Below are 56476 nucleotides of genomic sequence, written 5' to 3' on the forward strand. Positions count from 1 at the left end.
ATGAAAGTGAAGATGATCGGCATGAACTGCATCACTTTCTGCTGCATCGGGTCGGTAATGGTGGTCGGACTCATCTTCTGCAGATACCACATGGAAGCACCCATGAGGATTGGCAGTACGAAGAAGGGGTCCTTCACTGACAGGTCGGTGATCCACAGCGCGAACGGTGCGTGACGCAGCTCAACGGATTCCATCAGTGCCCAGTACAGAGCGATGAAGATAGGCATCTGGACCAGGATAGGCAGACAGCCACCCAGCGGGTTGACCTTCTCCTTCTTGTACAGCTCCATCATGCCCTGAGACATCTTCTGGCGATCGTCACCGAAGCGTTCCTTGAGCGCGGCCAGCTTGGGCTGGAGCATGCGCATCTTGGCCATGGAGGTGTACTGGGCCTTGGTCAGCGGGAACATGATACCGCGCACCAGCAGGGTCAGCATTATGATGGCCACACCCCAGTTATGCACAAAGCCCTGGAACACGGTCAGCAACCAGTGCAGCGGTTGGGCGATGAACCACAGCCAGCCGTAGTCGACGGTCAGGTCGAGGTGGTTTGCCACCTTGGCCATCTGGTCTTGCAGCTTGGGACCCACCCACAGCTTGCTGGTCACTTCGGCCTGCTGGCCGGCAGCCACGTCTACCAGCGGCGCCTTGTAGCCAATAATGGCCTGGTCTTTACCAGGGATCACTCGGCTGTAGAAGCTGTTGGTATCGTCGGCATTCGGTGCCCAGGCAGAGACGAAGTAGTGTTGCAGCATGGCGACCCAACCACCCTTGGTGGTCTTGTTCAGGTCGGCATCCTTCATCTCGTCGAAGGTGTACTTCTTGTAGCGGCTCTCTTCACTGGAGAAGGCGCCACCACGGTAAGCACTGGCTACCATGGCGTGGCCTTCCTGATCCTTGGGTGTGGTCACGGTCTGCTTCAGCTGACCGTAGAACTGCACCTGGACCGGCTCGGCAGATTTGTTGTCGATCTTGTAATCGACGCCAATCGCATAGTCACCGCGCTTGAGCACGAACTCTTTGGTGAAGACCACACCCTTGCTGTCGGTCCAGGTCATCGGAACGACGACTTGATCCTGACCATCGGCCAGCTGGTAGCTGGTCTGGGCGGCTTCATAGGTGGGACGACCCTGGGCCTGGCTGTCAGGACCATCGCGACCCACCAGGCCGCTCTGGGCGACATAGAGGCGGTCAGGTTGACTGGTCAGCAGGACGAAGGATTGATCCTTGCCCTCTTCCAGCTTGTGGGCCAGCAGCTCGGCAGAAACAATGTCACCGCCCTGGGTATCCAGGGTCAGCTTGAGCACGTCGGAGGAGACGGTGATCAGCTTGCGTGCGGCGTTTGCGTTGGCTTGCTCGGAAACCTGAGGAATATCACCGGTCTGACCGGCTTCAGGTACGAAATGTTCGGTTTGGGCCACGGTAGTCGGGGCCGGCTTCGGAGCCTTGTCGGACTCCCACTGTTGCCAGAGCAGAAAGCTCACGAACAGCAAACCGATCAGGATAAGATTGCGTTGTGATTCCATAGTCTTCAGTTTCTTCGCTTTGGTTGCGGAACCGGGTCATAACCACCCTCGGATAAGGGATGGCATTTTAATAGACGTTTGCTGGCTAACCAAACGCCTTTTATGAAACCGTGAAGTCGGATGGCTTCTATCGCAAATTGGGAACAAGTTGGCGTGAAACGGCAGCGCGGCCCCAGCAGGGGACTAATGATTAGCTGATACAGGCGTATCAGTTTGACAGCTACCCATTGCAACGGCGTGACAGAGTGCGCCATAGCTTTTCCAGTAACTTGAACAGCTCCTCGTTATCCATCTCTTTGACGCCGCCCTTGGCGATCACGACTATGTCGATAGCGGGCAGGCTGGCTTGATTGAGACGGAAGCTTTCCCGGACCACTCGTTTGACACGATTACGCCAGACGGCACGCTTGAGTGCTTTTTTGGGCACAGCGAGGCCAAGACGGGGATGTTCGAGAGTATTGGGACAGGCGAGAAGAGTAATTTGCGGAGAAGCGGCCCGGACAGGCTCGGCGAAAACGCGTTTGAAGTGTTCGGGAGTTAACAGACGTAACTCCCGAGAGAAGGTGTGCGGCGTTGGCATTAAACTACCAGACGGGCACGACCCTTGGCACGACGAGCGGCCAGAACTTTACGACCGTTGGCAGTTGCCATGCGGGCGCGGAAACCGTGAGAGCGCTTGCGCTTCAGGTTGGACGGTTGAAAAGTACGTTTCATGATTCGATTCCGTATTTCTGTACAGTTTTGATTGTCACACTTAGCCGACGCGCCAGCTATAGCGTGTGACGACTAGCAAAAGAGGCCGAATTCTAAACAGAGTTCGGCTTTTAGTCAATCCGCTGTTCCCTCTCATCTTGCCCTGACTCATCAACAAGCAGGAGAAGCTGACAGGATCCGGAGGATCAAGGGCTCAGGATTATACTGGCAACCCGGGGTTAAACAAGGATCCTCCAATAAAAAAGGCGGCCAGGCCGCCAAAGAGAGAGCTATTTAAGTACTTTTCGCAAGAACTCCCGGGTGCGGGGATCCTTGGGATCGACCAATATCTGATCCGGCGGGCCCTGTTCCACGATCCGGCCCCCCTCCATGAAGATCACCCGATCGGCAACATCACGAGCAAATTCAATCTCATGGGTCACCACCACCATGGTCTGGTGCTGGCGTGCCAGCTTCTTCATCAGCCCAAGTACCTCGTCGACCCACTCGGGGTCGAGGGCCGAGGTGGGCTCATCGAACAGAATGACCTTGGAGTGAGCCGCCATGGCGCGGCCGATGCCGACCCGTTGCTGCTGACCGCCGGAGAGAGACGCCGGGTAGGCATCCTGCTTGTCGGCAAGCCCTATGTCCTTGAGGATGCCGAGGGCTGTGGCGAGGGCCTCTGCCTTTGGCTGCTTCCAGACGGTGATCAGCCCCTCGGCTATGTTGTCGAGCGCCGTCTTGTTGGCGAACAGGGCGTAGTTCTGGAACACGAAGGAGGCGCGCTTGCGCAGCTCTATGGCCTGCTGTTCGCTGGCGTTGGCCAGATCCAGCTGCAGATCATCGATGGCAAGGGTGCCTGCATCCGGTGTCTCAAGCAGATTCAGGCAGCGCAGCAGCGTCGACTTGCCGGTACCGGAGGGGCCGATAATGACCACTATCTCCCCCTTCCTGACCTCCAGATCTATGCTGTTGAGCACCTTGTTGCCGTGAAATGCCTTGGAGAGGCCTGTTAATTTGATCATCGCAGACTTCCTTTAATAGGCACGGTTCAGGCGCACTTCCAGCAGGTGCTGCAAGCGGGTGAAGATGATGACCACCACCCAGTAGACCAGGGCCACCGCCATGAAGCTCTCGAAAAACTTGAAGGAGGAGGAGGCTTCCATCTGCGCCTTGCCCATGATCTCGGCCACTCCCAGGGTAAACGCCAGCGAGGTGCTCTTGATCATGTCGATGAAGTAGTTCATCAGCGACGGGGTCGCTATGCGCGCTGCCTGCGGCAATATGATCCGCCGCATAGCCTGATAGCGGCTCATGCCGATACTGAGCGCCGCTTCCATCTGACTCTTGTGAATACCCAGGATGGCGGCACGGATCGACTCTGCCATGTAGGCGGCGAAGTGCAGTGTCAGGCCGACGATGGCGGCGGTAAAGGCATCCATTCCCACGAAGACGGGGAACAGTTGCGGCAGTCCGTAGTAGAGCAGGAACAGCTGGACGAGCAGCGGCGTACCTCGAAAGAACGAGATATAGAGCATCGCCAGCCAGTGGATCACGGGGATGCGAAACACCCGTACTATCGCCAGGGTCAGCGACAGTACGAGTGCCAAGACGAATCCCCACAGGGCCATTTCCATCGTGGTGCCCAGGTATTTGAGCAGGATGGGGAACAGCCCTAGGGTGTACTCGAGGTCAAATTCCATCATTTATTTGTCGGTGATGTCAGCTGCGAACCATTTCTCGGAGATTTGACGCAGGGCACCATCTTTGCGCATGGCGGTCAGGGCGTCGTCGACCTTCTTCAGCAGAGCCTGCTTTTCAGGCGTCTTCAGGAAGGGCAGGGCGTTCTCAATAGTCTCGAACGGTGCGCCAGCCTGTTGCAGCGGCAGCTTGGATTCCTTGATCAGCTGGGCGGTGGAGACGCGGTCCATCACGAAAGCATCGATGCGACCCAGGGCTACATCCTGCTCGAAGCTGGAGTCATAGGTGCGGATATCGATCTTCTTGTTCGGGTCGTTCTTGCGCAGCAGCTCTTCGAAGTTGGAACCCAGGTTAACGGCAACCGTCTTGCCTTCCAGATCCTTGATGCCGTGGATGGTGCTGTTGCCCTTGCGGACCACTATCTGGGCACCGTCATAGACGTAGGGTTGGGAGAAGGCGTACTTGGCCTTGCGCTCGTCGGTGATGGTGATCTGGTTGGAGATGGTATCGACGCGGCCGGTTTCCAGCATGCCGAACAGGCCGGAGAAGCTGGCGGTCACGAACTCGACCTTGTAGCCGGTGCGCTCACCGATCTGGTTCCACATATCCACCTCGAAGCCCTGCAGCTTGTCCTGCTTGACGAAGGTGAACGGGAAATATTTGCCGGACATGCCGACCTTGATGGTTTCCTGGGCGATGGCTTGACCGGACAGGGCGGCCAGCAGAATGGCGGCACCGGAGACCAGCTTGATGGATGATGTCATGGGGATTCCTCTCTCTGTTGTTCTGTATTTTTAGTTGTAATGACTGGATTTGCGTTGATGTTATTGGAATAAAACCCAAAGAATAAATGATATTTGGTTATATAAAATAACCGGTTAAGGTCAGGATCCCCGGGGTCGTCCGGGTGGGATCAGGCTGTGGGTAACTTTGGGGATGAAATAAGATTCATCGGTGCTGGATCCTTGAAAGTCAAGGATCTTATTTGCCGGATCCACGAGGTGGCGGCTAGAGATCCAGCCGCTAAAAACGTAGAATAGCCGGTCTTTAGTTAATCAATTGACGGGAGTTTAGAGTGACTGCTTCGCTATGGCAGCAGTGCCTTAACCGGCTGCAAGATGAGTTGCCCTCGGCAGAATTCAGCATGTGGATCCGGCCGCTTCAAGCGGAGTTGAGTGACAATACTCTGACCCTGTATGCACCGAATCGCTTTGTTCTGGACTGGGTACGAGACAAGTATCTCATCCGGGTTAATGGCATCATCAATGAACTCTGTGGGGTCGATGGCCCCACCCTGCGTTTTGATATAGGTAATCGTCCCCATCCCGTTGCGATCGCAAGAGCGCCGGCGCGGGGTGCTGTGCCTGTGAATAACTTGCAGAAGAGCTGGGAAAGCAAGGCTGACGCCAAGCCTGAGCCGAACCACAAGAGCAACACCAACGTGAACTATACCTTCGAGAACTTCGTCGAGGGTAAGTCCAACCAGTTGGCCCGTGCGGCTGCCCGTCAGGTAGCCGACAACCCGGGTGGCGCTTACAATCCTCTGTTCCTATATGGCGGCACCGGTCTGGGCAAAACCCACCTGCTGCATGCCGTTGGCAACGCCATCAAGGAGCGCAAGAAGGACGCCAAAGTCATCTACATGCACTCCGAGCGGTTTGTGCAGGATATGGTGAAGGCGCTGCAGAATAACGCCATTGAAGAGTTCAAGCGTTATTACCGTAGCGTCGATGCCCTGCTCATCGATGACATCCAGTTCTTCGCCAACAAGGAGCGCTCCCAGGAGGAGTTCTTCCATACCTTCAATGCGTTGCTTGAAGGTAACCAGCAGATCATCCTGACCTCGGATCGCTATCCGAAGGAGATCAATGGTGTCGAGGATCGTCTCAAGTCCCGCTTCGGCTGGGGCCTGACGGTAGCGATCGAGCCGCCGGAGCTGGAGACCCGCGTCGCCATCCTGATGCGCAAGGCGGATGAGAACCAGATCCACCTGCCGGACGAAGTGGCCTTCTTCATCGCCAAGCGTCTGCGATCCAACGTTCGTGAACTGGAAGGCGCCCTCAACCGGGTGATTGCCAACGCCAACTTCACCGGCCGTGCCATCAACATCGATTTCGTGCGCGAAGCGCTGCGCGACCTCTTGGCATTGCAGGAGAAGCTGGTCACCATCGACAACATCCAGAAGACGGTGGCTGAGTATTACAAGATCAAGCTGGCGGATCTGCTGTCCAAACGCCGCTCACGCTCCGTTGCCCGTCCGCGTCAGCTGGCGATGGCACTGGCCAAGGAGCTGACCAACCACAGTTTGCCGGAGATAGGTGATGCCTTTGGTGGCCGTGACCACACTACCGTTCTTCATGCCTGCCGCAAGATAGAGCAGCTGAAGGAGGAGAGTCACGACATCAAGGAGGACTATTCCAACCTGATCCGAACCCTCTCTTCCTGATATGACGGTGAGTGGACAGATGCAGCGCGAATATTCCAACCTGATCCGAAACCTTTCGTCCTGATAACAACGGAGAGCACAGATGCAGCTCGAAATTAGCCGTGAGGCCCTGTTACGTCCTCTGCAACTGGTGTCCGGTGCCCTGGGTGGCCGGCCGACCCTGCCGATCCTCGGCAATGTCCTGCTTGATGTCAGCCAGGGTCTGCTGTCGCTGACCGGGACTGACCTGGAAGTCGAGATGATAGGCCAGGTCTATCTCAATAATGAGAGCCAGGATGGCCGCACCACTGTGCCGGCGCGCAAGCTGCTGGATATCTGCCGTGGCCTGCCGGAAGGGGCGGACATTCGCCTCAACACCGAAGGCGAGCGCCTGATCATCCGTTCCGGTCGTTCCCGTTTCAACCTGTCGACCCTGCCTGCCAGTGAATATCCGAATATCGAGGATTGGGAATCCGTGCTCGAATTCGACATTGGCCAGCTGGAGTTGAAGAAGCTGATCGATGCGACCCAGTTCTCCATGGCGAGCCAGGACGTGCGTTACTACCTGAACGGCATGCTGTTCGAGAGCGAGGGCCACGGTCTGCGTACCGTGGCGACCGATGGCCACCGTTTGGCCACCTGCCGTCGCGAGGTAGTGGAAGAATCGCTGCCCGATCATCAGGTTATCCTGCCCCGTAAAGGTGTGCTTGAGCTGGTGCGCTTGCTGGAAGCGGAAGACAAGCCGGTAAGGCTGCAGATTGGTCGCAGCAACCTGCGCGCCGCGCTGGACGGCTTCATCTTCACCTCCAAGCTGGTGGATGGCCGCTTCCCTGATTGGCGTCGGGTTATTCCGCGCAACAGCGACAAGGCTCTGATCGCCGGTCGTGAGGATCTGCGTCAGGCATTTGCCCGCGCCGCCATCCTCTCCAACGAGAAATTCCGTGGGGTGCGTCTCAATCTGCAGGAAAACCTGCTGCGCATTACCGCCAACAACCCGGAACAGGAAGAAGCCGAAGAGCTGCTTGACGTACAATACGAAGCCAGCGAGATGGAGATCGGCTTTAACGTCTCTTATGTGCTGGACGTGCTGAATACGTTAAAATGTGACCAAATTCGGATTAGCCTGAGCGATTCCATCAGCAGTGCCATTATTGAGGATTTTGATCATCAGGATGCTCAGTACGTGGTGATGCCGATGCGGATCTAGTCGTGTCCCTGGTCAAACTCCAGCTCAGCGACTTTCGCAATATCCAGCAGGCCAGTCTCAAGCTGTCCCCCGGTCTCAATATCCTGGTCGGGTGCAATGGCAGCGGCAAGACCAGCGTGCTGGAAGCCATTCACTATCTTGGTCTCGGTCGCTCCTTTCGTACTCACCTGACCGGGCGGGTTATCCGCCAGGGGGAGCGGGCCTTTACCCTGTTTGCCCAGTGTGAACTGGAGGGGCGTCAGGTGCCCATCGGGCTCGCCAAGGACAAGAGTGGCGAGACCCAGCTCAAGATCGCCGGGGCCCAGGCCCAGCGACTGGCCGATCTGGCCGAGCTGTTGCCGGTGCAGTTGATCCATCCCGATGGCTTCAACCTGCTGACGGGGGGGCCCCAGGCTCGCCGGGCCTGGCTGGATTGGGGCGTTTTCCATCAGGAACCGACCTTTTTCTCCCTGTGGGGACGAGTGCGGCGTCTGTTGAAACAGCGCAATGCGCTGTTGCGCCAGAGCACCCAGTATCGCCAGTTGGCGTTCTGGGATCAGGAACTGGTGCGGCTCGGGAGTGAACTGGCCGAGTTTCGCGCCAGTTATTGTCAGGCCATTACGCCCCTGATCAAGGAGATGACGGCAGATTTTCTGCCCGAATTCGACATCAGTCTCGGTTTCTATCGGGGCTGGGAGAAAGATACCCCCCTCGGCGACTTGCTGGAGGCGGGGTTTGAGCGGGATCGTACGCTGGGTTACACAGGGGTTGGCCCACAGAAGGCCGATGTGCGACTCAAGGCGAACGGTGTGCCTGCTCAGGATATTTTGTCCAGGGGTCAGCTGAAGTTGTTGGTCTGTGCCATGCGACTGGCCCAAGGGCTCTATTTGAATCAACATAGCAGCCGTGGCTGTATTTTTTTAATTGACGATTTTGCCTCTGAACTGGATGTCGACAAGCGCCGTTTGCTGGCCACAAGGCTGAAGCAGTGCGGTTCTCAGGTGTTTATCACCGCCATCGACACCGGCCAGCTCGCAGACATGATGGATGCGAATGACTGCAAGTTGTTCCACGTGGAACAAGGCAAGATCTCCGAAACGTTAGAGAAGGCAGAGAGTAAGCTATGAGTGAAAATACTTACGACTCCTCGAATATCAAAGTACTGAAGGGCCTGGATGCGGTCCGGAAGCGCCCGGGGATGTACATCGGCGATACGGATGATGGCTCAGGTCTGCACCACATGGTGTTTGAGGTCGTCGATAACTCCATTGACGAGGCTCTTGCTGGCTACTGCTCCGATATTCTGGTCAAGATCCATTCCGACGGTTCTGTATCCGTGCGTGACAATGGCCGGGGTATCCCGGTAGACATGCACGAGGAGGAGGGCCGCTCCGCCGCAGAAGTCATCATGACTGTGCTGCACGCCGGCGGTAAATTCGATGACAACTCCTACAAGGTATCAGGCGGCCTGCACGGCGTGGGCGTCTCAGTTGTTAACGCCCTCTCTGACAAGCTGTTGCTGACCATACGTCGCAACGGCCATGTCTATGAGCAGACCTATCACCTGGGCGAGCCTGTGGCGCCGCTCAAGCAGATTGGCGACAGCAGCAGCGGCACGGGTACCGAAGTGCGCTTCTGGCCGAGCCCGACCATCTTCACCGATACCCTGTATCACTATGAGATCCTGGCCAAGCGTCTGCGTGAGCTCTCCTTCCTCAACTCCGGTGTCTCCATCCGTCTGCAGGACGAGCGTGATGGCCGCGAGGTGCATTTCTGCTATGAGGGCGGTATCAAGGCGTTCGTTGAATACCTGAACCAGAACAAGACCCCGATCCACCCCAAGGTATTCCACTTCTCCACAGAGCAGGACGGCATCGGTGTCGAAGTCGCCATGCAGTGGAACGATGCCTATCAGGAAGGGGTTTACTGCTTCACCAACAACATCCCGCAGCGGGATGGCGGTACTCACCTGGTGGGTTTCCGTACTGCGCTGACCCGTACCCTCAATACCTATATGGACAAAGAGGATTACAGCAAGAAGGCCAAGTCGGCCGCTAGCGGCGACGACGTGCGTGAAGGTCTGATTGCGGTCATCTCGGTCAAGGTACCGGATCCCAAGTTCTCCTCCCAGACCAAGGACAAACTGGTCTCTTCCGAAGTGAAGACCGCCGTTGAACAGGCGATGGGTGAGAAGCTCGGCGAGTTCCTGCTGGAAAACCCGGGCGATGCCAAGATAGTGGTCAACAAGATCATCGATGCGGCCCGTGCCCGTGAAGCTGCCCGCAAGGCCCGCGAGCTGACTCGCCGCAAGGGTGCGCTGGATATCGCCGGTCTGCCCGGCAAGCTGGCAGACTGTCAGGAGAAAGACCCGGCCCTCTCCGAACTCTACATAGTGGAAGGGGACTCTGCTGGCGGTTCCGCCAAGCAGGGTCGCAACCGCAAGAACCAGGCCATACTGCCGCTCAAGGGCAAGATCCTGAACGTGGAGAAGGCCCGTTTCGACAAGATGATCTCCTCGCAAGAGGTGGGCACCCTGATCACAGCCCTGGGCTGTGGTATCGGTCGTGACGAGTACAACCCGGACAAGCTGCGTTACCACAACATCATCATCATGACGGATGCGGACGTCGATGGTGCGCACATCCGTACCCTGCTGCTGACCTTCTTCTATCGTCAGATGCCGGAAATCATCGAGCGTGGCTACATCTACATAGCCCAGCCACCGTTGTACAAGGTCAAGAAGGGCAAGCAGGAGCAGTATCTGAAAGACGAAGATGCGCTGCTGCAGTACCAGACTGCCATGGCGCTGGATGGTGCGACCCTGCATGTCAACGAGTCGGCGCCGGCTATCGGTGGCGAGGCACTGGAGCGTCTGGTCAACCAGCACCGCGCCGTGTCTCACCTGATCACTCGCATGTCCCGCCGTGCTCCGGATGCCGTGCTGACCCAGCTGATCTATCAGCCTGAGTTGAACGAAACCCTGCTGGCCAGCGAAAGCGATCTGCTGGCCTGGTGCCAGGGCATGGAAGCCGTGCTCAACGAGAGCAACCACGGTATTCAGTACCAGATCCAGGTGCGTCGTGACGAAGAGCGCAGCCTGTTCGTGCCGCATGCCGTCGTGCGTCAGCACGGGGTAGACCGTGAATATGCGATCAGCTACGACTTCCTGCAGTCCTCCGAGTACCGTCAACTGGTCTCGCTGGGCAAGGAGATTGCGAACCTGATCGAGGACGGTGGTTTCATCAAGCGTGGCGAGAAGGTCAAGCCGATCGCCAACTTCGTGGAAGCGGTCGACTGGCTGATGGGCGAAGGCAAGCGTGGCATCTACATCCAGCGCTATAAAGGGCTGGGCGAGATGAACCCGGATCAGCTGTGGGAAACCACCATGGATCCGGAAGCCCGTCGCATGCTGCGCGTCACCATCGACGATGCCGTCGGTGCCGACCAGCTCTTCTCCACCCTGATGGGTGATGCCGTTGAGCCCCGTCGTGACTTTATCGAGACCAACGCCCTGCGCGTTGCCAACCTCGACGTCTAATCGATGCAGTCAGACAGCTAAAAGCCGCTCCTTGTGAGCGGCTTTTTTACATCTGCAGTCAGGGGATCGCACTATCCGTTCCCCATCAGGATGGCGACCAGCCCTGGATTATCTCGGATCGTCATGGATGTTCCACGTGAAACACAGTGCTGACCATTGCCAACCAAACACTTGTGATTGTTTATCATCAGCCCAGCTCGGGCGCCGGGCAGTAGAGACGCAGGCGATGGCCATCCGGATCGAGCGCCATGCCGGTGTAGCCAAACTCCATCTTGGTTGGCTGCTGGAGTATGGTCAGGCCGCGAGCCCGCCACTCGGCCAAGCCCATATCGACACTGGCTTCATCAGGCAGAGGGAAGGCCAGCTCCATGGCGCCTGCACTCTGGGTAACGGCGGGTTCTACTGTGGCACTGGACCAGAGCGCCAGCCTGGCGCCTGACTCGAACACGAACATGGCAAAGGTGGGAGACTCTTCGACTGGCGGATGGCCAAACAGCTCGCGATAGAAGAGGGCGCTGCGAGCCGGATTCGCGACATAGAGAATGGTGAACTGTGGGACTAACAACATGGTAATGCTCCTTGATTCGGTGGAGGGCGCATCTACGCCGACCCCGTCAGCATGGCGCTACCTGCTGTCAGTTTCTGTCAGCAATGAATTTTGGTTGCGGGATCTGCTGGGTAGCACGCCACTCTTTCAGCAGGCTCTCTCTGCTCTTGGGATAGCGCTTATCTTCCTGCTGCATCCGGGTGATGCGATCTACCCGAAAGTGACGAAAGCCTTGCCGCAGTTCGCACCAGGCGACCAGTACCCGCACCTGCTCGAAGTAGCCGAGAGCAAATGGCCAGACGGTGCGCTCAGATAGCTCCTTTTTCAGATCGCGATAGCTCAGGGTCACCTTGCGCTGCTGGCGGATGGCACTGCGCAGGGGGGCCTCATTGACAGGGCTGTCGCTGCGGGAGGTGCCGATCAGCAGGGCATTGGCCTGGAGCTGTTGGCGGTATTCGGCGGGTAGCACGGCCTCTATCTTGGCCAGTGCACTGCTGGCAGATGCACTCAAGGCTTCATCACAGTGCGCGACGACCCAGCGTGAACCCAGCACCAGGGCTTCCAGCTCCTCTTCGCTGAACATCAGCGGGGGCAGCATGAAGCCAGGGCGCAGCACATAGCCGATACCGGGCTCACCTTCGATATGGGCACCTTGAGCCTGCAGGGTGGCGATATCCCGATAGAGGGTGCGCAGACTGATGCCAAGCTGGCTGGCCAGCTCTGTGCCTGTGATGGCGTAACGGTGACCGCGCAACAGCTGGAGCAGGGCCAGCAGGCGTTCGGAACGGGACATGGCATGGCTCCTTGAGATCTGCGGTTAGGGTGCCATGTTTGGGCGAGCCGGGACAAGGTGGGGGATTATGCTCACCTCTTTTATTATCACTAGAAGATGCCAAGGGAAGCTAAGAGCCACATCTGATGTTTCAGAAAATTTTTCATTTTTCGCCCTTGAAAGCAAAAAACTGGCCCCTATATAGGTAACAAGGCCGGAACGCTCGACAGAGGTTTCGACCAAGAACCCGTCCAACAGGAGGGTAAATAATCCGTTATCGCTCACAAGAGGGTAATACTATGCGTTCTATCGATTTTTCCCCGCTCTATCGTTCTGCCATCGGTTTCGATCGTCTGGCCAATCTCATCGAATCTGCGGCCAGCAATGGCAATGCCGGTTATCCCCCCTACAACATCGAGCAGCTGAGTGACAACGACTACCGTATCAGCATGGCGGTGGCTGGCTTTACCCAGGAAGAGCTGGAGCTGAGCTTCCAGGAAAATCTGCTGACGGTGAAGGGCAGCAAGCAGGCAGAGTCCGATCGCAACTACCTGTATCAGGGCATAGCCGAGCGAGGCTTCGAGCGTCGTTTCCAACTGGCCGACTATGTGCGAGTAAAAGGGGCTGATCTGAAAAATGGCCTGCTGCACATCGAGCTGATGCGAGAAGTACCCGAGGCGATGAAGCCGCGCAAGATTGAGATCAACGGCTAACACCTGATTTGAATCCATTTTTACCAAGCTTCCCGGGTGCCGATGACGGGCCGTGGAAATGAAAACCTGTTGCTTATTAGAAGGATAGGATTATGCGTAACCTCGATTTTTCTCATCTCTATTCCAATGCCGTCGGCTTTGAGCGGATGGCCCGTGAGCTGGAGGGTCTGTTTGAACAGAAAGCAGCAGCCTATCCCCCTTACAACATCGAAAAGCGGGAGCACGACAGCTACCGCATCACGCTAGCGGTGGCAGGCTTCGAGCGCGAAGAGCTGGAGCTGGAAACCGAAAACGGCACCCTCAAGGTGAAGGGGCGCAAGGCCGCTGCCGGTGAGCGTCAGTTCCTCCATCAGGGTATCGCAGAGCGTGACTTCGAGCTCGCCTTCAAGCTGAGTCAGCACGTTGAGGTGCAGGGCGCCAAACTGGAACATGGCCTCTTGACCATAGATCTGGCTCGCGAGCTGCCCGAGGCGCTCAAGCCTCGTGCCATCGAGATCGGCAAACCCGATCAGCTGGCGCTGCCCAACTAAGTGACAAGAGATGAAAAAGGCCTGCGATTGCAGGCCTTTTTGTTTTTGGCAGGCTTGATCAGCGAGCGTAGAGAGTATTGATTTCGTCCGCAAGGATGGCAATGCCACGGCGCACCAGCTCCTCGCTCTGGGAGTAGTTGAGGCGGATGCACTCCTGGCTGTGGCGCCACTCCGGGTCATCAATGCCGGGGAAGAAGTAGTGACCAGGCACGATCAGCAGATTCTTGGCCTTCAACCGTTCATACAGCTCCTGGCTGTGGATCGGCAAGCCTTCGAACCAGAGCCAGAGGAAGAGGGCGCCTTCCGGCTTGTGGATATGGAAGCGCGGGTCCGGGATGGCGTCTCGCAGCAGTTGCACGGCGAAGTCGGCCTTCTGCTTGTAGAAGGGTTTCACCACTTGTTCGCTAAGGGCAATGATCTCGCCGCTCTCGATCATGGGGATTGTGATGGCGGGCCCCAGGCTGCCCGGCGCCAGGTTGATGATGCCGCTCAGGTTGGTGATGGCCTGGATAATCTTCTCATCGGCGATGACGATGCCACAGCGGGTGCCTGGCAGTCCCAGCTTGGAGAGGCTCATGCAGAGGATGGTGTTGGCGTTCCAGAACGGCTTGGCCTCGCTGAAGATGATGCCGGGAAAGGGCACACCGTAGGCATTGTCGATCAGCAGTGGAATGCCCTTGTCGCGGGCGATCTGATCGAGGTGTTCAATCTCTTCGTCGGTCAGCACGTTGCCAGTTGGATTGGTCGGCCGAGAGACGCAGATCACGCCGATATCGTCACCCACCTGCAGACTTTCGAAATCCACATGGTATTTGAACTGGCCATCGGGCAGTTTCTCTATGGTGGGTTTGTACGCCACGAAATAGTCATCGGCCAGTGCCGAGTCGGCATAGCCAATGTATTCGGGCGCCAGGGGGAAGAGCACCTTCTTCTTGCGGCCATCTGCGAACTCACCGGCCAGCAGGTTGAACAGGTAGAAGAAGGCATTCTGGCTGCCGTTGGTCAGGGCGATATTGCGGGACGTGATATTCCAGCCGAGCTCCTTGCTGAGCAGGGTGGCCAGTGCCTTGGTGAACCTGTCTTTGCCTTGGGGGCCGTCGTAGTTGGCCATGGCTTTGACCAGTTCGCCATTGTCGAGCAGGTTTCTGGCTTCGGTTTGAAAGCGCTCCAGCATGGCGGGGATCGGAGCCGGATTGCCGCCACCCAGCATGATGGCGTCCGGATTGGTCAGCCCCTGATTAAGGTCATCCATGAGTTGGGTAATGCCGGCGTGGCGAGTGAACTTCTCGCCGAACAAGGAAAATTCCATTCGGTGACGGATCCAGAGTCAGTTACGGGGATGTAGCACCATAGCTCAGTTTAAAAGCGGGTGTCGATCAAAATAACGGGACGTTCCACGTGGAACATGACTCAATAATCAAGCATGGTAAAAAATACCACTAATGGGTTTAAAAATGACCACACATGATGTTTTGTGCGACGTACCTTGGTGTCATAAGAAGATAAATTTAAACAAATTCATACTCTTATGTATTTTTTGAGGGTTGGCACGACTATTGGAATAGCTATCTGGTCATCTCAACCATACCGGAGCAAGCCAGATGAAAACCCTGATCGCCACCCTGATAATGAGCACCCTCAGCCTGAATGTCATGGCAACTGAAAACCCCAGACCCGAACTGGATACCGCCAAACTGGGACAGGAGATGCTGGCCCAGCAGCAGGAAGCATCCCGGGCTGTGGTGCTGGATGCCCTCAGCAACTTGAAGCCACTGGTGCTGGATACCCTGGTGGTGGAAGCTAGCTCGGCCGATGCGACTCACCCCGAGAGTTGAGATGACGCAGGGGAGTCTGCCCCGTATGCTGCTTGAAGAAGCTGATGAAGGCGCTGTCGCTGGAGAACTCCAGCGAAGCCGCTACCCGACTGATGGGCACAGCCTCGGCCAGCAGCTCCATGGCGCGCAGCAGACGCCACTGCTGGCGCCATGCCTGATAGCTCATGCCGGTTTCCCGCATGAAGATACGACCTATGGTCTTGTCACTGGCACCCACCCGTTCGGCCAGCCGGTTGAGCCGATCGGGCAGGGTGTCCCCCCGTTTTACCTCCTGTAACCAGACTGCCAGGCGAGGGTCTGCCGGCAACGGCAGCTGCCAGGATTGTCGCGGCGCTTGCGCCATCTCCTCCATGAACAAGGCCAGCGTCCGGCTCTGCTCCACTTCCGGTTTATCCCATGACCAGAGCGCCATTCGCTCTATAACCTCCCGCAGCAGTGGATTGACAGCGATCACCTGCACACTGGCTGGCAGCTCTGGTTGTGGCATGAAGTAGAGGGATCGGTAGGCCACCACGCCGCGCATCAAGACCCTGTGGGGCGTACCCGCCGGCAGCCAGGCTGCCCGGCTGGGTGGCAGCAGACAGACCCGATTGGCCAGCTCTATGCTCATGCAGCCAGCCTGGGCGAACAACAGCTGATGGCGTTGATGCTGATGCAAGCCTGAGTCGTGCCAACCCAGTGCAGAGGCTATGCCGATCACGCTGCCAGTCAGGCGGTCGGGATCAAAGGGGTGATCGGGAAGAATAAAGGCCATATGTCTGATTGTTGATGTTTATAGTCTTGCTTATTGTAATCAGACATTTCGTATCTCTCTAGACTGGCAACCTCTCGTCAAGGAGGTTTGTCATGAACAACAAGTTGCCACCGCTCTGGCTGGTGGTGGGATTGATGATGTTTCCCCAGATAGTGGAGACCATCTACAGCCCTGTGCTGACGCATATTGCCAGTCAGTTCAGGGTGAGTGACGGGCAGGCGTCCCAGACACTGTCGGTCTATTTTCTGGCGTTTGCGGTAGGGGTTGTCTGTTGGGGTCGCCTCTGCGATCTGATCGGGCGGCGTCCGGCCATGCTGGCCGGTCTGCTGACCTACGGGGCTGGCAGTCTGCTGGCATTGCTGGCCAACCAGTTTGAAACCCTGCTGCTGGCCCGGATCATCTCGGCCTTTGGCGCCGCCGTGGGATCTGTCGTGACCCAGACCATGCTGCGTGACAGTTATCAGGGCAGCGATCTGGCCCGTGTCTTCTCCGTGATGGGGGTGGCTCTGTCCATCAGCCCTGTGTTGGGGCTGGTGAGCGGCGGTCTGTTGGCCGAGCAGTTAGGCTATCTCGGTGTCTTCAGCGGCTTGCTGGTGCTGGCCCTGGGATTGACGGTGATCGCCAGCTGGCGTCTGCCTGAAACCCGTCCTGCCATCACTACCCGGGTGGCTCTCTGGCCACTGGCGTGCCGGATGGCAAGGGATGGCGGGCTCTGGCGCAGCGCCCTGCTGGTCGCTCTGTTCAATACCATGCTGTTTGGCTACTACAGCCTGGCACCGTTTCTGTTTGCCGGATTGGGATTGAATGCTAGCGAGTTCGGCTATTCCGGCCTGGTGTTGGCGCTAGGGACTCTGATCGGCAGCCTGCTGAACAAGCGCTTGTTGGGCAAGGGCTGGCAGTCGATGTCGCTCATCCGGCTGGCCACGTCGCTGGCGCTGGGGGCGGGGGTTGCTGTGTGGACGAGTCAGGATTCGCTCTGGTTCCTGTTGCCCATGATGGGAGTGGTCGTGGCCTTTGGTATCGCCATTCCCAATGTGCTCAGTCAGGCCTTGCTGACTTATCGGGAGGTGGCAGGCAGTGCGGGTGCTCTGTTCGGGCTGGCTTACTACCTGTTGCTCAGTCTGGGGTTGGCACTGGCGGCCGGTTTGCAGGATCTGGGCATGCTGCTCTTTGGCTGTGGCCTCTTGGCCGTACTGTGCAGCGGACGGCGTTCCACGTGAAACATCAGCTGCCGATAAAGCGGTAGCCGATGCCGGATTCTGTCTCGATCAGGTGGGGTTGCTGGGAATGTTGCCGCCCAGCTTCTTGCTGAAACATCAGCTGCCGATAAAACGGTAGCCGATACCGGATTCGGTCTCGATCAGGTGGGGTTGCTGGGAATGTTGCCGCCCAGCTTCTTGCTGAAACATCAGCTGCCGATAAAACGGTAGCCGATGCCGGATTCGGTTTCAATCAGGCTGGGTTGCTGGGGATTATCCCCCAGCTTCTTGCGCAGGCTGGCGATGACGATGCGCAGGTAGTGGGTATCTTCCTTGTGGCTCGGTCCCCAGATGTCGTTGAGCAGCTGGGTCTGCATCACCAGCTTGCCGGGATGGCACACCAGCGCCTGCAGCAGGGCAAACTCCTTGCGAGATAAGGGAATTTCCTCATCATGCAGGCTCACCTTGTGGCTGCTGGCGTCCAGGGTCAGGCCACATTGCGGGAAGTGGCGGCGTTCGCCGCTGCTGACTCCGGCCCGCTGGCGCAGCAATACCCGGATGCGGGCCATCATCTCCCCAATGCCGAACGGCTTGCTCATATAGTCGTTGGCGCCGGCATCCAGCAGTCGCACCTTCTCCTGTTCCGAATCCCGCGCCGACAGTACCAGTACCGGATTCTGGTGATGCTCGCGAATGGCTTGCAGTATCTGAATGCCATCCCCATCCGGCAGGCCGAGATCCAGGATCACCAGATCGGGATTGAGATGGCGATACAGCTCCAGCCCTTCATTGACCCCTACCGCCTCGCTGACCTGATGCCCTTCGGCAATCAGGCTGATACGCAGAAAGCGGCGAATCGCCGCTTCATCATCTATGACCAATATGTGAGCCATCTAGTCTCCTGAGGCGAACATTGGGGGAGGGCTGAGGCGAGGGAAAATAGCACTCTCTGCCATCGCTGTGAGCCATATGCGGACCATTATACCTCAGGTGCGTTGAGGGCAAGCGGCAGCGAGATGCGCATGCAGGTGCCGTTGCCATTGGGACCGGAGAATGCCCAGATACGGCCGCCATGGGCCTCTATCATAGCGCGAGAAATGGCGAGGCCAAGCCCGGTGCCTCGACTGCCGCAATCGCCGACAGGCTGGGTGTAGAACAGATTGAAGATCTTGTCCCGGTCCGACTCGGCGATGCCTACCCCGATATCTATGATGTCGAGGATGAGGTCCGGATCCGCCAGCATCACCTTGAACTCTATGGGGGTGCCGGCCGGTGAGTAGCGGGAGGCATTGTCGAGGATATTGACCAGCACCTGCTCGATAAGGGCGCCGTGCACATAAAGCTGGGGGATCTGCTGATCGAAGTGCACCAGCAGCTTGTGCTGACGCCAGGAAGACTCCAGCCGCTTGCGGGCACTCTCCACCAGATCGGCCAGGTCGACCCAGTCGCGTTTCAGCTGGAAGTCGGGTGAACCGATGCGGGTCATGTCCAGCAGGTTCTGCACATAGCTGTGCAGGCGGCGCGCCTCGTCCTGCACCGAATGGAGCAGTTCGCTGCGATCCTCCGGGCTGATCCTGTCACCGTACTCCAGCAGGGTGCTGCCAGCCCCCATTATGGTGGCGAGCGGGGTTTTCAGGTCGTGAGAGACAGACGAGAGCAGGGCGGCGCGCATCCGATCCGTCTCTGCCTGCAACTGGCTGTCGGCCAACCGTTCGTTGAGATCGATCCGGGCCAGGGCCGCTCGGATGTCGGTGAGCAGGGCTTGCAGCTGGTGCTCGGCAGAAGAGGAGAGCGGATTGGTCAGCAGGATGCCCAGCACCAGCTCATCGGTGAGATGGTGATATTGCGCGTCGGCGGCATTGAGCGTCGCCGTGTGGGCTCCGGCACTCTGTTTCTGGGCCAGACACCAGTCGATGGCGGCTTTGTCGGTCTGGCCAGGCTCAATTTTTTCCGAACCAGCCCTGTGTTGATAATGCTGGTCGAGGGCAAAGACGGGTTGAGCCAGGGCCAGGGAGATGGCCTGGGTGCCTTGCCTGAGTACCTCTTCCGGACTGCTGGCGGTGGCCAGCCCCTGGCTCAGCGACAGCAGGGCATTGCCGAGCTGCTGGGTTTCACGCAAGCCCACCAGTTGCTGCCGCTGGCGGGAGGCGAGCCGTCCTGCCGTCATACCGACGATAAGCAGTACCAGCAAGGTGAGCAGGTCACTGTGTCTTGCCACGCTCAGTGAAAAATAAGGGGCGGTAAAGAGCAGGTTATGGCCGACAAACCCCAGCACGGCCGCCAGAATGGCGGGCACCAGGCTGGTGGTGAGTGCCGTCGCCAGCACCCCCAATACGAACAGCAGCGGCAGGGAGGCAGGGGGCAGCCAGTGAGAGAGTCCCCAGGCGGCAGCCGATGTCAGCCCCATTATGGTCACTGCCAGCAGACTCTGGCGAATGTCCTTGGGGTGAAGCGGCTGCAATCCTATGCCGGGTTTGCGCTTCTCGGTATCCACCAGCGTGATTTCGAGCCCTTGTGCCTGTTTGAGCAGGTGTTGCACCAGGGAGCGGCGCCAGGGGGCCTTGTGGGGTTTGCCGAGCAGTAGTTGTGAGACCTGTTGCTGCTCGGCCGTTTCCAGCAGGGTACTGGCTACCGCCGGGCTGGAGAGGGTCAACACCTTGGCCCCTAGGTGGGAGGCCAGCGCCAGTGCCTGCTCCAGCTCGGCGGAGCGTTGTCCCTTGCTGTCGATATGGACCACCAGCCAGGGCAGCTGGCGGCGCTGGGCGAAACGGTGGCCGTAGCGCACCAGTGCAGAGCCGTGCTGATCACCGAGGCAGACCATCAGCTTGCCTCGCAACGGCAGCGTTGTCTTGCCTGCGGCTTGCCACTGCAGTTGCAGATCCCCCTCCACGTGGCTGGCGGCGGTCTGCATCGCCAGCTCGCGCAAGGCGGTCAGGTTGTTGAGGGAGAAGAAGGACTGCAGGGCGGCCTTGGCCTGATGGGGCACATAGACCTTGCCCTCCTTGAGTCGGCCGAGCAACTCCTTGGGGGGCAGGTCGATCAGCACTATGCTGTCGGCCTCCAGCAGCACCTGATCGGGCAGGGTCTCCTTGACCCTGACACCGGTCAGTTGCCACACCAGATCGTTGAGGCTCTCGAGGTGTTGCACGTTGAGGGTGGAGTAGACATCGATGCCTGCCCCGAGCAGCTCCTCCACATCCTGCCAGCGCTTCTCGTGGCGGCTGCCGGGGGCATTGCTATGGGCCAGCTCATCCACCACCACTATGGCGGGTTTGCGTGCAAGCAGCGCATCCAGATCCATCTCCTCCAGACGTTGCTGGCGGTGGAGATGGAGTTTGCGTGGCTGGATGGCAAGCTTGTCGAGCAGGGCCAGAGTCTCCTGACGGCCGTGGGTTTCCACTACGCCGATCAGGATATCGACCCCCTCTCTTGCCTGCTCACGCACTGCCTGCAGCATGGCGTAGGTCTTGCCTACGCCGGGTGCGGCACCGAGGAATACCTTCAGCTTGCCCTTGTGTTCTTGCTCCAGGCTCGCCAGCAAGGCGTCGGCCCTTGCCTCATCACGCATCCCGGTGCTCCCGCTCCAGACCTGCCGCCTTTACCTCATCACGCATTATTGTCCTTATCGAGCAACCGCTGGCTCAGTTCGAAAATATGGGTCATCGCCAGCCGCATGTGCCGGACTTTGCCTCCATCAGGCATCCTTGCCCTGATCGAGCAACAGATTCAGCTGAAGGATATTGACCACTTGCGGGCCAAGGATACCAGCTTGTGTCGCCGACTTGACCTGCTCCGTCAGCAAGGCGGGGTCCAGCCCTCGCTGCTTGGCCACTCTGTTCACCTGAGCCAGCACGGCATCCACCGGCAGATGGGGGTCGAGGCCTGAGCCGGAGCGGGTCAACATGGCCGGTGACTGGACATCACCCTGTGCCTTGGCGAACTCGCTACGCAATGGTGAGCTGACGCCCAGGTTGCTGCCGCCGCCACCTATGGTGGCGAAGTCACTGGCGGAAGGACGGGAATGAAAGTACTCGGCCCGCTCGAATTTCTGCGCCAGCAGGGCGCTGCCAACAAACTCTTGCTTCTTGTTGGTCAACTGGCTGCCGTTGGCCTGCCAGGGAAACAGCAACTGGGCCACACCTGTCACTGCCAGGGGATAGCTGACGCCCAACAACAGGGTCAGGGTCAGCAGGGTTCTGATTGCGATCATGATTTTCTTGCTCCAAACAGGTTGATGGGATGCAAGCCTGGCTTGCACCCCGCTATGTCGTTACACCAGACCTAGGCCTGTGATGACCCGGTCGATCAGCTTGATGCCGATTAATCGGGTGCACCAGCAGGCCATGGACGCCATGGATTCAGCGCCTTGTGCCCTTGTTCCTACACCAAGCCCAGGCCGGTAATGACCAGATCGATCAACTTGATGCCGATAAAGGGTACCAGCAGACCCCCGACACCGTAGATCATCAGGTTGCGGCGCAGCAGGCTGGCAGCCGTTCCCTTCAGACTGACACCGCGCAGGGCCAGCGGTACCAGCGCCACTATGATCAGGGCGTTGAAGATGATGGCCGACAAGATGGCGCTTTCGGGGCTACCCAGCTGCATCAGGTTCAGCGCACCCAGTTGCGGATAGGCAGCGATGAACAGGGCCGGCAGTATGGCAAAGTACTTGGCCACGTCGTTGGCGATGGAGAAGGTGGTCAATGCTCCCCGGGTCACCAGCAACTGCTTGCCGACCAGTACCACGTCCAGCAGCTTGGTGGGGTTGGAGTCGAGATCCACCAGGTTGCCCGCCTCCTTGGCGGCCTGGGTACCCTCGTTCATGGCCAGACCCACGTCAGCCTGTGCCAGCGCGGGCGCATCGTTGGCACCGTCACCGCACATGGCAACCAGACGTCCGTCCGCCTGCTCCTGGCGGATATAAGCCAGCTTCTTCTCCGGCGTTGCTTCTGCGATAAAGTCATCCACCCCGGCTTCGGCAGCGATGGCGGCAGCGGTCAGCGGGTTGTCACCTGTGATCATCACTGTACGGATCCCCATGTGACGCAGGATCTGGAAGCGGGCCTTGATGCCTGGCTTGATGATGTCCTTGAGGAACACGACTCCCAGCAGCTTCTCGTGAGTGCAGACCAGCAGCGGCGTGCCGCCCTGACGAGCTATGTGATCCACAGACTTGAGGATTACCTCTGGCACTGCCTTGCGGTCGAGGGAGAGGTAGTTGAGTACCGCATCCACAGCCCCCTTGCGATATTGGTGACCGTTGCGATCCAGACCGCTCAGGCGGGTCTCGGCACTGAAGGGGATCACCTTGTCGCTCTCCAGCTGGCTCGGCTTGGCCATGCTCTTGCCCGCCAGGGTCAGGATGGACTTGCCCTCCGGCGTATTGTCGCCGAGGGAGGCCAGCATGGCCGCCTGGGCAAGCAGTGAGGGATCCACCCCAGGTGCCGGGATCAGCTCGTCTGCCATGCGGTTACCGAAGGTGATGGTGCCTGTCTTGTCCAGCAACAGGGTGCGCACGTCACCGGCGGCCTCCACGGCACGGCCTGATTTGGCTATCACGTTCAGCTTCACCAGCCGGTCCATACCGGCGATACCGATGGCGGAGAGCAGACCGCCTATGGTGGTCGGTATCAGGGTGATGAAGAGGGCGATCAGATAGAGCCTGGGTACCTGGGTGCCGTTGTAGTTGAGGAACCAGGGCAGGGTCGCCACCACCAGCAGGAAGATCAGGGTCAGACCCACCAGCAGGGCGTCGAGCGCCATCTCGTTCGGGGTCTTCTGGCGCTTGGCTCCTTCGACCAGGGCTATCATCCGATCCAGCGTGCTTTCACCCGGATTGTTGCTGACGCGTACCCAGATCTCGTCGGAGACCACTGTGGTGTTGCCAGTCACACCACTGCGGTCGGTGCCGGATTCGCGGATGACGGGGGCAGATTCCCCCGTGATGGCGGCTTCGTTGACCGAGGCGATACCGGCGACCACTTCACCATCGGCCGGGATCATCTCGCCGCTGCGTACCAGCACCAGATCGCCTTTCAGCAGGCTGGTGGCAGGCACCCATTCGCCCTGACCATCTTTTGCATCGGTCACCCGACGTGCCTTGAGCTGGCTCATGCCCGCCTTCAGACTGTCGGCTCTCGCCTTGCCACGACCTTCGGCCAGGGTCTCGGCAAAGTTGGCAAACCAGAGGGTCAGCCACAGCCAGGCGGTCAGTTGCCAGGCCAGACTGGGGGCGACCCCAGACAAGGGTTGCCCCAGCAGGGACTCCACGGTTGCCATGACGGCAGCCAGCCAGAGTGTGAACAGAATAGGGCTGCCAAACAGTGCCTTGGGATTGAAGCGGTAAAGCGCTTCGGCCATGGCCTGCACGATTTGCGAGCGTTGCTTTTTACCCTTCACCTTGTCGGCATGGGTTGTGATGGATATGGACTTGCTCATTGAAAAGCTCCCAGTATCAAATAGTTGACCATTCGCATCTGTGATGTGATCGCGCTGGCGTCGTTCATCAGAACGCTCCCTGCATCAGGCTCAGATGCTCGGCTACCGGTCCCAGCGCCAGTACCGGCAGGAAGGAGAGGCCACCTATCAGCAGTACTGTGATGATCAGCAAGGTAATGAACAGCGGGCCGCGGATCGGGAAGTCACTCTCACCTGTCTCCTGGCGCGGGGCGCGGGCGAGCTGACCTGCGATGGCCAGCACAGGGATGATGTAACCGAAGCGACCGAGCAGCATGGCCAGGCCGATGGCGATGCATTGCCAGCTATCGGCGGCTGCGAGACCAGCAAAGGCGGAGCCGTTGTTACCCGCGGCCGAGGCATAGGCATAGATCAGCCGTGACAGCCCGTGGGGGCCTTCATGACCTATGATGGTGCTGGCATCCGGCATCAGCAGCGTCACCCCGCCGATCACCAATACCCCGACTGGCATCACCAGCATGCTGGCGACAACCCATTTCATCTCAGTGATACCGAGGCGCTTGCCCAGATAGGTCGGGGTGCGCCCCACCATCAGGCCGCAGAGGAACACGGTCAGCAGAACGAACAGCATCATGCCGTAGATACCGGCACCCACACCGCCAAAGACCACTTCACCGAGCAACATGTTGAACATGCCGACCATGCCGCCGAGGGGGGTGAAGCTGTCATGCATGGCGTTGACCGACCCGTTGGAGGCGGCTGTGGTGGCGACTTCCCAAATGCTGGAGAGCACAGGGCCGAACCGGCTCTCCTTGCCTTCCCAGTTGCCCATCTGAGTTGTGAGTTGAGTCAGGTTCGGGTCCGGCTTCATCTCCTGAGTAACAGAGAGACTGAGCCCCAGCACGAACAGCAACGCCATGGCGGTGAGGATGGCGCGGCCGTGGCCCGTGTCCTTCACGTAACGGCCCAGAGTGCAGACCAGCGCGGCGGGAAGGGTCAGCAGGGCGACCATCTCCAGCCAGTTGGAAAGGGCGGTCGGGTTCTCGAACGGGTGAGCCGAGTTGACACCGAAGAAGCCACCACCGTTGGAACCGAGCTGCTTGATGGCAATTTGCGAGGCAGCGGGGCCCAGTGGCAGCAGTTGCTCCTGACCTTCCAGACTGTGGAACGGCAGGTAGGCAGACAGGCTCTGGGGCACACCCTGCCACACCAGCAGCAGTGCCATGATCAGCGCCATCGGCAACAGTACATAGAGGCAGAAGCGCACGAGATCCTGCCAGAAGTTGCCAAGGTGTATGGTCTGCTGGCGGGAGATGCCGCGAAACAGGGCGACGGCGACGGTCGCACCGGTACCGGCGGAGACGAAGTTCTGGGTGGTAAGCCCCACCATCTGGCTGAAGTAGGAGAGGCTGGCCTCACCGGAATAGGCTTGCCAGTTGGTGTTGGTCATGAAGCTGACCGCTGTGTTGAAGGCCAGTTCCCAGTTCAGCCCTGGCAATTGCTGCGGGTTGAGGGGAAGCAGGCCTTGTGCCATCAGGATCAGGAACAGCAGACCGAAACCGGCACCGTTGAAGGCCAGCAGGCTGAGGGCGTAGGACTTCCAGTCCTGCTCCCGTCCGTCCGTGCCGCAGCAGGCCAGGGTGGCGCGCTCGATCGGCGACAGCCAGCGGCTCTTGCCTTCAAACACCCGATATATATAGCTGCCAAGCAGGGGTGCTGGCAGCAGGACCAGCAGCACAAAGGCTACCGGATAGATCACTTCTTGCCACATATCAGATCCCTCACTCGTGGCTGCGCGTTAACGCGCGCAACAGATAACCCATAAGGGCGAGGACCAGCAGCAGATATAGCCAATTCATATCGACTCCATTGAAATAATTAGCTGCAAGAGTCGACGTAAAACAGCATCGACTCCGTTGGTGTAGTTGACGCTGAAAGGGTATGTAAAACAGGCGTAAAGGCGCCATAAAGCGGCATGGGGCGGGCGTAAAATTGGCGTAAAAAGCGCAGGTTTGTCGGGCTGGCGAAGGGCAGATATGAAAAAAACCGGCCTAGACCGGGTTGCTAGGAAGAGGGCGAGAGGCTTAATGCATTGTCACTAACTCTTCTGCGCTGGTGGGATGGGGATAGCAACGCAGTTATTGAAGCCAGCCTGATGGTGTGATGAGGCTGGCTTCACGCACATTTAGCGCATGGTCACGAACTCTTCCGCGCTGGTGGGATGGGGATAGCAACGCAGTTATTGAAGCCAGCCTGATGGTGTGATGAGGCTGGCTTCACGTACATTTAGCGCATGGTCACGAACTCTTCCGCGCTGGTGGGATGAATGGCCACGCAGTTGTCGAAGTCCGCCTTGGTAGCCCCCATCTTCATGGCGACACCGAAGCCTTGCAGGATCTCGTCCATGGCAAAGCCGATGCCGTGCAGACCGACCACTTTTTCTTCCGGCCCGACACAGACCAGCTTCATGCGAGTGGGTTGGCGATGCTGTGTCAGTGCCGAATACATGGCGGTGAACTGGCTGCGGTACACCTTCACCTGACTCTCGCCATACTCGGCGATGGCCTCCGGCTCGGTCAGGCCTATGGTGCCAATGGGGGGGTGGCTGAACACCACTGTCGGTACCAGATTGTAATCAAGGTGCTCATTGGGCTTGTTGTTGAACAACCGCTCCGAGAGGCGACGACCTGCGGCGACGGCCACCGGGGTCAGCTGGATGCGACCCGTGTTGTCACCCACCGCATAGACGTTGGCGACGGCGGTGTTCTGAAACTTGTCGGTCGGGATAAAACCCTTGTCGTCCAGTTCGATGCCGGCTGCTGTCAGGTTGAGATTGTCGGTGGCTGGTGTGCGGCCAATGGCCCAGATCAGGCAGTCGACCGTGAGGTGGCGACCATCTTCCAGCTGCAGTGTCAGACTGTCATCAGCGTTCTTGATTACCGCTTTGGGAGTGGCATGGATGTGCAGTTTGGGCCCTTCTTGCGCCATGATCTCCACCAGGGTCTCGTGGATCATGGGATCGAAGTTGCGCAGCGGCGCGTGTTTGCGAACCACCAGATGGGTTTCACTGCCGAGGGCCTGCATCACGCCAGCAATTTCGACCGCGATATAGCCAGCACCGACCACGGCAACCCGCTTGGGCTGCGCCTGCAGATCGAAGAAACCATCAGAGTCGATCCCCAGTTCGGCGCCGGGAATAGTGGGTACTTCAGGGCGGCCACCGGTGGCGATCAGTATGTGATCGGCAGTGAATTGTTCACCATTGACCTCGATCGTGTTGCTATTGACGAAGCGGGCGAAGCCTTTGACGACGGTGATCTGGTTTTTGCCCAGCACATTCTGGTAGGACTGATGGATGCGGCCTATGTAGGCCTGGCGGGACTCGACCAGCTTGGCCCAGCTGAATTGATTGAGTGTGGTATCGAAGCCGTAATCGGCGCCATATTTCAGGGCATCGGCGATCTGGCCTGCATACCACATGGCTTTCTTCGGTACACAACCGACGTTGACGCAGGTTCCCCCCAACTCTTTGGCTTCAATCAGGGCAACTTTTTTGCCGTACATGGCAGCCCGGTTCGCCGAGGCGATACCGCCACTGCCGCCGCCGATGGCGATATAGTCAAAATGCTGTGCCATTGCGAGATTCTCCGCTCATTAAGAAGGCAATCACAGCATGATGGGGATAAAGCGGCTGGCTCACAAGAGCCAGCACTCAGTTATGTTGGATTGGCAGGCGAATATGGAACTGGGCGCCATTGCCCGGCTCGCTGGCACAGCTGATGCGGCCTTTCAGCAACTGCACGACCAGGTTGTAGATGATGTGGGTGCCGAGCCCGCTGCCGCCCTGGCCTCGCTTGGAGGTGACAAAGGGGTCGAAGATGCGCGGTAATATCTCGGGTGGGATGCCGCAGCCGTTGTCGCTGTAGTTGATCAGCAGCTCTTCACCCTCTTGTTCCACCTTGATGGTGATCTTCTTGGGCTTGTCCCAGTTGTCGAAGCCGTGATTGATGGAGTTGAGGATCAGGTTTGAGTAGATCTGGGTGAAGCTGCCGGGGAAGGAGAAGATCGACAGCTTGGGATCGCACTGGATATCCACCTCGCACTGGGCCTTCTTCAGCTTGTGACCGAGGGAGACCACCACCTGATGCAGGTTGTCGGCGAGGCTGAAGTTGTAGCGTGCCTCGGACGACTGATCCACCGCCACCTGCTTGAAGCTGGCGATGAGCTCAGATGCGCGGCGCAGGTTGCCCTGCAGCAGCTGCATGGACTCGTCGAGGTTGACGGTGAACTCGTTGAGATAGGAGCGCGACAGCTGCTTGGATTCGATGTGCTGCTTGAAGTCGGCTACCCGCTCCTGCAGGTAGGAGGAGGCGGTCACGCTGATGCCGATGGGGGTGTTGATCTCGTGGGCGACCCCAGCCACAAGGGAACCGAGTGAGGCCATCTTTTCCGATTCCACCAGGGTTTGCTGGGCCTGTTTCAGATCGTCGTATGCCCTGCCCAGTTGATTGTTGGCATCGCTCAGGCTGCGGGTCCGTTCTTCCACCTTGCCTTCCAGCAGCTCGTTGAGCTGAATGATCTCCCGCTCAACCTTCTTCAGGCGGGTGATGTCATAACCGAATCCGATCAGATACTTGAGGTTGGGCCCTTCGTAGAAGGGGGCGAAGGTCCACTGCAGTACCAGCTCATGGCCCTGCTGGTCATGCATGATGACCTCTTTATCCTCGATGGCGCCGTGATCGGCCAGGGCCAGGGTCAGGTCTTCCCGCTGCTCCTGGCTGACAAACAGATCCAGCCAGTTGTGCTGCAATATTTCCTGCTGGTGGTAGCCGGTCAGCAGTATGGCCGCCGGGTTGATGCTGGCGATGTTGAGATCCGGCTCCATGCAGCAGATGACCATATTGGCAGAGTTGATCAGGGTGGCGGAGAAGTCCCGCTCCTGTTGCAGCTGTTCTGCCGCCTGATGACGCGCCGCAAACTCATCGTTCAGCCGTGTTCGCATCTGGTTGAGGGTGGCGACCAGGGTATCCAGTTCATCGGGTTTCTTGCGGGGCAGAGGGCGGCCTTCCAGCGTCAGTTCGACAGCCAGCCTGTCCAGATTGAATTTTTGGGCGTAGTTGGCGATGCGGTTGATATGACGCACCACCAGATAGTAAATGATGATCAGGATGCAGAAGGAGACCACCAGCGTCTTGATGGTCTGACTGACCAGGATAAGCACGGACTTTTCGATAAGGCGCTGATAGATCTGCTCGAGGGAGGCTGCGACGAAGAGCTTGCCAACCACTTCACCCTGATAGGTGAGGTTGAATTCACGGGAGATGTCGTAGCTTTCCCGTTCGACCCCCTGAGTCAACAGCGGGACTTCCGAGTTGCCGAGCATCTCCTTGACCATCACGAATTGCATGTTGGGCAGGTTCATGATGCCTTCGATCTGCACCTTGACCTGCTCTTCATCCAGATTCCACAAACTGGCGGCGATGGGCTGCAGGAAGGAAGCTTCGATCTGGCCGATGCTGCTTTCAATGACAGCGACATCTTTACGGTAATCCCAGGCAAGCTGAAGCGCCGTAATGATCATCGCCAATACGGTACTGCACACCAGAATATAGGAGAGCAGTCGGTATGAGAGTCCGTTGCGGCCGACGGCCTGCGCGGTCTTGGAGAAGAGTCCTGACATGGCGTCCTTGCGGTCTGGATATATTGCCATTTAGTTTAACTGCTTCATGCACTTATGTCGTGTTTCGTTAGCGTGATAAAAATAAGGCCCCGAAACGGGGCCTTGAGCAGTCAATTTGAGTATCAGTGACTCCCTTTCGCTTTGGGCGGAATGGATTCATCAAACACCGGCAGGGGTTTGTGTTCGGAGGCCAGGTAGGTATAGATCACCGGCAGCACGAACAGGGTGAAGATGGTGCCGATCGCCAGACCGGCCACGATCACGATACCGATACTGAAGCGCTGGGCCGCACCGGCACCCGCGGCATACAGCAGCGGGATCAGACCCGCAATCATGGCGGCCGTGGTCATCAGTATGGGGCGCAGACGCACCTTGGCTGCCTGCATCACGGCTTCCATCCGGTTCATGCCATGCAGCAACTGCTCTTCCTTCGCCACTTCGCAGATCAGAATACCGTGCTTGGTAATCAGACCCACCAGGGTGATAAGGCCTACCTGGGAGTAGATGTTCATGGTGGCCATGCCCCATGCCAGCGCAATCAAGGCGCCACTGATGGCAAGAGGGACAGAGACCATGATGACCAGGGGGTCACGCACGGATTCGAACTGGATAGCCAGCACCAGGAAGATGATGGCCAGGGCCAGTGCAAAGGTGGCGTAGAGCGCATTGCCCTCGGTCACGAACTGACGGGCTTCACCCATGAAGTCGTAGCGATAGCCTTGCGGCAGCTTCTCTTCGGCTGTGGCCTTGAACCAGTTGATCGCATCCCCCATAGCCACGCCCGGTGCCGGTACTGCGCCTATGGTGGCCGAGTTCAGCTGGTTGAAGTGGGGCAGGGCACGGGGCTCACCGACTACTTCGATACTGATGAGGCTCCCCAGCGGGATGGATTTACCGTCAGCCGCCCGCACGTAGTAACCCTTGATGGATTCCGGGTTCATGCGGTACTTGCGCTCGACCTGCGGGATCACTTCATAGGAGCGGCCATCCAGGTCGATACGGTTGACGTAACCGTCCGCCATCATGGTGCCCATTGTGATACCTATGTCCTGCATGGTGATGCCGTAGGCACCGGCCTTGTCCTTGTCGATCTTGATCTTCATGGTGGCGGAGTCGTAGTTCAGATCGAGATCCGAATAGACGAACTGGCCGTTGGCCTGGGTGGCCGCCAGCATTTCACCGGCGATCAGGAACAGGCTCTCGAAGCTCTTCGGCGTCGTGATGACGAACTGGATCGGCAGACCGCTCGACGCACCTGGCAGTTCCGGGAACTGGAAGGTGGTGATGGCCATGCCGGGGATGTTTTTCACCAGATTGGCAACCCGGTCCAGCACCTCTTTCTGGCTCGCTTCACGCTGGCTCCAGGGTACCATGGAGGCGATACCAAAGGCCTGGTTGGCATTGAACACACCGGAGAAGACCTGGGAGTAGGCGATTTCCGGCTGCTCATCCAGGATCTTGTTCACGTCCGCCATGGTGTTTTCGATGTAGTCCAGGTTGGCGTTGGACGGTGCCGTACCCAGCACGGCCATCACCCCCTTGTCCTCCGACGGAGCCAGTTCACTGGGGATGAATTTGAACAGCAGCGGCAGACTCCCAAATACGATGACGGCAAACACCAGGACCACGATGCGCTTTTGCATCACGGCGTGCAGCATGCTGTCGTAGCGGTCTGTCATCCGTTCCAGCAGGTGATGAACCGTGCTCTCGAACTTGCCCGGCTTTTCGTTGGCCTTGAGCATCTTGGCGCACATCATGGGCGATAGAGTCAGGGCTATGATGCCGGAGACAAATACTGCCCCCGCCAGGGTCAGGGCAAACTCCTTGAACAGGGAACCAGTGATGCCGCCCATCAGGGCGATCGGCGCGTACACAGCCGCCAGGGTGACCGTCATGGCGATAACCGGCACGGCTATCTCGCGGGTCCCTATGATGGCGGCCCGGAAGGGTTCCTCCCCCTGTTTGATATGCCGATCGACGTTCTCCAGCACCACTATGGCGTCATCCACCACCAGACCTATGGCCAGTACCATGGCCAGCAAGGTCATCAGGTTTATGGAGAAACCGAACAGATCCATCATCATCACTACGCCGATCAGACTGAGCGGTATTGTGATGATCGGGATGATGACGGCACGGAAGGAGCCAAGGAACAGGGTGATCACCACCAGCACGATGGCAGCTGCTTCCAGTATGGTTTTGATAACCTCGTGGATGGACTCGTTGATGGCGATGGTTGAGTCATACAGCACATTGGTCTGCATGGTGCTCGGCATGTTGCTCTTCAGGCTTGGCATCAACTCCAGTACATCGTGGGCGATGTTGATGGGGTTGGCAGTCGGTGCTGCGTTGACCGCCATGACCACGGCTTCGCGACCATTGGCACTGGCGCGATAGATGTCGTGGCTCTTCTCCAGCGTCACCTTGGCGATGTCGGAGAGGCGGATCACCTTGCCGTCACGGGTGGCGACGACCAGCCGTTTGAGCTCGTCGGTATCGCTGACCTGGGTTTCGGCATTGCCGTTGAACAGGGTGAAGTAACCCGTCGCCTGACCGGTGGCTGACTGATAGTTGTTGCTGTTGAGCACAGTCATCACGTCGCTGGCGGTCAGGTTGAAGGCTGCCATCTTGGCCGGATCCAGCCATACCCGCAGGGCAAATTCGACCCCACCGTAGAGGTCAACCTTGGACACACCGCCCACGGTGAACAGCTGCGGCTTGATGACCCGTTCCAGATAGTCGGTGATCTGGCTGGAGTTGAGCTCCGGGCTGGTGAAGCCAAGATACAGCACTGCCGTGGTCGAGCCGGTGGAGGAGGTAACCGAAGGGTCTTCCGCCTCTTTCGGCAACTGGGAGCGTACCGAGTTGACCTTGGCCAGTATGTCGGAGAGCGCGGCGTTGGGGTCCGTGTTCAGCTTCATGAAGGCCGTGACAGTGGAGCTGCCCAGCTGACTGGAGGAGGTCATGAAGTCGATGTTGTCGGCTTGTGCCACCGCCTGCTCCAGCGGCTGGGTGATGAATCCCTGGATCAGGTCTGCACTGGCGCCATAGTAGCTGGTGCTGACCGTGATCACCGTATTGGTCACCTCGGGGTATTCCCGTACCTGCATCTTGAAGATGGCCTGAAAGCCCAGCAGGGCGATCAGGAAGCTGAGCGAGATCGCCAGCACAGGCCGTTTTATAAATATGTCAGTAAATCGCATTGCAGATCTCCGCGCTTACAGCATCGGGGTTTGTGCCGGAACGGCCAGGGCATCGTTTTCGACCACGTGCACCTTGGTGTCGTTGCTCAGGCGAACCTGACCCGACAGCACTATCTGGTCTCCAGCCTTGATGCCGGACAGCACATGCACGTCATTGCCGCGACGCTCACCCGCCTTGACCACTACCTGCTTGGCCCGTTTCACGCCGTCCGCCTCATGGATGACATAGACGTTCTCGCCATACAGGGTGAAGGAGATGGCGGATTGCGGGATCACAACCTGGTCTTTTACCGTGGGCAGAATGATGCTGGCGCGGGCGAACATGCCGGAACGAAGCTGACCGCCGTTGTTCGGGATGTCAGCCTGTACCTGGATCAGGCCGCTCTGGTAGTTGACTGCGGGTTCAATGGCGGTGATATGCCCGTCAAATTGCACTTGCGGATAGGAGTCCACATTGATCTTGACGGTCTGGCCCAGAGTGATTTTGGAGATATCGGTCTGGGGCACGGTGAAGCGCAGGCGCATCACACTGGTATCTTCCAGCCGCACTATGTCGGTACCCGGTTGCAGGTACTGGCCGAGGAAGACGTTACGCAGACCGACCACGCCACCGAAGGGGGCACGTACCTGGCGACGGGCAATGGTTGCCTTCAGGCTGTCGATGTCCGCTTCCAGTGAACGGTAGCTGGCTTCGGCATCATCCAGTTGATCCTTGGAGATGGAGCTCTTCTTGTAGAGGTTCTGGAAACGCTCGAACTTGGCTCGCGCCGCCGGCAGCTTGGCCAGGGAGGCTTGCAGATTGGCCTTCTCCACGCTGGAGTCCAGGCTCAGCAGCAGCTGCTCAGCCTTGACCGGTTTGCCCGACTCGAAGGTGATGGCATCGATTGTGCCTGCCAGTTCGCTGGAGAGTGTCACCCCCTGATTCGGCTCGATGAAGCCGATTGCCTCTATGGTCGGCACCCAGTCCTGGGACTTGGTCACCATGGCGGTGACGGGGAACTCGGGCTCAGGCCGGTTGGCCATGAACTCTGCAATCTTCTTCTGTTTGAACATATTGAAGCCGATGACGCTGCCAAACAAGACGAGCGCTATCAGCAACATGATGGCCATCCACTTTTTCATGAACAGACTCCTGAGGTGGAAAAATTGGGGGTTAAAATGGCATTCCAGCTGGCCCGGATCGCGGCTTCCAGCTGTTCTTGCGTCAGCTCAAAGTGATGAACCTGGCGTTGTAGCGCCAGAGTTCCCACACAGTCCAGACTCAGCACCTGCAGTGCCCGGACGGGTAGATCGATAAACAGACCCTGTTCACGTCCCCGTTCGAAGAAGCGATCCAGAGGCGCCCAGGCGGCCATGATGACCGGGTCTTTCTCCAGTTCGGCTCCCAACGGGGAACACTCATATTGCAACTTGCATTTGAGTGCGTTGGGGTCGTCGGCAAAAAAAGCGTGGATGTTGAGCCACAGACGCCGAAATTGCTGAAATGACACCTCCTCTATCTGCACACCTTCCATGACCAGGGGATGACACTGGAGGATACTGTGTTGATAGAGCTGGCGGATCAGGTCATCTTTGTCACTGAAGTAACGGTAGATGGTGCCCGCTGCCACCTTGGCTTTCTTGGCAACCACGGCAATGGACAGACCGTGGAAACCCTGCTCGCCGAGAATTTCATGAGCCGCATTGAAAATGCGTTCTTTCTTGTTCATGACTCGATTATCATAACGGCTGAATGAACGTTCATTCATTTTAGGGGGGCATTAAAGCAAGTCAAGTTCCACTGCTGGATGCATCACCATTAGGGGGGGAACAAATTAGCGTTGCAGAGCTGGATCCAGCCTGAATGAAACAAAAATGGTGAAAAAGCGCCATAAACGATGGAAAAACAAGCGGTTGATTTGGCGGGAGCAAAAAAGTGTAGACAAGCCTGCCCCCATCATCAATAATGCGCCCCGTTCGACAGCGTAGCGCCCGTAGCTCAGCTGGATAGAGCGCTGCCCTCCGGAGGCAGAGGTCACAGGTTCGAATCCTGTCGGGCGCACCATTTAAAGTGCGCCGGTTAAACGGGCGTGTTGTGGAACGAAAACAGCTGTGGTGGCTGTAGCTCAGTTGGTAGAGTCCCGGATTGTGATTCCGGTTGTCGTGGGTTCGAGCCCCATCAGCCACCCCATTTTACAGCTTGTCAGGTATGCGAAGGTGGCGGAATTGGTAGACGCGCTAGCTTCAGGTGTTAGTGCCCCCCGGGTGTGAGGGTTCGAGTCCCTCTCTTCGCACCATACTTGCTGTATGATGAAGATGACCGAAAGTAGTTGTCTTGATGTTTTGAAAGAGTGTGCAGTGAAAAAATTGTCTCGGTGATTAGCGCAGCCCGGTAGCGCATCTGGTTTGGGACCAGAGGGTCAAAGGTTCGAATCCTTTATCACCGACCATCTTCAGAAAAACCTCGCTTCGGCGGGGTTTTTCGCTTTCCGGCGTTTCTTCTCTTCCCCACCTCTGTGTTTGTCACGTCTGTTTACACTTCTGTTGGCACTTTCCTGTCACCGCTTCGGGTATGCTGGGCCGCAGACCCACAGCAAAGTGGGCATTATTGAACACTTTTCAGGCCAAAATGTCATATGCACCATAATACAGTTCGCGCCAGCACGTTGGCGCTGGTTGTCGTGGCCCTCAGCGGCTGCTCGTACAAACCCAAGCCGGATGAAATCCTGATGGGCGCAGCCCCCAGGCAGGCCATCGATGCTCCTTCTGCCCTGATGACCAGCGGTGGTTTTTGTGTGGGATTGAATGCCCAGGATCAACTGATCACTCAACCTTGTGAAAAGATAACCCGACAGCAGTTCAACTGGGATGCCGGCGCCCTGCAGCTTGAGCAGCGCTGTCTGGTGGCCAAGGGGGTGAGCGAGCTCGTGCTGGCCGAGTGTCAGGATGATAGCCGCCAATGGCAGTGGCAGGCGGATCGTCTGCTCAATCACAAGGTTGATCGGTGTCTGGATGTCGCCGGTCGTCGCCACAAGCCCGGCACACCACTCCGGCTGGCGGAGTGCTACGGGGGTGCCAACCAGAGTTTCGAGTGGAAGAGTAGCGCTAGCATGCTGGAGCAGTTGAATCTGAAAAGCCTCATCTGGTGAGGGGATAGGGGATGTGGGACAGGTTGCAGGCTGAGGGAGATTTCGCCTGTGTCTCGATTTGAAATATCTGCCAAACAACATGGATACCAGAGTCGTGGTATCCATGTTGTCACGGGTCAGGCTGCGCCAGCAGTACTGAGGGCGAACAGCTGCTCCAGATAGACGGCAACCCCATCTTCGTCCGAGCTCAGGGTCTGCTCATGTGCCGGCAAGGCGAGCTTGAGACGGTCGTGGGCATTGCCCATCACAACGCCACGGCCCACCATGTCCAGCATCTCGAAGTCGTTCATGCCATCCCCGAACGCGACGGCCTGAGACATATCCAGTCCATGCTGTGCCAGCACGGCGCGCACGGCATTGCCCTTGTGCACCCCGGCGTGCATCACTTCGAGGCAGTCCGGCAGGGAGAAGGTGACGTTGAGTCGATCACCATAATGCTGGTGGAGGTGAGCCTCGATCTGCAGCAGTTTTTCGTGCTCGCCGATGTAGAAGACCTTGTTGACCTTGTCCATCGGATGGGTGGCGAGGTCGGTGAGGCGGTAGGTGAAGCCGGACTCGTCATGGAATTGCAGCAACCAGGGCAATTCCTCTTCTACCAGCCATTCGTCGCCATAGTAGACATTGAGGTGAATGGAGGGGTCGCGATCCAGTGCGATCAGCTCGGCGGCCACGGCAGCTGGCAGCGCCTGATTGAAGATGAGTTGATCCTGCTTGTCGTGCACCACGGCACCGTTGGAGGTGATGAGGTAGATGTCCAGCCCGAGCGTGTCGCGAATGCTGCGCACGTCCACATGGTGCCGGCCTGTGGCCACCACGAACTTGATCCCCTGCTCCACCAGACGGTGCAGGGTGTCACGGGTGCGGGGGGAGATCTGGTGCTGCTTGTTGAGCAGGGTGCCATCGAGATCGGATACAACTACCTTGAACATCATTACCTCGGCATCAAATGAACGCCGGGGCAGTGTACCCCAGCGTTTTGCGTCACCCCATTTATTTAGGGATCCAAAAAATAACCAGCGCTAGAAGCGCTCGAAGAACGCCAGGGTCGCGCTCAGTGCGGCCTGGCGCTGAGGGTCTGCCTCGATAAACAGCTCATGCCAGGCGCCCTCTATCCGCAGCGGTTTGCCCCCTTCACATCTGGCCTTGGCACAGAAAGCATCCTGGGCGGCATTGTCTACCACGCTGTCTTCCCCCGCCTGCAGCAGCAGCAGTGGCGTCTTGATCCGATCAGCGGCGGCAATGGCGGTATCTCCAGCGGCTATCCCTTCGCGGATCCAGTGGGCGGTCACACCCCCCAGCTTGATTTGCGGGTGCTGTTCGTAGAGATCGCGAAACGCCTGATAGCGCGGCGCGCTGTGGCTCAGGCCATTATCGGCAAATTCGTGTGACTGGTAGCTGCCCTGGCCGGGACCATAGGGTGGTTCGCCCAGCCAGCTGCCGACCGTGTCTATGCTGGCCGCGAGCCCCTGTGCCAGCCATTTGGGCAGACCGCCGAGGTTGATGCCCATCATGGGGGAGGAGAGCACGGCCGCCTTGATATCATCCGGCCAGCGTTCCAGGTAAAGCGCCGAGATGGCACCGCCCATGGAGTGAGCCAGCAGGAACAGTTTGGCGGGTTGGTCTGCCATGATGACCTGGTCGTGGAACTGTTTGAGATCCACCACATAATCTTCGAAATCAGCAACATAGCCTTTCTGCTTGTCGGCCAGCATACGGTCGGACAAGCCCTGTCCCCGGTGATCGATGAGGTAGAGGCTGTAGCCCTGGCGCCACAGATCCCAGGCCAGTTCCTGATACTTGAGATAGCTCTCGACCCGACCATTGACGATGACGATGGCGCGATCCACCTTGGCCTGGCGCAGGGCGGCATAGCGGATGGTGACGCCATCTCTGGCCTTGAACTCCCCCTCGATAGCATGTGTACGCCAGAAGTCGGGCAGCGTTTGCTGGTAAAGCGCGGGGACCTCGGCTTCGGATGTCAGCGGATAGGGATTGGTCACGGCAAGGGCTCCGGCAGAAAACAGGGTCAGTGCCAGCAGGGGCAGACAGTTAAATTTCATCGGTTGGATACTCCATATCCAGGGGATCTTCCTGTTGTGCAGCCCAGCCCTTGCGGGTCAGCTGCATCCGTTGCCACCAGGCCTCGTCCGCCAGAATTTCACCGGCCGGGCCGAGCTGGGGATAGGGCATCTCTTTCTCTTTGCAGAGCTGGGCATAGATGGGGTAGCCCCCCTCGAACAAGATAGTGTTCTGTTCTTCAAGCGTGAGGGGACAGCCGCGCTGATAACAGCCCGCCAGCTCGCGCTGACGCTGTGCCTCGTAGAGGATGGCGGCGGTAGCCACCGAGACGTTGAGGGACTGCACCATGCCCACCATGGGGATGACGATATGGTGATCGGCCAGGGCCAGCGCCTCTTCACCGATGCCGTGTTTCTCCTGACCCACCAGAATGGCGGTGGGTCTGGTGTAGTCGATGGTGCGAAAGTCCACCGAGCTCTCCGAGAGGTGGGTCGCCACTATCTGCATGCCGGAGGCTTTCAGCTCGGCCACGGCGCTGCCGATATCCGGGTGCAGCTTCACATCCACCCAGTTCTGGCTGCCGCGGGCCGTGCCCTTGCGCTTGTGGATCCAGGTCTTGGGCCAGACGGCATGCACCCTGTGGATGCCAATCGCATCGGCGGTACGCACTATGGCGGCCAGGTTGTGAGGTTTATGAACCTCTTCCATGCAGACGGTCAAGTCGAGCTGACGCTGGGCCAGCATGTCGGAAATCCGTTTAAATCGTTCAGGAGTCATATCAGTTTCTATAGGGTGAGGCGGGTGTGCCAAGAGTGCGCAGCAAGCGGGTTGAGCCGGGTTGAGGCTGGGTCAGTATGATACTGATTTGCTTGAGGCATTCGGGGATCATGGCTTATCTCTATAAAAGCAGCAGGCGGCTTGCGCCGCCTGTTTTCAGTTCTTTTGTCGGCTCACCTTGAGCACATTGGGCATCACGCGGATCTTGCGCATGATGTTGGCCAGGTGGATGCGGCTCTTGGTGGTGATGAGCAGGGTGACCAGATAGACACGGCCATCCTTCTCTTCGGTGCTGATGGCGTGAATGTTGGCGCCGGTGGCGGCAATCACGTTGGCCAGCTCGGCCAGCGCACCCTGATGGTTGACTATCTCTATGCTGATGCCGGTGCGGAATTCCTGCTCCTGATCCTTGTCCACCTCCCACTGCACCGGCAGATACTTGTCCGGCTCGCGGCTGTAGCCCTTGATGTTGCGGCAGGCTTCCTGGTGGATCACCAGCCCCTTGCCCGGGCTGATGTGGGCAATGATGGCATCCCCCGGGATCGGGCGGCAGCAGTTGGCGAAGGTGACCAGCATGCCATCGGCACCCTTGATCGGCATCTTCTTGCTGCTGGATTTGGGCTGCTCTTCCGGCGGCAGTTCATCCCCCAGCATACGGCGCGCCACCATGACGCTCATGGCGTTGCCCAGGCCCACGTCGGCCAGCAGACCTTGCAGGTTTTCGTGTTTGGTATCGGCCAGCACCTGCTTGATGCGGGGTTCCGGAATGTCTTCGATGTTCTTGGCGCCAAGTGCATGGTTGAGCAGGCGGCGGCCCAGTACCACAGACTCTTCGGTGCGCAGATTCTTGAGGAATTGGCGGATCTTGGATCTGGCCTTGGTGGTCACCACGAAATTAAGCCAGGCCGCATTGGGGCGGGCGCCCGGTGCCGTGATGATCTCTACCGTCTGCCCCGAATAGAGCGGGCTGCTGAGGGGGTAGGGATGTCTGTCAACCCGTGACCCCACACAGGCGTGGCCGATATCTGTGTGTACCGTGTAGGCGAAGTCCACCGGCGTGGCACCCGTGGGCAGCTCCATGATGCGACCTTCGGGAGTGAATACGTAGATCTCGTCAGGGAACAGGTCTGTCTTGACCCCTTCGATGAACTCAAACGAGCTGCCGGCACTCTGCTGCAGCTCCAGCAGGCTCTGCATCCAGCGCTGGGCGCGGATCTGGGCCGTGGTGCCCGAGCTGTCGCCATCCTGCTTGTAGGCCCAGTGAGCAGCAACCCCTTTATCGGCCATCTGATCCATGAACTCGGTGCGGATCTGTACCTCCACCGGCACCCCGTGGGGTCCCACCAGCGAGGTGTGCAGCGACTGATAGCCGTTGGTCTTGGGGATGGCGATGTAATCCTTGAAGCGACCGGGGCGCGGCTTGTAGAGGCTGTGCATCTGCCCCAGCACCCGGTAACAGGTATCTATGTCCTTCACTCTGACGCGAAAGGCGTAGATATCCATTACCTCATGAAATTGCAGCTCTTTTTTTTCCATCTTGTTGTAGATGGAAAACAGGTTCTTCTCGCGGCCGCTCACCTGGGAGTCGATGCCGGCCTCATGCAGGCGGCCCTCGATCTCGCTCTGGATGGAGTCGATGATTTCACGGCGATTGCCGCGGGCGCGGCGTACCGACTCTCGCAATACCCGTGAGCGCATGGGGTAGAGCGCCTCGAAACCCAGCTCTTCCAGCTCGTTCTTCATGGTATGAATACCGAGGCGGTTGGCGATGGGGGCGAAGATCTCGAGGGTTTCGCGGGCAATGCGGCGGCGCTTGTCCGGCCGCAGCGAACCCAAAGTACGCATATTGTGGGTGCGGTCGGCCAGCTTGATCAGGATGACCCGGATATCCTGGGTCATGGCCATCACCATCTTGCGGAAGTTTTCGGCCTGAGCTTCTTTGCGATCGCGAAACTTCAGCTTGTCGAGCTTGGAGACACCGGCCACCAGTTCGGCGACGGCATCGCCAAACAGTGCGGCCAGATCGGCCTTGGTCACGGGGGTATCTTCGATGACGTCGTGCAGCACTGCGGCCATCAGGGTTTCGTGATCGAGTCGCATGTCACCGAGAATGCGGGCAACGGCAACCGGATGGGTGATATAGGGTTCGCCACTGGAACGCATCTGTCCCTGGTGGGCATCACGGGCCACCACATAGGCTTGCCTGAGCTTCTCAACCTGCTCTGGAGGCAGGTAGGAACTGGCTATTTCTTTAAGATTTTCAAATAAATACAAGACAGTCCCCGCAGCGGTGAAACGGCAATCCGTGGAATTGAGGAATAGTCCTGAGTTTGCGAGGTTTTCGAGCGGTTGTAAATGGGAAGAACAGTCGGCACCCGGGCGGGCGCCGACCATGGGAAATTACTTACTTAACCGCGGCCTTCGGCGATGGCAGCAACGGCTGCCAGTTCGGCGGCTTCCTGTTCTTGCTGCTCGTAACGGTCCTGGGTATCCATCACTTGATTGTTCACCAGACCCAGTTCGATCTCGCGCAGGGCGATCACGGTCGGTTTGTCGTTCTCTTCGTCGACCAGGGGATCTTTGCCTTGAACCGCGATTTGGCGGGCGCGGCGGGCGGCGACCAGCACCAGGTCAAAACGGTTACCTACCTGTTTTACAGCATCTTCTACAGTAACGCGTGCCATGCAGGACTCCAGTGTTTGGGCTTTCTGTGTTTAAAAAAGCAGTGTTTAAAAATGACGCAAAAGTTTACTTGTTTTTGGCCTATTCTGCCAGTAGCTGTTGCAGCAAGTTTTGTTGTGCCTGCTGTTGCTGACGCATTTCCAGCCGTTGGCACTCAATAATGGCCCTGAGTTGGAACAGTGCCAGCTCAAAGTCCTTGTTGATAATGACATAGTCATACTCGTCGTAGTGCACCATTTCGGCAATGGCTTTCGCCATCCGGCCGGCAATCACCTCGGCGCTGTCCTGACCGCGTCCGATCAGGCGCTGTTCCAGCTCGGCGCGGCTGGGGGGCAGAATGAAGATGGATTTGGTCGGCATCTGCTCGCGGATCTGGCGGGCGCCCTGCCAGTCGATGTCGAGGAAGACGTCGATCCCCTGAGCCAGGGAGGCTTCAATGGCGGCGCGAGAGGTGCCGTAATAGTTGCCAAATACCTCTGCCCACTCCAGAAAGTCACCGCGATCGATCAGTTCCTTGAACTCTTCCACCTGCACAAAGTGGTAGTGCACCCCGTTCTCTTCGCCGGGACGAGTGGCGCGGGTGGTGTGGGAAACCGACAGTTGCATCTTGCCAGCCGGGTTGTGTTTGGTCAGCAAGGCATTGAGCAGGCTGGATTTACCCGCCCCGCTCGGGGAGGAGATGATATAGAGAGTGCCTTGTTGCGCCATGTCATTACCTTATTATCTAGAGCTGCGTTTTGGTTGTAGCAGAGGCCGCCGTCTTGTGCCCGAAAGGGAGACAGCCAAACGCAAAACGCAGGAAATTCTTGAGTCGGGAGGATGTAAAGGCGGCGAATTTTATCAGAAGGCGGCGGATAAAAAAACGGCTGGAATCATATTCCAGCCGATCAAAGTATTCGTTGCTTGCTGCGGGAGCGTAACCCACATCGGCTGCCATTCTGCCCCGCAGGCGGGACAGGGGCCATCAGGTTATCCCTGCCTCATGGCTCGGAATTTCCGAATCGCCCTCAGCCGGGCAGGTGACGATCGGCGCAGAGCCGGTCAAAGGTGGCGATGACCCTCTCAATCCCTATCTTGCCCATGGCATCCGGATCCTTGAGGCGGGTGCGCCAGCCGAGCTCGGCCAGCGGCTTGCCGGTTTCCTGTTCGATCAGTTCCTGATAGACGCTGACCACGTAGTCACGGCACAGATAGGGGCCGGTGCGAGCAGGATTGTGGTGGGCGTAGAGGCCGATGACCGGCGTGCCTACCAGGGTTGCCATGTGGGTAGGGCCGGTATCGGGGGCCAGCACCAGGCTCGCTTCACCAATCAGGGCCAGCAGCTGTTTGAGGTTGGTCTGCCCCACCAGAGCCACCGGTTTGCTCTGGCTCAGCCGCTGTATGTCGGCCGCCAGATCCCGCTCCAGTTTGGCCGGGCCGCCGCACAGGTAGACCTGAAAGCCCTTGTTGGTCGCGTGATCCGCCAGTGCAGCATAGCCTTCGGCAGTCCAGTTCTTGAATGCCTTGCTGGCGGCGGCACAGATGAGCAGAGTCGGTTTGCCGCCGATTTTCTCCCTGGCCCAGGTTTTATGTTCGGCGCTGATGGGCAGTTGCCAGTCCGGCGTCAGATCCTTGATGCCGAGCTCTTTGGCAAAGGCAAGGAAACCGTCCAGCACATGGGGAGACGTGGGGGAGGGAACCCTGTGGTTGGTGAACAACCACTGACCGTCGTTGGCGCGCGCCTTGTCGAAACCGAGTTTGACCCTGGCCTTGATACCGAGCGTCGCTATGCTGGCGCGCATGGCCGCCTGCAGGTGGAGCAGCGCATCGAACTTGCGTCCCTTGAGGGTGCGCCACAGGTCGAGATACCCGCGCCAACCCTTGCTCTTGTCAAAGGCGATCACCTCGACCCCGGGCAAGTCGGCAAACAGGGTTGCTTCGATTTTGCCGGTGATCCAGGTGATGCGAGTCTGGGGCCAGGCCCGCTGGATGACGCGCACCAGCGCCAGCGCGTGGCAGCAATCCCCGATGGCGGAGAGCCGCAGGATGCAGATGGAAGAGGGCGGCGTTTGGAACAGCGGCATGATGTGGCGCTATGGTGGAAAAATGGATGGATGGCATTATGCAAACTCCCCTGTGGATTGTAAAATTGCGCGCAACTGGCAGTCGGTACCGGCCCTGCTCCTCACAAGGTGCACGGGTCCGTGCTGGCAAGCCGCCTTATCGTGAATCGAACCATTGCGATTACTGACCGACCGGAATCACCAAGATGCGAATACAGACCGAACACAACCAGATCTGCTGGTACGCCGAAGGGGTTTTTCGTGACCCTTCTCCCGAGCTGTTTGATCCGGCCTGGTGGCAGACACATCGCCAGGTGGTGGGTTCTGCCATAGGGCGTGGTGTGACCTGGTTCGTGAAGGATGAATCCCGTCATCTTGTGCTGCGTCATTACTATCGTGGCGGCATGGTGGGCAAGGTGGTGCGGGATCGCTTCTGGTTCGAGGGGGTGGAATCCAGTCGGGCCATGGCCGAATACACTCTGCTGGCCAAGTTGAGCGAGCAAGGCTTGCCGGTGCCGCGCCCGTTTGCGGCCCGCATGGTCAAGCAGGGCCCCTTCTATCGCGCCGATATCCTTATCGAACGTATTCGCGGTGCCAAGGACCTGGTGGCCCTGCTCAAGCAGGGGCCGATCGCCGACCAGGTGTGGCACAAGGTAGGTCAGACGGTGCGCCAGCTGCACGATGCGGGTGTCTATCATGCGGATCTCAACAGCCACAATCTGCTGCTCGACAAGGAGGGCAAGGTGTGGGTGATCGACTTCGACAAGGGGGCGATCCGTTCCCCGGGCAGCTGGCAGCAGGCCAATCTGGAACGGCTGCAACGCTCCTTCAGTAAAGAGTCCCAATTGCACACCAGTTTTCACTTCGTGCCGGAAAACTGGCAGGCGCTGATGAGCGGTTATCAGGGAAAAGCGAGCTGACCCTGTTGCTCGGCGCGAGAGCCAATGTTACTTATTGAGCAGGTATTCAGATTCGGTTTCGAGGCATTCGATGGACATGCTCAAGGCTCCCCTGAGGGAAGTGGTCACCCGGTTTGATCCGACGCTGATGGCGGATGCCATGGCTCTGCTGGAGGCGGGACTCTGGAGCTGGAGCCCGCAACAGGGTGTGCAGCGGGATCTCTCCTGTCTGCGTCTGCTGGGATTGAATGAAACCGGTCTGGACGATCTCGGCTGGCTGGACCGGGTGCATCCCGACGATGTGGCTGTGCTGCAGGAGGCTCTCGCTGCCTGTCAGAGTGGGCGAGTGCCCCAGATCCGGCTCGAGTACCGCATCCTGCATCACGACGGTCATTATGTTCGGCTGGAAGAGCGGGCCCGGCGCGATGTTCACGGTCAGGTGTTGGGGGTGGTGCGCCTGCTCGAGTCACAGCCGGTGGCGGAAGAGCGGCATGGCACGGACCCCCTTACCGGGCTGGAGAGCAGAAGCCACTTCGAACAGCTGCTCGACGAGCGGCTGGCGACCGAGAGCGGCAGTTTCAGCCTGTTGCAGTTTACCGTCGACCACAGTGCCAAGATCCAGCAACTGTTTGGCGAAGCGGCCTGCGATGCCATGCTGGCCAAGCTGGCGCGCATGGTACGACACGAGCTGCGGCGGGAAGATCCCTTCGCCCGCTGGGACCAGGACGGTTTCATCCTGATGCTCTCCCAGACCGATCGCTTGAGTGGCCTCGAGATTGCCGAGCGATTGCGCCTCGAGATCGCCGATGCCAGCCTGCTGCCGCAGCGGCCTGTGACCGTCAGTGTCGGGCTGGTGCAGAGCCAGGCCGGCGAGCATATCGATCACTTGCTGGCCCGGCTGGCGACCTGCCACGGTCAGGCCAGACGGGAGCACAATGCCGTCGTTGGTTAATGCTTGCTCACGCTGGCGCGCTGACAGATCCAGAGGGAGGCCAGCATCAGCAGGCCGCCAATGGCCAACCTGGCGAGATTGGTATCCTTGCCCCAGATCAACAGATTGACCAGCAGGCCCGCCGGGATCAGGGCGTTGTTCATGATGGCCAGCACACCGCTGCTGACTCTGGTCGCGCCCTTGTTCCACAGGAAGTAGCCGAGGCCGGAGGCTCCCACCCCCAGCCAGAGCAAAATGCCCCACTGTAAACCGGAAGTCGGATACTGCGGCTTGCCCAGCAACCACCAGGCGGGCAGGGCGACAGCCAGTGCTCCCAGATAGAAGCAGCCGAATACCGCCTGCTGTGGCGGTTGCTGTGCTTCCCGTGCCAGCAGTACCTTGTAGCCCACTTGTCCCATGGCGAAGCTGAGGTTGGCACCCTGCACCACCAGGAATCCCAGTGCATAGCTTTCGGTCAGCCCGTCGAAGCGGATGACGGCTGCCCCCAGCACCGCCAGCAGGGCGCCCCACAGATACACAGGCTTGAAGCGACGCTCCAGCAGGTCGTGGAGCAGGGTGACGTAGAGGGGGGTGAAGATGGTGAACACCAGCACTTCCGGCACCGTCAACAGCAGGAAGGACTGGTAGTAGAACAGATACATGATGCCGAGCTGGATGGCGCCGAGTCCCATCAGCTTGAGTGCGAAATCAGGCCGCAGCCAGCGGCGTCTGAGGAAGGGCAGAAACACCAGACTGGCGAGGACGATGCGCGTCAGCACGGAGAAGTAGGCATCCACCTGGCCGGCGAGATAGACCCCGATCAGGCTGAAGGAGAATGACCAGAGCAGGGTAACCCCTATCAAATAGTTCATGTGTTTGATTTATCGTCAGTTGTCAATTTTGAGGGCGCTATGATGGCCGAGATGGAAGCTGTGATCCAGCGTTTATGGCGCCAGTTGCCACAGATCCGCGCCTTTGCCTTCGAGGCAAGCAATGGTGCGGGGTCCGCGACTGACTGGTGTGGTCGTGGTGAGGGTGATGTGGAGGTGACCGATCATCAGGGAGGCTGGCTGTTCGCCGAGACAGGCCGTTACACCACGCCCCATGGCCGTGTACTGACCATGCACAACCACTTCTGGTGGCAGCGCGGCGATCGGGGGATCCGTCTATCCCACCTGCGTTATGCCAAGCCGGTGGAATTGTTCGAGCTGTTGCCGCAAGGGGATGGCCGCTGGCTGACGGCTGAGCCTCACCTGTGTGGCCAGGATCACTACAGTGCCGAGCTGACAGAGACCGACAGCGGTTTTCTGCTGAGCTGGGAGATCACAGGCCCGCGCAAGAATGAGCGGCTCAGTTATCGCTACCTGAGATGACCCTCACGTCGGGCACCTGTCCAATCCCAGACCATGAAAATGCAGAAATAAAAAAACCGGCGCAAAGCGCCGGTAGAGGGGACAAATCGGAGGTTTTTTTAAAACGGTCCCAAAAACAGGAGAGATACACTCTCGTCACACATTCAGCATCGGTATTCAGGCATGCAACGCATAGCTCAGCATGGCTTGCAGCTTGCTGTCGAAGAACCAGGGCAGCAGCACCATCAGCAGGCCGAGCAGGCCGGCCAGCCGGTGGCGATATTGCCAGCCGGCAATCAGCACCAGGCCACCACACAAGGTGGTCAGGATGCCTGACATAGGGCAGCCTCCCGCTGTGCGCGGCGTTGCTGTGCCCACTGGTTCAGCGCGACCGAGCCCAGGATCAGGGCCAGTGCCACACCCGTGGTGGACTGGATCTGCTCGCCGAGGAACATGGCACCCAGCATGACGCCGAACAGCGGCACCAGATAGTTGCTGAAGGAGGCAAAGGTCGGGCCCGCCTTCTGGATCAGCGCCATGTAGAGGAAGTAGACCAGACCGGTACAGAAGACACCCAGCACGACAACGGCGCTGATGGCATGCTGGCTCGGCATGGTGAGCGCACTCAGATCGGTCAGGAAGGGGGCCGCCAGCATCAGCTGGATAGCCGAAGAGATCAGTATGTTGCGCGCCACCACCACAGGGTGGTCCTTGGCGAAGCGCTTGATCATCAGCAGGCCGATGGCAAAGCAGCTGGCCCCGAACAGTATGGCCACGGCGCCGAGCAGGCCGGCGTTCATGCCGTTGGCCAGTTTCGGCCAGAACAACACCAGCACACCGATGAAGCCGATGATCACCGAGACCAGACCGCCCTTGGTGATTTTTTCACCGGAAAGCAACAGGGGAGCCATCAAGATGGTGACAAAGGGGATACAACCCATTACCACGGCGGCGATGGCGCTATCCACATACTGTTGACCCCAGGCCACCATGATGAAGGGCAGGGTGGCATCGAGCAGGGCGATCAGCATGTAAGTGCGCCATGGTGTGTGCTCGCTCTTGAGACGCATGAACAGGCAGAGCAGACCCAGGGTCAGGCTGCCGCACAAGGCTCGTCCGGCCGCCACCATGATGGGGGGCAACTCGGTCACGGCCTGATGCATGAAAATGAACTGGGAGCCCCACAACAGGCCAATCGCCAGCAACAACAGATAGCTACGCATGTTAATCTCCGATGTAATTCGCCAGCGCATTCTATGCAATCTGCTACTATGCCAAAAATGAATTGTCGTCATTCAACTATGGCAGATATCGATGGAACTCCCTCTCTCCCGCCTCGACCTCAACTTGCTGACCGTGTTCGACATGCTGATGCAGGAGCGAAACGTCACCCGTGCCGCCGAGCGTCTGCACCTTTCCCAGTCCACCGTCAGTCACGCCCTGGGGCGGTTGCGGCAGGCGCTGGATGACCCCTTGTTCGTCATGAGTCGGCGCGAAATGATGCCGACCGAGCGAGCCAAGACCCTGGCAGGACCCGTGCGTCAGGCGCTGGCCATGCTGGAACAGGGATTGCGGCAGGCGGAGGGGTTCGATCCCGCCAGCGCGCGGCGGATCTTTCGCATCGCCACCCCGGGTTCGGTGGAGCACGGTCTGGTACCGGCGCTGGTGGAACAGCTGCACCGGCAGGCACCACACTGCCGGCTGGAGGTGTGCGAGCTGGCAGACAGTGACTACGAGCGAGAGCTGGAGAAGGGGGAGCTGGATCTGGTGATCGGGTTCGCCGATGCCAATCACTTCTCGCCCCGCCTGTGGCGCGAGCCCTGGTTCAACAACCCGCTGGTCTGTTTGTCACCGCTAGGCAGTGAGTTGCCCGAGGTGCTGGGGCCTGCCGAACTGGTCAGCCGCCCTCATATCCATACCTCCAGCTGGGGCCACAGTCAGGCCATGGTGGATCTCTGGCTGGCCCGTTTCGGGGTTGAGCGTGAGCTGGGGGTGCGGCTGCCGAGTTTTATGGCGGTCCCGCCGCTGATGGCGACCGGCCGCTATCTGGTGGTGGTACCCGAGATGATAGGGCGCCACTTCTGCCGCTACTACCCGCTGCGCCTGCATCAGCTGAACCCGGATATCCCCATCGTCTACCTGATGGCGGGCCACCCGCTCACCGCCCATGACCAGGCCATTGGCTGGTTCAAGGGGTTGCTGCACCGACTTGCCTTCGAGCGCTATGGCGCGAATGCGCTGGGCAGTGTGGCCCAGCGCAGTGCGGATCAACCCAGCCCGGCGAAGTAATCCAGCCCCATGGCACTTTTCACCTCCGCCAGTACCTCGTCGGTAAGTAGACGGGCCTGCTGGGTACCTTGCTGCAACAGGGCCAGTAGCTGCCGCTTGTCGGCAATCGCCGCCTGGCGCCGCGCCCGCATGGGGGCGAGCAGGGTTTGCAGGCAGTCGTTCAGCACCTGTTTGCAGCGCATGTCGCCGAGCCCGCCGCGCTGGTAATGAGCCTTCATCTCCGCCACCAGCATCTTGTCGGGATGGAAGGCATCCAGATAGGCGAATACCGTATTGCCCTCCACCTGACCCGGGTCGCTCACATTGAGGTGATTGGGATCGGTATACATGGCGAACACCGCTTGCTTGACCTCTTCCGCTGACATGCCGAGCTCTATGGTGTTGCCGAGGGACTTGGACATCTTGGCCTTGCCGTCTATGCCGGGCAGACGGCCGGTGTCGCTCAGGATTGGCTGGCACTCTGTCAGCACCTCTTTACCCACCAGAGCGTTGAAGCGGCGGACTATCTCGTTGGTCTGCTCCAGCATGGGCAGCTGGTCTTCACCCACAGGCACATGGGTGGCGCGAAAGGCGGTGATGTCGGCGGCCTGGCTGACCGGGTAGATGAGAAAACCGGCCGGCAGGCTGCGCTCGAACCCTTTCTGCTGGATCTCCGCCTTGACGGTGGGGTTGCGCTCCAGTCGGGCGACGCTGACCAGATTGAGGTAATAGGTGGTGAGCTCGGCGAGGGCGGGCAGGGCGCTCTGCAGGCAGAAGGTGGTCTTGGCAGGATCCAGGCCGGCTGCCAGGTAATCGGCCATCACCTCCAGCACGTTGTCGGTCACCTTGGCCGGATTGTGGCCGTTGTCGGTCAGGGCCTGCAGATCGGCGATCATCACGAATTGGCGGTAGTGGTGCTGGGCTTCCACGCGCTGACGCAATGAGCCGACGTAGTGGCCTATGTGCAGTTTGCCGGTGGGACGATCGCCGGTCAGTATGATGGGGTTGTGCATGTCACTCTCTCCAGTGGGTGGGCCGGGAGGCGACAAAGGGCTAAAAACAATGACCGCCTCTCGGCGGTCACGGTGTTTTCTTTGGGATATTTTACATAGAAAAGCAGTGCCGCCTGTTTAGAAGCAGCACCACCAGTAGTTGTGATTGAAGATGGTCATATTCATGGCAAATAAAACTACGCCAGTTTGATCACTTCTGCAAGGGAACGACCATCAGGTCGCAGGGTACCGTATTCATCAGCTGACGGGCGCTGGAGGTAAGCAGGCTCCAGAAGCTTTGACGATGGCCGCACACCAGCAGGTCTATCTGGTAATCCTTGACCGCCTGGTTGACCCGTTCGCTCAGATCACCGCAGATCACCAGCTTCTTCTCGATGGGGTAGTCCACCGAGGCCAGGAAGGTCTCCAGCTTCTCTTTCGCTTCGGCGATCACCTGATCCTGCACGTTGTCGATGTCGATATCGATCATCTCGGTGTAGAGATCCTTGAGGTCCACGTCCACATGGATCACGGACAGCTTGGCGCCGTTGGAACGGGCTCGATCAACCGCCTTCTCGATCACCTTGCGGTTATCTTCCGACAGGTCGATAGCGGCCAGTATGTGTTGGTAATAGGTTCCATTCATGGGAATTCTCCTCACTGATCCTGAGTTCACTATACCAATGTCTGATGAAACTAAAATGGCGTTCTCGACACAGTTTTGGGATTTAAATGAGTTTCTTATGGGGCTTCTTCTATGTCATGCGTCATAAATTGTCTATAAATCGAACAGGAGTTTGACCTGAGTCACACCCCTCGACTTGCCCGGCGAGGGTGGCAGGCATAGGATGTGCCCGTGCTTCGCAATGAACACAAAACAATAAAAAGCATCTGAATACCGCTTTGGGGAGCCTCGCGCTCCCTCTTGTTTTTCTGCCCCTTACTGCCCATATCCCGCCCGACATCAAGGTAATCCGCAACTTCTTGGTTATGCTGTAGCCAGTTCCTTTGGAGATCCCGTCATGATCATTCATCCCCAGATCCAGGGTTGCGTTGCCCGCAACTGTCATCCCATCGGCTGTCGGGCCGCCGTGTTGCAGCAGATATCCAGCGTCAAGGCTGCGGGCAGTTTCAACGGGCCCAGGCGGGTGCTGGTGCTCGGTGCCTCCTCTGGCTTCGGGCTGGCTTCCCGCATAGCGCTGACCTTCGGGGCCGGTGCCGATTCCGTCGGCGTCTCGTTCGAGCGAGGCCCGTCCGACAAGGGGTTCGGCAGCGCAGGCTGGTACAACAATATCTGGTTTCGGCAGGCGGCGGAGCAGGAGGGGCGCGTCGCCGTCAACCTGATCGGTGATGCCTTCTCCGACGGGATGCGCCAGCAGGCCATCGACACCATTCGCCAGCAGCTGGGGCAGGTGGATCTGGTGATCTACTCGCTGGCCAGCGGTATCCGGGTATTACCGGATGGCCGTCAGGTGCGCTCCGCACTCAAGACCACGGGCCAGCCTTTCAGCGGCTGGGGGCTGGATCTGGAGCAGGACAAGCTGGTGCAACAATCCCTGGCGCCCGCCACCCCGGAGGAGATCCGCGACACCGTCACAGTCATGGGCGGCGAGGACTGGCAGCTCTGGATGCTGGCGTTGCAGCAGGCCGATTGCCTCGCCCCCGGCGCCCGGACCGTGGCCTACTCCTACATAGGCCCCGAATCCACCTATCCCCTCTATCGGGACGGCACCATCGGCTACGCCAAGGAGCACCTGCACGCCACCGCTGAGACTATCAACCTGCAACTGGCCGACATCGGCGGCCACGCCTGGGTGTCGGTCTGCAAGGCGCTGGTGACCAAGGCGAGCGCCTATATCCCTGTGCTGCCGGTTTACCTCGGCTTGCTGATGGGGGTGATGAAGGAGCGTGGCGTGCACGAGGGCTGCATCGAGCAGATGCAGCGGCTGTTTGCCAGCAAGATGTATGGGCCGCAGGGCGTGGTGGCCGATGGCAACCGGCTGATCCGGATGGATGACCACGAGCTGGACCCGGCCATTCAGGCCGCCGTCTCGACACTCTGGTCAAAGGTGACGCCGGACAACTTCCATACCCTGGGGGATTTTGCCGGCTTGCGGCAGGATTTCATGCAGCTCAACGGTTTTGAGCTGCCCGGTGTCGACTATGGGGCGCCGGTGGATGTGGCGTCCCTGACCGAGCTGGTGCCCTGATCCCGCCCGGCTGGTCAAGTTATCCTGGTTTCATTCTGCGCGGGTGGCCGTGCTCACTGACCGTCAGGCCACGCTGCTGGTCAGTTCATCCTGCGCCGAAGGGGTTGTCGCCAATATGGTCTGGTTGCGGCCCTGGCGCTTGGCTTGATACATAGCCATGTCGGCGCGGTGGATCAGCGGGCCAAGCCCCTCATCGGCCCCTGAACGCCCCGCTATGCCGATGCTGATGGTCATGTGCGGTGTGTCCAGCTGGGCAATCCTCAGGCGTAACTGCTCTGCCAGGTGCCAGCAATCCTCTGCCGCCAGTGGTACCGCCACCAGAAACTCCTCTCCTCCCCAACGCCCTATCAGCTGTGCGTTCGGGGCCCAGTCGCTCAGCTCCCGTGCCAGCCGCTGGATGGCCCGATCACCCGCCTGATGGCCGTGTCTGTCATTGATCTGCTTGAAGTGATCGATATCGATGATGATCAGGGTGAGCGGGTCTTCCTGCTGCCACTGGATGGCAAGCCGTTCCAGCAGGGCGCGGCGGTTGGGCAACTCCGTCAGTTGATCGAAGGTGGCAAGCTTGTAGAGGTGGCGTGAGCTGCGGTGCAGCCTGTGGGTGGTGATGCCGAGCAGGAGCAGGGCGCCAGCCAGCAGGCCGACCAGCATCAGCTGGTAGTTGCGGGCGCTCTGTTGATGCAGCAACTGCTGGCGCTTGCGCTCGTTCTCCTCTTGCAGCACCCGGTTGTTGGCCTCGCTGCGGGCCAGATCCATCTCGGCCTGAAAGGTGGCGGCATGCTGGCTCAGCGCCTGATTGAAGTGTTGCTTGTAATCGTTCATGTAGGCGGACAAGGCCTCATAAGCCTCCGGATAGCGGCCCTGCTGGGCCAGCAGGCTGGCTTGCAATGCCTTGCTGCCGGCGCTGGGGTGGCCCTGGGACGTCAGCAGTTGCAACGCCAGCTGTATCTCTCCCCGGCCCTGCAATGCCTTGACCCGGGTCTCGAGCAGGCGTTCCCCCGCATCCTGATATCCCAACTGCTGATAGAGTGCCTGCGCTTCGTCCAGACTGCGCAGGGCTGTCGTCCAGTCACCCTGGGCGTTGAGCGCCATGGCCTGATAGCCGAGGATGATGGCGCGGTAATCCGGCGCCAGATGGGGCGTAGCCAGCAGGCTGTCGAGCAGTTGTCTGGCCTGGGTGGGGCGATCCGTGTCTATGTAGAGCCGTGCCATGTTGGCTTTGATGATGGTCTGGCTGTTTGGCTCGTCCAGCTGCACCATCTGCTGAAGGGCTTCCCGATAATAGGTTTCCGCCTCTCTGGGCAGACTCAGGTCGGCATAGAGGTTGCCCAGGGTCATCAAGAGACGGGCTGAGTCCAGGCTGGCAACCGGTTTGTCTCGTGCGGATTGCTTGAGGCGAAAGGCAGTCTTGAGTTCGGCGATCGCCTCTTTCAACTGCTGGGTGCGATAGAGTGCCAGCCCGTTCAGGGCATGCCATTCAGATGCTTGCATTGGGTGGTCGATAACGGCGGGTTTGAGCCGGGCCAGCAGACGGAGGGCTTCATCAGGTGCCTCTGTATCCAGGATCAGGGCAACCTCTTGCAGCTGAAAATCGAGCAGGCGCAGGGGTTGCTGCTGGGCACTGGCCAGCTCGCGGGCTCTGGCATTGTCGAGCAGGGCCTGCGGATAGTGACCCAGGGCTGCCTGGGCCAGGGCTCTGGCATAAAACAGCTCCATATCCTGCTGCGGGTTGGCATCGAGGCGTTGCAGATAGCCGACGGGATCGCGCGCCGCCTGCAATTCAGCCTCTTCCAGCAAGGAGGGAGCGGCCTGCAACTGGGTTATCCAGAGCAGTGCCAGTGCCGTTATGAATCTCATTGAATCCTTTCCCTGACCACTGGCGCCATCATAATGGCTGAATCCATGTACACCATGTTTCTTTGCTTCTCTATACCTGTATGGGGGATAGGATGAGGCGAAAAACGGTCACAACTGAGCAGTTTGGCCGCCGTATCTGGTTGATTCGTGTTAAAACAGTGGCGACAATCGTGATCAAATCACAGTGGAGAATCAGCATGTTGGCAAAAGCCATGATCGAGAAGTTGAACGAGCAGATTAATCTTGAATTCTATTCCTCCAATCTCTACCTGCAGATGAGCGCCTGGTGTGAGGACAAGGGTTTCGAAGGTGCCGCCACCTTCCTGCGTCAGCACGCCGTCGAGGAGCGCCAGCACATGGAGCGTCTGTTCACCTACGTGAGCGAGACCGGCGCCATGCCGATGCTGGGCGCCATCGATGCGCCTCCCCACGAATTCAAATCCCTGGGCGACATTTTCCGTAACACCCTCGAACACGAATATCACATCACCCAGTGCATCAATGGCTTGGCTCACGTGGCATTCACCACCCAGGACTACTCCACCTTCAACTTCCTGCAGTGGTACGTGGCCGAGCAGCATGAAGAGGAGAAGCTGTTCAAGAGCATCGTCGACCGTCTATCGCTGGTGGGCGAAGATGGCAAGGGTCTCTACTTCATCGACAAGGAGCTGGCCGAGCTGGCCAAGGGTGCCCCCGCCAGCGTCATGGATGGCAACGCCTGATAGTCGTGGACACTTAGTGTTCACCCAGTACAATAACGGCCCCTTTATGGGCCGTTTTTTGTTTTTTATGGGTTGCCGTTGCGGTGGTGCTTGGCAGGCATGATAACGGTACTTTTTATGGGCCGTTTTTTGTTTTTTACGGGTTGCCGTTGCGGTGGTGCTTGGCAGGCACAAGAACGGTTCTTTTTATGGGCCGTTTTTTGTTTTTGATGAGTTGCCGTTGCGGTGGTTTTTTTTGGTCGCGTGTTTGGCCGTCTGATGAGTAGGGCAGTGATGATGCAAGTGGATGTGGTGGTGATCGGGGCCGGTGCGGCCGGTTTGATGTGTGCCCAGCAGGCGGGTTATCGCGGGCGCTCCGTGCTGGTGCTCGACAACGCCAAGAAGCCGGGTCGCAAGATCCTCATCAGCGGTGGTGGTCGTTGCAACTTCACCAACCATCAGGCCGGGCCCTACGCCTTCCTCTCGGGCAATCCCCATTTTTGCAAATCGGCGCTGGCACGCTACACCCAGCAGGACTTCATCGACCTGGTGGACAGGCACGGGGTCAACTACCACGAGAAGACCCTGGGCCAGCTGTTCTGTGACGAGAGTGCCAAGGAGATAGTCGATGTGCTGCTCACCGAGTGCGACTGGGCTGGCGTCACCCTGCAGTTCCAGACCGAGATCCTGTCGGTCACCAGGACCGAGGCCGGTTTTGTGCTCGGTACCAGCAAGGGGGAGGTGAGCTGCCACTCTCTGGTGGTAGCCACTGGTGGCCTCTCCATGCCCAAGCTGGGCGCGACTCCCTATGGTTTCAAGCTGGCGGAGCAGTTTGGCCTCAATGTGTTGCCTACTCGCGCCGGTCTGGTGCCGTTTACCCTGCATCAAGCCGAGAAAGAGGCCTTTGCCGATCTGGCGGGTGTCAGCCTGCCGGTGGCGGTAACCGCCGAGGATGGCACCCGCTTCAAGGAGGCCATGCTGTTTACCCATCGCGGTCTCTCCGGCCCCGTCATACTGCAGATCTCCTCCTTCTGGCTGGCGGGGGAGAAGATCCATATCAACTTGCTGCCCGAGCTGGATATCCCAGCGGCGCTCAAGGCATGGGCGCAGGCCCATCCTGCCCAGGAGCTGAAAACCGTGCTGGGTCGCGAGCTGCCAAAGCGTTTCGTCGACAAGCTGGTGGAGCTGGGTCAGCTCAATAGCAAACCGATGCGCCAGTACAACGAGCGAGAGCTGGAGGCCATCGCCACCCTGCTGGGGGATTGGCAGATACTGCCGAACGGCACCGAAGGCTATCGCACCGCCGAGGTGACCCTGGGCGGCGTGGATACCAACGAGCTCTCCTCCAAAACCATGGAGGTGCGTAAGGTGCCCGGTCTCTACTTCATCGGCGAGGTGGTAGACGTGACCGGCTGGCTCGGGGGCTATAACTTCCAGTGGGCCTGGTCTTCCGGCTGGGTGGCCGGCCAGTACTGCTGATCTGCGACGGTCCTGTTCCCGGCGGCAGGAAAATTGGTATAGAGTGGCAGTTCACTATTTTATCCGGCGGGGCTGCCTGCCTGTTCTTGTTTGCTGGCGAGGTGGAAGATGTTTGAGAGTCTGGGTGTCGTCAATGTCTGGACCTATCTGGTCGGTCTCTTTTTCATCATCATAGCGCCGGGCCCCAACTCCCTTTATGTGCTGCGCACCGGGGCGAGCCGTGGCGTAGGTCCCGGTTATCGGGCGGCGCTCGGCGTCTTCGTCGGTGATGCCATCCTGATCTTCTGCGCCTACCTGGGGGTGGCCTCTCTCATCCGTACCACGCCCCTGCTGTTTACTCTGGTGCGCTACCTCGGCGCCATCTACCTGCTCTATCTGGGGGTGAAGATACTGCACGCCAATTTTGTCGCCAAGCGTGAA

Annotated in this window: 51 protein-coding genes and 4 tRNA genes (2 of these 55 only partly in view); 21 read left to right on the forward strand and 34 right to left on the reverse strand. The window is 58.8% G+C overall.

The window, feature by feature from the left end; translation table 11 throughout:
- The 7 genes from yidC to GWQ31_RS15365 form a co-directional block, all read right to left on the reverse strand.
- Positions 1–1526, reverse strand: partial view of a membrane protein insertase YidC gene (gene yidC / locus GWQ31_RS15335; RefSeq protein ID WP_017411499.1) — the 5' portion only. It extends 121 nt beyond the left edge of the window; the window shows 1526 of its 1647 coding nt (coding positions 1–1526); it begins with the start codon at positions 1524–1526; its stop codon lies off the left edge, out of view.
- 5 nt (positions 1527–1531) lie between these two features.
- Positions 1532–1780: a membrane protein insertion efficiency factor YidD gene (gene yidD, locus GWQ31_RS15340; protein ID WP_010635605.1), complete on the reverse strand. Its 249-nt coding sequence runs from the start codon at positions 1778–1780 to the stop codon at positions 1532–1534.
- A complete protein-coding gene (gene rnpA, locus GWQ31_RS15345; protein ID WP_005319554.1) occupies positions 1747–2106 on the reverse strand; it encodes a ribonuclease P protein component in 360 nt (119 codons plus the stop codon). Before rnpA ends, yidD begins: the two co-directional genes overlap by 34 nt.
- Positions 2106–2240, reverse strand: coding sequence for a 50S ribosomal protein L34 (gene rpmH, locus GWQ31_RS15350; protein ID WP_005307156.1), 135 nt, complete (start codon positions 2238–2240; stop codon positions 2106–2108). The genes rnpA and rpmH overlap by 1 nt, the downstream gene beginning before the upstream one ends.
- Positions 2241–2509: 269 nt before the next feature.
- Positions 2510–3244 (reverse strand): amino acid ABC transporter ATP-binding protein, encoded by a 735-nt coding sequence (locus tag GWQ31_RS15355; protein WP_275909719.1) that lies wholly within the window; start codon positions 3242–3244, stop codon positions 2510–2512.
- Between the two features lie 12 nt (positions 3245–3256).
- On the reverse strand, positions 3257–3925 hold the full coding sequence (locus GWQ31_RS15360) for an amino acid ABC transporter permease (RefSeq protein WP_087756815.1): 669 nt from the start codon (positions 3923–3925) through the stop codon (positions 3257–3259).
- Positions 3926–4684 (reverse strand): amino acid ABC transporter substrate-binding protein, encoded by a 759-nt coding sequence (locus tag GWQ31_RS15365; RefSeq protein WP_005319547.1) that lies wholly within the window; start codon positions 4682–4684, stop codon positions 3926–3928.
- Positions 4685–4995: 311 nt separating this feature from the next.
- Between GWQ31_RS15365 and dnaA the strand changes: the two genes are divergently transcribed.
- The 4 genes from dnaA (at position 4996) to gyrB (ending at position 11069) form a co-directional block, all read left to right on the forward strand.
- Positions 4996–6366, forward strand: a complete 1371-nt coding sequence (gene dnaA / locus GWQ31_RS15370; protein WP_275909720.1) for a chromosomal replication initiator protein DnaA — start codon at positions 4996–4998, stop codon at positions 6364–6366.
- 82 nt (positions 6367–6448) lie between these two features.
- Positions 6449–7552, forward strand: coding sequence for a DNA polymerase III subunit beta (gene dnaN / locus GWQ31_RS15375; protein ID WP_005319542.1), 1104 nt, complete (start codon positions 6449–6451; stop codon positions 7550–7552).
- 2 nt (positions 7553–7554) lie between these two features.
- Positions 7555–8658: a DNA replication/repair protein RecF gene (gene recF, locus GWQ31_RS15380; protein ID WP_021139890.1), complete on the forward strand. Its 1104-nt coding sequence runs from the start codon at positions 7555–7557 to the stop codon at positions 8656–8658.
- Positions 8655–11069 carry a DNA topoisomerase (ATP-hydrolyzing) subunit B gene (gyrB, locus tag GWQ31_RS15385; RefSeq protein WP_096117958.1) on the forward strand — a complete coding sequence of 805 codons (2415 nt, stop codon included), beginning with the start codon at positions 8655–8657 and terminating at the stop codon, positions 11067–11069. The genes recF and gyrB overlap by 4 nt, the downstream gene beginning before the upstream one ends.
- A 187-nt stretch (positions 11070–11256) precedes the next feature.
- On the opposite strand, the gene GWQ31_RS15390 is transcribed toward gyrB, so the two are convergent.
- Together GWQ31_RS15390 and GWQ31_RS15395 are read right to left on the reverse strand one after the other, a co-directional pair.
- Positions 11257–11634: a VOC family protein gene (locus tag GWQ31_RS15390; RefSeq protein WP_265462934.1), complete on the reverse strand. Its 378-nt coding sequence runs from the start codon at positions 11632–11634 to the stop codon at positions 11257–11259.
- A 70-nt stretch (positions 11635–11704) separates the two neighbouring features.
- Positions 11705–12409, reverse strand: a complete 705-nt coding sequence (locus GWQ31_RS15395; RefSeq protein WP_275909721.1) for a YafY family protein — start codon at positions 12407–12409, stop codon at positions 11705–11707.
- Positions 12410–12687: 278 nt separating this feature from the next.
- Between GWQ31_RS15395 and GWQ31_RS15400 the strand changes: the two genes are divergently transcribed.
- Both GWQ31_RS15400 and GWQ31_RS15405 read left to right on the forward strand, forming a co-directional pair.
- On the forward strand, positions 12688–13101 hold the full coding sequence (locus GWQ31_RS15400) for an Hsp20 family protein (protein WP_005319532.1): 414 nt from the start codon (positions 12688–12690) through the stop codon (positions 13099–13101).
- Positions 13102–13193: 92 nt separating this feature from the next.
- A complete protein-coding gene (locus GWQ31_RS15405; protein ID WP_058395536.1) occupies positions 13194–13631 on the forward strand; it encodes an Hsp20 family protein in 438 nt (145 codons plus the stop codon).
- Between the two features lie 58 nt (positions 13632–13689).
- Here the strand turns inward: GWQ31_RS15405 and GWQ31_RS15410 are convergent, their stop codons facing one another.
- The gene (locus GWQ31_RS15410) at positions 13690–14940 is read right to left on the reverse strand and encodes a valine--pyruvate transaminase (protein WP_059169632.1); all 1251 of its coding nucleotides are present in this window, start codon (positions 14938–14940) and stop codon (positions 13690–13692) included.
- Positions 14941–15232: 292 nt separating this feature from the next.
- Between GWQ31_RS15410 and GWQ31_RS15415 the strand changes: the two genes are divergently transcribed.
- Complete coding sequence (locus GWQ31_RS15415) at positions 15233–15466, forward strand: hypothetical protein (protein WP_219598113.1); 234 nt, start codon at positions 15233–15235, stop codon at positions 15464–15466.
- Here GWQ31_RS15415 and GWQ31_RS15420 read toward each other — a convergent pair.
- Entirely contained in the window at positions 15432–16220 is a 789-nt protein-coding gene (locus GWQ31_RS15420) for a helix-turn-helix transcriptional regulator (RefSeq protein ID WP_275909722.1), read from the reverse strand. The genes GWQ31_RS15415 and GWQ31_RS15420 overlap by 35 nt on opposite strands.
- Positions 16221–16312: 92 nt before the next feature.
- Between GWQ31_RS15420 and GWQ31_RS15425 the strand changes: the two genes are divergently transcribed.
- The gene (locus GWQ31_RS15425; protein WP_113721696.1) at positions 16313–17440 is read left to right on the forward strand and encodes a multidrug effflux MFS transporter; all 1128 of its coding nucleotides are present in this window, start codon (positions 16313–16315) and stop codon (positions 17438–17440) included.
- A gap of 188 nt (positions 17441–17628) precedes the next feature.
- Here GWQ31_RS15425 and GWQ31_RS15430 read toward each other — a convergent pair whose 3' ends face one another.
- From GWQ31_RS15430 to GWQ31_RS15475, 10 genes are all read right to left on the reverse strand, one after another.
- Positions 17629–18312: a response regulator transcription factor gene (locus GWQ31_RS15430; protein WP_058395532.1), complete on the reverse strand. Its 684-nt coding sequence runs from the start codon at positions 18310–18312 to the stop codon at positions 17629–17631.
- A gap of 86 nt (positions 18313–18398) precedes the next feature.
- Positions 18399–20987, reverse strand: a complete 2589-nt coding sequence (locus GWQ31_RS15435; protein WP_270688599.1) for a sensor histidine kinase KdpD — start codon at positions 20985–20987, stop codon at positions 18399–18401.
- Positions 20988–21113: 126 nt separating this feature from the next.
- Positions 21114–21629, reverse strand: a complete 516-nt coding sequence (locus GWQ31_RS15440; RefSeq protein ID WP_275909723.1) for a potassium-transporting ATPase subunit C — start codon at positions 21627–21629, stop codon at positions 21114–21116.
- A 170-nt stretch (positions 21630–21799) separates the two neighbouring features.
- Complete coding sequence (kdpB, locus tag GWQ31_RS15445) at positions 21800–23857, reverse strand: potassium-transporting ATPase subunit KdpB (RefSeq protein ID WP_042873548.1); 2058 nt, start codon at positions 23855–23857, stop codon at positions 21800–21802.
- A 67-nt stretch (positions 23858–23924) separates the two neighbouring features.
- Positions 23925–25607, reverse strand: coding sequence for a potassium-transporting ATPase subunit KdpA (kdpA, locus tag GWQ31_RS15450; protein ID WP_059112350.1), 1683 nt, complete (start codon positions 25605–25607; stop codon positions 23925–23927).
- A gap of 515 nt (positions 25608–26122) precedes the next feature.
- On the reverse strand, positions 26123–27472 hold the full coding sequence (gorA, locus tag GWQ31_RS15455) for a glutathione-disulfide reductase (RefSeq protein ID WP_265463065.1): 1350 nt from the start codon (positions 27470–27472) through the stop codon (positions 26123–26125).
- 76 nt (positions 27473–27548) lie between these two features.
- The gene (locus GWQ31_RS15460; RefSeq protein ID WP_265463066.1) at positions 27549–29546 is read right to left on the reverse strand and encodes an ATP-binding protein; all 1998 of its coding nucleotides are present in this window, start codon (positions 29544–29546) and stop codon (positions 27549–27551) included.
- Positions 29547–29638: 92 nt separating this feature from the next.
- Positions 29639–32719, reverse strand: coding sequence for a multidrug efflux RND transporter permease subunit (locus GWQ31_RS15465; protein WP_275909724.1), 3081 nt, complete (start codon positions 32717–32719; stop codon positions 29639–29641).
- Positions 32720–32734: 15 nt separating this feature from the next.
- On the reverse strand, positions 32735–33841 hold the full coding sequence (locus tag GWQ31_RS15470; protein WP_059112353.1) for an efflux RND transporter periplasmic adaptor subunit: 1107 nt from the start codon (positions 33839–33841) through the stop codon (positions 32735–32737).
- Positions 33838–34428 (reverse strand): TetR/AcrR family transcriptional regulator, encoded by a 591-nt coding sequence (locus tag GWQ31_RS15475; RefSeq protein WP_059112354.1) that lies wholly within the window; start codon positions 34426–34428, stop codon positions 33838–33840. Before GWQ31_RS15475 ends, GWQ31_RS15470 begins: the two co-directional genes overlap by 4 nt.
- 258 nt (positions 34429–34686) lie before the next feature.
- Here GWQ31_RS15475 and GWQ31_RS15480 point away from each other — a divergent pair.
- The 5 genes from GWQ31_RS15480 to GWQ31_RS15500 all read left to right on the forward strand — a co-directional run bounded on the left by GWQ31_RS15480 (position 34687) and on the right by GWQ31_RS15500 (position 35847).
- Positions 34687–34763 (forward strand) — tRNA-Arg (locus GWQ31_RS15480).
- A gap of 50 nt (positions 34764–34813) precedes the next feature.
- Positions 34814–34889 (forward strand) — tRNA-His (locus tag GWQ31_RS15485).
- Positions 34890–34909: 20 nt separating this feature from the next.
- A tRNA-Leu gene (locus GWQ31_RS15490) sits at positions 34910–34995 on the forward strand.
- Between the two features lie 76 nt (positions 34996–35071).
- A tRNA-Pro gene (locus GWQ31_RS15495) sits at positions 35072–35148 on the forward strand.
- Between the two features lie 186 nt (positions 35149–35334).
- The gene (locus GWQ31_RS15500; RefSeq protein WP_275909725.1) at positions 35335–35847 is read left to right on the forward strand and encodes a ricin-type beta-trefoil lectin domain protein; all 513 of its coding nucleotides are present in this window, start codon (positions 35335–35337) and stop codon (positions 35845–35847) included.
- Between the two features lie 116 nt (positions 35848–35963).
- On the opposite strand, the gene GWQ31_RS15505 is transcribed toward GWQ31_RS15500, so the two are convergent.
- The 7 genes from GWQ31_RS15505 to GWQ31_RS15535 all read right to left on the reverse strand — a co-directional run bounded on the left by GWQ31_RS15505 (position 35964) and on the right by GWQ31_RS15535 (position 43388).
- Positions 35964–36776 (reverse strand): Cof-type HAD-IIB family hydrolase, encoded by an 813-nt coding sequence (locus tag GWQ31_RS15505; RefSeq protein WP_275909726.1) that lies wholly within the window; start codon positions 36774–36776, stop codon positions 35964–35966.
- A gap of 90 nt (positions 36777–36866) precedes the next feature.
- Positions 36867–37907, reverse strand: coding sequence for an alpha/beta fold hydrolase (locus tag GWQ31_RS15510; protein WP_005319476.1), 1041 nt, complete (start codon positions 37905–37907; stop codon positions 36867–36869).
- Positions 37897–38643, reverse strand: a complete 747-nt coding sequence (gene trmH / locus GWQ31_RS15515; protein ID WP_275909727.1) for a tRNA (guanosine(18)-2'-O)-methyltransferase TrmH — start codon at positions 38641–38643, stop codon at positions 37897–37899. The genes GWQ31_RS15510 and trmH overlap by 11 nt, the downstream gene beginning before the upstream one ends.
- Positions 38644–38799: 156 nt before the next feature.
- Entirely contained in the window at positions 38800–40917 is a 2118-nt protein-coding gene (gene spoT, locus GWQ31_RS15520) for a bifunctional GTP diphosphokinase/guanosine-3',5'-bis pyrophosphate 3'-pyrophosphohydrolase (RefSeq protein WP_096119794.1), read from the reverse strand.
- Positions 40918–41051: 134 nt separating this feature from the next.
- Entirely contained in the window at positions 41052–41327 is a 276-nt protein-coding gene (rpoZ, locus tag GWQ31_RS15525; protein ID WP_005307060.1) for a DNA-directed RNA polymerase subunit omega, read from the reverse strand.
- 79 nt (positions 41328–41406) lie between these two features.
- A complete protein-coding gene (gene gmk, locus GWQ31_RS15530) occupies positions 41407–42033 on the reverse strand; it encodes a guanylate kinase (protein ID WP_275909728.1) in 627 nt (208 codons plus the stop codon).
- 299 nt (positions 42034–42332) lie between these two features.
- Complete coding sequence (locus GWQ31_RS15535; protein WP_275909729.1) at positions 42333–43388, reverse strand: glycosyltransferase family 9 protein; 1056 nt, start codon at positions 43386–43388, stop codon at positions 42333–42335.
- Positions 43389–43573: 185 nt separating this feature from the next.
- On the opposite strand from GWQ31_RS15535, the gene GWQ31_RS15540 reads away from it, so the two are divergent.
- Both GWQ31_RS15540 and GWQ31_RS15545 read left to right on the forward strand, forming a co-directional pair.
- Positions 43574–44287 (forward strand): 3-deoxy-D-manno-octulosonic acid kinase, encoded by a 714-nt coding sequence (locus GWQ31_RS15540; RefSeq protein ID WP_005319464.1) that lies wholly within the window; start codon positions 43574–43576, stop codon positions 44285–44287.
- Between the two features lie 70 nt (positions 44288–44357).
- Positions 44358–45218, forward strand: coding sequence for a sensor domain-containing diguanylate cyclase (locus GWQ31_RS15545; RefSeq protein WP_256686464.1), 861 nt, complete (start codon positions 44358–44360; stop codon positions 45216–45218).
- Here GWQ31_RS15545 and GWQ31_RS15550 read toward each other — a convergent pair.
- Complete coding sequence (locus GWQ31_RS15550) at positions 45215–46069, reverse strand: carboxylate/amino acid/amine transporter (RefSeq protein ID WP_021140194.1); 855 nt, start codon at positions 46067–46069, stop codon at positions 45215–45217. The two genes, GWQ31_RS15545 and GWQ31_RS15550, sit on opposite strands and share 4 nt — an antisense overlap.
- A 42-nt stretch (positions 46070–46111) precedes the next feature.
- Here GWQ31_RS15550 and GWQ31_RS15555 point away from each other — a divergent pair, with 42 nt between their 5' ends.
- Complete coding sequence (locus GWQ31_RS15555; RefSeq protein ID WP_265458304.1) at positions 46112–46570, forward strand: DUF6314 family protein; 459 nt, start codon at positions 46112–46114, stop codon at positions 46568–46570.
- Positions 46571–46726: 156 nt separating this feature from the next.
- Here the strand turns inward: GWQ31_RS15555 and GWQ31_RS15560 are convergent, their stop codons facing one another.
- A complete protein-coding gene (locus tag GWQ31_RS15560; protein ID WP_096119800.1) occupies positions 46727–46888 on the reverse strand; it encodes a hypothetical protein in 162 nt (53 codons plus the stop codon).
- Entirely contained in the window at positions 46873–47772 is a 900-nt protein-coding gene (locus GWQ31_RS15565; RefSeq protein ID WP_005319455.1) for an EamA family transporter, read from the reverse strand. The genes GWQ31_RS15560 and GWQ31_RS15565 overlap by 16 nt, the downstream gene beginning before the upstream one ends.
- A gap of 91 nt (positions 47773–47863) precedes the next feature.
- On the opposite strand from GWQ31_RS15565, the gene GWQ31_RS15570 reads away from it, so the two are divergent.
- Positions 47864–48838, forward strand: coding sequence for a LysR family transcriptional regulator (locus tag GWQ31_RS15570; RefSeq protein ID WP_125609250.1), 975 nt, complete (start codon positions 47864–47866; stop codon positions 48836–48838).
- Here the strand turns inward: GWQ31_RS15570 and trpS are convergent.
- Complete coding sequence (gene trpS / locus GWQ31_RS15575; RefSeq protein WP_275909730.1) at positions 48817–49830, reverse strand: tryptophan--tRNA ligase; 1014 nt, start codon at positions 49828–49830, stop codon at positions 48817–48819. The two genes, GWQ31_RS15570 and trpS, sit on opposite strands and share 22 nt — an antisense overlap.
- Positions 49831–50020: 190 nt before the next feature.
- Positions 50021–50455 (reverse strand): universal stress protein, encoded by a 435-nt coding sequence (locus GWQ31_RS15580; protein ID WP_275909731.1) that lies wholly within the window; start codon positions 50453–50455, stop codon positions 50021–50023.
- Positions 50456–50831: 376 nt separating this feature from the next.
- Here GWQ31_RS15580 and fabV point away from each other — a divergent pair, with 376 nt between their 5' ends.
- Positions 50832–52019, forward strand: a complete 1188-nt coding sequence (fabV, locus tag GWQ31_RS15585; RefSeq protein WP_275909732.1) for an enoyl-ACP reductase FabV — start codon at positions 50832–50834, stop codon at positions 52017–52019.
- Between the two features lie 63 nt (positions 52020–52082).
- Here the strand turns inward: fabV and GWQ31_RS15590 are convergent, their stop codons facing one another.
- Positions 52083–53876: a diguanylate cyclase gene (locus GWQ31_RS15590; RefSeq protein ID WP_275909733.1), complete on the reverse strand. Its 1794-nt coding sequence runs from the start codon at positions 53874–53876 to the stop codon at positions 52083–52085.
- Between the two features lie 197 nt (positions 53877–54073).
- On the opposite strand from GWQ31_RS15590, the gene ftnA reads away from it, so the two are divergent.
- The 3 genes from ftnA to leuE form a co-directional block, all read left to right on the forward strand.
- Positions 54074–54598, forward strand: coding sequence for a non-heme ferritin (gene ftnA / locus GWQ31_RS15595; RefSeq protein ID WP_005319436.1), 525 nt, complete (start codon positions 54074–54076; stop codon positions 54596–54598).
- A 273-nt stretch (positions 54599–54871) separates the two neighbouring features.
- Complete coding sequence (locus GWQ31_RS15600; RefSeq protein WP_275909738.1) at positions 54872–56056, forward strand: NAD(P)/FAD-dependent oxidoreductase; 1185 nt, start codon at positions 54872–54874, stop codon at positions 56054–56056.
- Positions 56057–56164: 108 nt separating this feature from the next.
- Positions 56165–56476, forward strand: partial view of a leucine efflux protein LeuE gene (leuE, locus tag GWQ31_RS15605; RefSeq protein ID WP_021140185.1) — the 5' end (the start) only. The gene runs 327 nt beyond the window's last position; only the first 312 of its 639 coding nucleotides appear in the window; its start codon is at positions 56165–56167; its stop codon lies beyond the right edge, outside the window.

This window comes from Aeromonas sp. 2MA4 (assembly GCF_029237305.1).
GTDB lineage: Bacteria > Pseudomonadota > Gammaproteobacteria > Enterobacterales > Aeromonadaceae > Aeromonas > Aeromonas salmonicida.

What these genes read in the sequence shown, in the direction of transcription:
- yidD (WP_010635605.1), bottom strand. Translation starts at nt 1,780, where the DNA reads ATGGCGCACTCTGTCACGCCGTTGCAATGGGTAGCTGTCAAACTGATA.
- rnpA (WP_005319554.1), bottom strand. Translation starts at nt 2,106, where the DNA reads ATGCCAACGCCGCACACCTTCTCTCGGGAGTTACGTCTGTTAACTCCC.
- rpmH (WP_005307156.1), bottom strand. Translation starts at nt 2,240, where the DNA reads ATGAAACGTACTTTTCAACCGTCCAACCTGAAGCGCAAGCGCTCTCAC.
- GWQ31_RS15355 (WP_275909719.1), bottom strand. Translation starts at nt 3,244, where the DNA reads ATGATCAAATTAACAGGCCTCTCCAAGGCATTTCACGGCAACAAGGTG.
- GWQ31_RS15360 (WP_087756815.1), bottom strand. Translation starts at nt 3,925, where the DNA reads ATGATGGAATTTGACCTCGAGTACACCCTAGGGCTGTTCCCCATCCTG.
- GWQ31_RS15365 (WP_005319547.1), bottom strand. Translation starts at nt 4,684, where the DNA reads ATGACATCATCCATCAAGCTGGTCTCCGGTGCCGCCATTCTGCTGGCC.
- dnaN (WP_005319542.1), top strand. Translation starts at nt 6,449, where the DNA reads ATGCAGCTCGAAATTAGCCGTGAGGCCCTGTTACGTCCTCTGCAACTG.
- gyrB (WP_096117958.1), top strand. Translation starts at nt 8,655, where the DNA reads ATGAGTGAAAATACTTACGACTCCTCGAATATCAAAGTACTGAAGGGC.
- GWQ31_RS15395 (WP_275909721.1), bottom strand. Translation starts at nt 12,409, where the DNA reads ATGTCCCGTTCCGAACGCCTGCTGGCCCTGCTCCAGCTGTTGCGCGGT.
- GWQ31_RS15400 (WP_005319532.1), top strand. Translation starts at nt 12,688, where the DNA reads ATGCGTTCTATCGATTTTTCCCCGCTCTATCGTTCTGCCATCGGTTTC.
- GWQ31_RS15405 (WP_058395536.1), top strand. Translation starts at nt 13,194, where the DNA reads ATGCGTAACCTCGATTTTTCTCATCTCTATTCCAATGCCGTCGGCTTT.
- GWQ31_RS15410 (WP_059169632.1), bottom strand. Translation starts at nt 14,940, where the DNA reads ATGGAATTTTCCTTGTTCGGCGAGAAGTTCACTCGCCACGCCGGCATT.
- GWQ31_RS15415 (WP_219598113.1), top strand. Translation starts at nt 15,233, where the DNA reads ATGAAAACCCTGATCGCCACCCTGATAATGAGCACCCTCAGCCTGAAT.
- GWQ31_RS15420 (WP_275909722.1), bottom strand. Translation starts at nt 16,220, where the DNA reads ATGGCCTTTATTCTTCCCGATCACCCCTTTGATCCCGACCGCCTGACT.
- GWQ31_RS15425 (WP_113721696.1), top strand. Translation starts at nt 16,313, where the DNA reads ATGAACAACAAGTTGCCACCGCTCTGGCTGGTGGTGGGATTGATGATG.
- GWQ31_RS15430 (WP_058395532.1), bottom strand. Translation starts at nt 18,312, where the DNA reads ATGGCTCACATATTGGTCATAGATGATGAAGCGGCGATTCGCCGCTTT.
- GWQ31_RS15435 (WP_270688599.1), bottom strand. Translation starts at nt 20,987, where the DNA reads ATGCGTGATGAGGCAAGGGCCGACGCCTTGCTGGCGAGCCTGGAGCAA.
- GWQ31_RS15440 (WP_275909723.1), bottom strand. Translation starts at nt 21,629, where the DNA reads ATGATCGCAATCAGAACCCTGCTGACCCTGACCCTGTTGTTGGGCGTC.
- kdpB (WP_042873548.1), bottom strand. Translation starts at nt 23,857, where the DNA reads ATGAGCAAGTCCATATCCATCACAACCCATGCCGACAAGGTGAAGGGT.
- kdpA (WP_059112350.1), bottom strand. Translation starts at nt 25,607, where the DNA reads ATGTGGCAAGAAGTGATCTATCCGGTAGCCTTTGTGCTGCTGGTCCTG.
- gorA (WP_265463065.1), bottom strand. Translation starts at nt 27,472, where the DNA reads ATGGCACAGCATTTTGACTATATCGCCATCGGCGGCGGCAGTGGCGGT.
- GWQ31_RS15460 (WP_265463066.1), bottom strand. Translation starts at nt 29,546, where the DNA reads ATGGCAATATATCCAGACCGCAAGGACGCCATGTCAGGACTCTTCTCC.
- GWQ31_RS15465 (WP_275909724.1), bottom strand. Translation starts at nt 32,719, where the DNA reads ATGCGATTTACTGACATATTTATAAAACGGCCTGTGCTGGCGATCTCG.
- GWQ31_RS15470 (WP_059112353.1), bottom strand. Translation starts at nt 33,841, where the DNA reads ATGAAAAAGTGGATGGCCATCATGTTGCTGATAGCGCTCGTCTTGTTT.
- GWQ31_RS15475 (WP_059112354.1), bottom strand. Translation starts at nt 34,428, where the DNA reads ATGAACAAGAAAGAACGCATTTTCAATGCGGCTCATGAAATTCTCGGC.
- GWQ31_RS15500 (WP_275909725.1), top strand. Translation starts at nt 35,335, where the DNA reads ATGCACCATAATACAGTTCGCGCCAGCACGTTGGCGCTGGTTGTCGTG.
- GWQ31_RS15505 (WP_275909726.1), bottom strand. Translation starts at nt 36,776, where the DNA reads ATGTTCAAGGTAGTTGTATCCGATCTCGATGGCACCCTGCTCAACAAG.
- GWQ31_RS15510 (WP_005319476.1), bottom strand. Translation starts at nt 37,907, where the DNA reads ATGAAATTTAACTGTCTGCCCCTGCTGGCACTGACCCTGTTTTCTGCC.
- trmH (WP_275909727.1), bottom strand. Translation starts at nt 38,643, where the DNA reads ATGACTCCTGAACGATTTAAACGGATTTCCGACATGCTGGCCCAGCGT.
- rpoZ (WP_005307060.1), bottom strand. Translation starts at nt 41,327, where the DNA reads ATGGCACGCGTTACTGTAGAAGATGCTGTAAAACAGGTAGGTAACCGT.
- gmk (WP_275909728.1), bottom strand. Translation starts at nt 42,033, where the DNA reads ATGGCGCAACAAGGCACTCTCTATATCATCTCCTCCCCGAGCGGGGCG.
- GWQ31_RS15535 (WP_275909729.1), bottom strand. Translation starts at nt 43,388, where the DNA reads ATGCCGCTGTTCCAAACGCCGCCCTCTTCCATCTGCATCCTGCGGCTC.
- GWQ31_RS15540 (WP_005319464.1), top strand. Translation starts at nt 43,574, where the DNA reads ATGCGAATACAGACCGAACACAACCAGATCTGCTGGTACGCCGAAGGG.
- GWQ31_RS15545 (WP_256686464.1), top strand. Translation starts at nt 44,358, where the DNA reads ATGGACATGCTCAAGGCTCCCCTGAGGGAAGTGGTCACCCGGTTTGAT.
- GWQ31_RS15550 (WP_021140194.1), bottom strand. Translation starts at nt 46,069, where the DNA reads ATGAACTATTTGATAGGGGTTACCCTGCTCTGGTCATTCTCCTTCAGC.
- GWQ31_RS15555 (WP_265458304.1), top strand. Translation starts at nt 46,112, where the DNA reads ATGGCCGAGATGGAAGCTGTGATCCAGCGTTTATGGCGCCAGTTGCCA.
- GWQ31_RS15560 (WP_096119800.1), bottom strand. Translation starts at nt 46,888, where the DNA reads ATGTCAGGCATCCTGACCACCTTGTGTGGTGGCCTGGTGCTGATTGCC.
- GWQ31_RS15565 (WP_005319455.1), bottom strand. Translation starts at nt 47,772, where the DNA reads ATGCGTAGCTATCTGTTGTTGCTGGCGATTGGCCTGTTGTGGGGCTCC.
- GWQ31_RS15570 (WP_125609250.1), top strand. Translation starts at nt 47,864, where the DNA reads ATGGAACTCCCTCTCTCCCGCCTCGACCTCAACTTGCTGACCGTGTTC.
- trpS (WP_275909730.1), bottom strand. Translation starts at nt 49,830, where the DNA reads ATGCACAACCCCATCATACTGACCGGCGATCGTCCCACCGGCAAACTG.
- GWQ31_RS15580 (WP_275909731.1), bottom strand. Translation starts at nt 50,455, where the DNA reads ATGAATGGAACCTATTACCAACACATACTGGCCGCTATCGACCTGTCG.
- fabV (WP_275909732.1), top strand. Translation starts at nt 50,832, where the DNA reads ATGATCATTCATCCCCAGATCCAGGGTTGCGTTGCCCGCAACTGTCAT.
- GWQ31_RS15590 (WP_275909733.1), bottom strand. Translation starts at nt 53,876, where the DNA reads ATGAGATTCATAACGGCACTGGCACTGCTCTGGATAACCCAGTTGCAG.
- ftnA (WP_005319436.1), top strand. Translation starts at nt 54,074, where the DNA reads ATGTTGGCAAAAGCCATGATCGAGAAGTTGAACGAGCAGATTAATCTT.
- GWQ31_RS15600 (WP_275909738.1), top strand. Translation starts at nt 54,872, where the DNA reads ATGATGCAAGTGGATGTGGTGGTGATCGGGGCCGGTGCGGCCGGTTTG.